Genomic DNA, 55,361 nt, shown 5'->3' with positions numbered 1-55,361 from the left:
CCCCGGCAGCGGCGGCGAACTGCACCGCAAACAGCGAAACGCCGCCGGTGCCGAGGCAAAGCACGGTGTCGCCGGGTTTGACGCTGCCCTCCGTAAACAGCGCGTGCCATGCCGTCACGCCGGCGCATGCCAGCGTCGCTGCTTCGAGGTCGATTCAGGACAGCGCGCTGCAGATCGACTGGGTTCGTCGAGGCCAAGGCCTTGGCCTGCTGCCCAAGCGGCTGCTGCGGGAAAAGCTGCCGCAGGGTATTGCCCTGGTCGACGCTCCCGGCCTCGAGCTGTCGCTGCGAATTGTCGTGCTGCGTTCGCCGCACCTGCATCTTTTGAGAAAGGTTGCCGACGCGGTGACCGGGGCGGTCACCGCAACCGTCGGGACGGACTGAGGCTGCCGCGCCGCGCTGCCGGGCCAGCTTCGTTCCCGCTTCACCTGAAAGGCGCTCCTTGCCTCTGCTGGCGATTTGTGGTCTTGGAGGCGCCAAATTGCCGTTTGCGGCGATCATCTCATTTCCGGATCACCTCACCATGGCCAAGATCAATGGCAACGAAATCCGTCCCGGCAACGTCATCGAGCACGATGGCGGCCTTTGGGTGGCGGTCAGGACCAACACCGTCAAGCCCGGCAAGGGCGGCGCCTACAACCAGGTCGAGCTCAAGAACCTGATCAACGGCACCAAGCTCAACGAGCGCTTCCGTTCGGCCGAAACGGTCGAGCAGATCCGGCTCGATCTGAAGGATTTTTCTTTCCTCTACGAGCAGGGCGACGCGCTGGTGTTCATGGACACCGAAAGCTATGAGCAGCTCGAATTGCAAAAGGAGTTCGTCGGCGATCGCGCCGCCTTCCTGCAGGACGGCATGATGGTGACGGTCCAGCTCTATGACGAAAGGCCGATCGGCATTTCGCTGCCCGACTATGTCACGTTGACGATCACCGAGGCCGATCCGGTGGTGAAGGGCCAGACGGCAGCCTCGTCCTACAAGCCGGCGATACTCGAAAACGGCATCCGCGTGCTGGTGCCGCCGTTCATCGGCTCGGGCGAGCGCATCATCGTCGATACCAACGAAATCACTTACGTGCGCCGCGCCGACTAAAGCGCGGGCAGCAGGAAGAAACACAATGCCGCGTTCCGCGATCCTCAATGTCATGGTCCAGGCCGCAATGAAGGCCGGCCGCTCGCTGTCGCGTGACTTCGGCGAAGTGCAGAACCTGCAGGTCTCGATGAAGGGGCCAGGCGACTATGTCAGCCAGGCCGACCGCAAGGCCGAAGACATCGTCTTTGCCGAACTCTCCAAGGCGCGGCCCGGCTACGCCTTCCTGATGGAGGAACGCGGCGTGATCGAGGGCGACGACGGCCAGCACCGCTGGATCGTCGACCCGCTCGACGGCACCACCAATTTCCTGCACGGCATTCCGCTCTTTGCCGTTTCGATCGCACTGGAGCGCCAGGGCCAGATCGTCGCCGGCGTCGTCTACAATCCGGCTATGGATGAACTCTATACCGCCGAGCGTGGTGGCGGCGCTTTCATGAACGACCGCCGGCTGCGCGTCGCCGGCCGTACCAAGCTGGTTGATGCGGTGATCGGCTGCGGCATGCCGCATCTCGGGCGTGGCCAGCACGGCAATTTCCTCATCGAGCTCCGCAATGTCATGGCCGAGGTTTCTGGCGTCCGCCGTCTCGGCTCCGCCTCGCTCGATCTCGCCTACGTCGCCGCCGGCCGCATGGACGGGTTCTGGGAAACCGGCCTGTCGGCCTGGGATGTCGCCGCCGGCATCTTGCTGATCCGCGAGGCGGGCGGTTTCGTCTCCGATTTCGCCGGGGGACAGGACGTGCTGAACGCCGGTTCGCTGGTTGCCGGCAACGAACTCATCCAGCGCGCGCTGTTGAAGACCATCAAAAGGCCACTCTCAGCCAGCTGATAGAGGCGCGCCGCGCTGAAGCGCCGCAGTCGCAAAACCGCAACCAAAGCTTGAAATATTCGCCCGCGGCCGCCCAGATAAGGCGACGCAGGATCATCGATGACGAACAGCCGGCCCAAATCCCAGAGCGAATTCTCCCAGCTCGACATTCCTTTTATGGGGCGCTGGCATTACTCGCGCGCCGAGATCATCGCCGACGGCATTGTCCACGCCGTGGGCATCGTGCTGGCGATCGCTGCCGGCTCGACGCTGCTGGCACTGGCCGCCCGTCGAACCGGCCCCGGCGAATATGTCGCCGCCGCATTCTATGTGGTCTCGCTGCTCACCGTGCTGTCGATTTCGCTGGCCTACAATGTCTGGCCGGTGTCGTCGCCGGCGAAATGGATATTGCGGCGCTTCGACCATGCCGCGATCTATTTGCTGATCGCTGCCACCTACACGCCTTTCCTGGCCCAGCTCGGCGGCTCGCCGCTGGCCGTTTCGATGATCGTCCTGGTCTGGACCGCCGCGGCGGTCGGCATCGCTATCAAGGTCTTTCTTCCCGGCCGTTTCGACCGGCTGGCGATCGTCTTCTATCTGGCCATCGGCTGGAGCGGTCTCGTTCTGGTGGAGCCGCTCGTGCGGACGCTGCCGGCGACATCGATCGCGCTCATCGTTACCGGCGGCATCGTCTACTCCTGTGGTGTGATCTTCTTCGCCTGGAAGGGCCTGCGCTTCCACAATGCGCTGTGGCATGGCTTTGTCGTCACCGGCGCCGGCCTGCATCTGGCCGCCATGGTCGACTGCCTGGTCATCAACCGGCTTTGACCTCCGGTCGCGGACAGTGGCAATATTGCCAAGCGCCATTCAATTTCGTCACAATTCCGTTTAGAGTCGCAAACACAAATTGATCGGCGGCGACGGCATCGGAAACGGGGCACGGATGACTCTTCTCAGATCCTTCGGCATGGGCAGGCGCTCCGACGTTCTGATCTACGATCCGCACAAATTGTCGAGCCCGCAGGTGTTTCTGCTGACCATGGTGATCTTTCTGTTCATCGTGGCCTTTATCGCCGCCATCCTGACGCGCCAGATCTCGACCGCCTTCGTCACCAATCCCGGTCTCAACGGCCTGATCATCGGCGTGCTTGCGGTCGGCATCCTGCTGGCCTTCGTTCAGGTCGGCCGGCTATTCCGCGAGGTGCGCTGGGTCAACTCGTTCCGCGCCGGTTCCGAAACAACCGAGCCGGTGCTGCTGGCGCCGATGAAGGCGATGATCGGCCGCTCCTCGACGATTGCCTTCTCGACCAGTTCGATGCGCACCATGCTGGATTCGATCGCCACCCGCCTCGACGAAAGCCGCGACACGTCGCGCTACCTTGTCGGACTGCTGGTGTTCCTCGGCCTGCTCGGCACCTTCTGGGGCCTGCTCAACACGATCGGCTCCATCCGCGAAACCATCGAGTCGCTCGATCCCGGCACCGGCGATGCCGCCGCCGTGCTCGAATCCCTGAAGCAGGGGCTTTCCGCTCCGTTGGCCGGCATGGGCACCGCCTTCTCGTCCTCGCTGTTCGGCCTCTCCGGCTCGCTGGTGCTCGGCTTCCTCGACCTGCAGGCCGGCCGCGCCCAGACGCGCTTCTATACCGAACTCGAAAACTGGCTGTCCTCGGTCACCGACCTGTCCTCCGACATCGTCGTTGCCGACGCGGTCAGGACCGAACCCTCCGAGGAAATCCGGCTGTTGTCGGAAAAGCTGCGCACCCTGCAGGAGAATGGCGGCGGCTCCAATCCGCGCGTGGCCACTGCCATGGCCAATCTCGCCGACGGCATTTCCGGCTTGGTCAAGAACATGCGCTCGGAGCAGCAGATCATGCGCGACTGGGTCGAGGCCCAGTCCGACGAGCAGAAGGCGATGCGCAATACGCTGGAGAAGATCGCCGACGCCTTGAAAAAGCCTGGAGTGCATTGACGTGGCGTTGGCACGAGGCCGGCGCTCCGACCGCCGCATCGATTACTGGCCGGGCTTCGTCGATGCGCTGTCGACGCTGCTGTTGGCGATCATGTTCCTGCTCACGGTTTTCGTGCTGGCGCAGTTTCTGCTCGGCCGCGAGATCTCCGGCAAGGACACGGTGCTCAACCGCCTCAACTCGCAGATCAATGAGTTGACCCAGCTTCTGGCGCTGGAGCGCTCGACGACACAGGACAAGGAGGACACCCTTGCCAATTTGCAGGCATCGCTATCCGCATCGGAGGCGGAAAAGAGCCGGCTCGAGCAATTGCTGGCGCAAGGCGCCGGTGCCGGCGATGCCGCCAACCAGCGCGCAACGGCCCTTTCCGGCGAACTCGACAGCCAGCGCCAGATCAGCCAGCAGGCGCTAAGCCAGGTCGAGATCCTCAACCAGCAGATTTCGGCGCTGCGCAAGCAGATCGCAGCGCTCGAACAAGCGCTCGACGTGTCCGAAACGCGCGACCGCGAGTCCAACACCAAGATCGCCGATCTCGGCCGCCGCCTCAACGTCGCACTGGCGCAACGCGTGCAGGAGCTGAACCGCTACCGCTCCGATTTCTTCGGCCGCTTGCGTGAAATTCTCGCCGACCGCGAGAACATCCGCATCGTCGGCGACCGCTTCGTCTTCCAGTCGGAAGTGCTTTTCCCGACCGGCTCCGACGTGATCAACGATGCCGGCAAGGTCGAGATGAAGAAGCTCGCCGATGCCATCATCGAATTGCAAAAGGAAATCCCGCCGGAGATCAACTGGGTGCTGCGCGTCGACGGCCACACCGACAACAAGCCGCTCTCCGGCACCGGCCGCTACCGCGACAATTGGGAATTGTCGACGGCGCGCTCGACATCGGTGGTCAAGTTCCTGATCGAGAACGGTGTGCCGGCCAACCGGCTGGTCGCGGCCGGCTTCGGCGAATTCCAGCCGCTCGACCCCGCCGATACCGAAGAGGCGCGCAATAAGAACCGCCGTATCGAGTTGAAGCTGACCGAGCGGTGATCTGCAAGCCTTTGGCTTATGTCATGCGCCAGCTCGAGCGGCTCAAGTAGGCGGCATTTAGTGCACTGGTGCGGCAGCGGGAAGAGCTGAAAAAATTACCTTTTTTTATTACATTTTGCCGCCGTGGCCTTTTAGCCTTGGTCATGGGCCGAGAACCGCCGGCGGTGGAACCGCTCATCGCGACGCGACGGAACCTGACGGCCCACGGCCGGAAGGCAGGGCCCCTCCCAACCACCGCCTTCCCCAGTAAAGGAGACGCAACCATGCGCTTCTTCGCTCCCAGGAATTTTAGGACTTCTAAGCTCGCCACACTTCTCCTCGTCGTTTCCGTTTGCCGGCGCTTACGCCGGCCCACGTGAGACGGCCTTGATCAATCAGATCCAGAGCGTGGAGACAGGTATCCAGGGCGCCGTCCAGGCGAACAAGCTCGAGCCGGGCGAGGCGCGTGACTTGCGCACGCAGCTCGCTCAACTCGACCGGGCCGCCGAGAGGGCCGCGCGCGAGGGAACGATGCCGAGCACGCAATATCAGCAGTTGCTGGCGCAGCTCGACGATGTCAGCCAAAAGCTGCGCGCTGATACCGGCAGTGCCTTCCTCATCGGCAACGGCGCCGATGGCGGATATTATCCGAACGGCTATGGCCCAACCTATCCAGGCGGCTGAAATCGGCCGCAGCGCCCGGCGCTGTGGCAATTGATTTGTGCATGATCCTTTTCCAGCTCGGTTCAGGGATCATGCGCTAGCCCAACGCCAGCGCAATCAGCGCCAGCACCGCCGGCACCGCGTCGGTCGCGGACGGCTTTCGGGGTTGCCAACAGTTTTGCATTGATATCTTTTCTCGCCGTCAAATCAGCGGAACCCACAATGTCCTTTCAAAAACTCCACGACCTCGGCCACAAGCTCGAAGCACTGGAACACGCCCTCGCCATCCTCGGCGCCGATGAAGCGACCCATATGGCGGTCGGCGGCGGCGAGAAGCGCGCGGAGGCAATGTCGGCGCTTGCCGGCATGCACCATGCCCGGGCGACTGCGCCGGAGATTGCCGATTGGATCGCGGCGGCCGAGCAGGAAGCGCTGAACGAAGAGCAGCAGGCCGCGGTCAGGGAATTCCGCCGGCAATACACCAACCTGACCTGCCTGCCGGTCGAATTCGTCGAGCGCCAGACGACAGCGCGCATGCGCTCCGAGCAGCTCTGGCGCGACCTGCACGCCAAGAACGACTGGGCCGGCTTCCTGCCGGCGCTGGAAGGCGTCGTGGCGCTGGTCCGCGAGGAGGCGGCACTTCGCGCCGAGGTACTCGGGCTCGAGCCTTACGACGCGCTGATGGAGCAATATGACCCGGGCAATCGCACCGCCGACATCACGCCTGTGTTTGCCGAGTTGAAGGCCTTCCTGAAAGGCTTCGTACCGGAGGCACTGGCCGTGCAGGAAGAGCGGCTGGCAAAACATCCGCTGAAGCCGCTTTCCGGCAGCTACCCCTTGGACAAGCAGCGCGAGCTCGGCCTCGCGATGATGGCGGCAGTCGGCTTCGACCTCACGCACGGCTCGCTGTCGGTTTCGCACCATCCGTTCTGCGGCGGGGTGCCGAGCGACGTGCGCATCACCACGCGCTACAAGACCTCGGATTTCCTGTCGGCGCTGATGGGCGTGCTGCACGAGACCGGCCATGCGCTGTACGAGCAGAACCTGCCGAAGGCATGGGCGCACTGGCCGCTCGGCAAAGCGCGCGGCATGGCGGTGCATGAAAGCCAGAGCCTGTTCGTAGAAAAGCAGATCGGCCGCAATCCAGAATTCTGGCGCTGGGCGCTGCCGGTGGTCGAAAGACACCTTGGCGAGAGGTGGACGATCGACGACATCCTGCCGCATGTGCACCGGGTCGAGCGCGGCCTGATCCGTGTCGATGCCGACGAGGTCACCTATCCGCTGCACGTCATCCTGCGCTACGAGCTGGAGCAGGAGCTTGTCTCGGGACGGCTGGAAGCAGCCGACCTGCCCGAGGCCTGGGATGCCAAGATGCGCGATTATCTCGGGCTGTCGACATCAGACAATCCGGCTGATGGTCCGATGCAGGACGTCCACTGGCCGGGTGCCGCCTTCGGCTATTTCCCCTCCTACACGCTCGGCGCCATGATGGCGGCGCAGCAATGGGCGGCGCTGACCAGAGATCATCCTTCAGCCGACGAAGACCTCGCCAAGGGCGATTTCGCCGCGATCAACGACTGGCGCCGCAAAAGGATCTGGTCGCAAGGCTCGCGCTGGTCGACGCCGGAACTGCTCGAACGCGCCACCGGCGAAAAGCTCAATGCCGCGCATTTCACCGATCACCTGAAGAAGCGGTACGGCAACTGAGCCGCTCCGTCTATTCCCGGCTCTTGCCGCGGTGACCGCAGAAATCCGCGAAACTGGCCTTTACTTTGGTGGGAAAGCCTCTGAAGAAGGAGTTCTTCCAAGTTGGGCGAGCGTAGATGTCTGCCTGTTACAGTTTTCATAGGATGAAGTCTTTCTGGCCCCGCTCGGTATTTTTCATCTTATTGATCGGTCTGAGTTCTCCGGCCATGTCCGACGACATGGTTTTCAAGGGTCCGGCAGAAAGCTGGGTAAAGCAGCTTGATATTCCGGCTGCCGATCCCGCCCGATCGGATCAAATCAAGAATGGCGTTTCATGGCTGCTCTCGGACGACCAGATCAAGCATCGCGCCGGCGGCTATGTCGAGTACTCGCGCACCGTCTATAAGATCGTCGACCGCCCCGGCCTGGATCGTGGCGCGAGTATCGATCTGCAGTTCGATCCGTCCCGGCACAAGGTCACGCTTAACCATCTTCACATCATCCGCGATGGCGCCGTTCTGGACCGGCTGGAAGGCGTCGAATTCGACATCTTCCGCAGGGAAAGAGACGCCGAGAAAGGCGTCTTCGACGGCTGGCTGACTGCACATGTCAACATCGATGACGTGCGTGCCGGCGACATCGTCGATTACGGGTCGACCTACGAAGTAACACCGCTGGTCGGCAAGGACCTTTTCTTCAAGAATTTCTCCACCGAATGGGAAGAGCCGGTAGCGCTTCTCCGCACAAGCATCATTTGGCCTTCGGGCCAGCCGCTCCAGATCAAGACAAGGGGAACCCGACTTAAGCCCTCAATCTCCCCGACTGGGCCGGACACCACTTATCTATGGGAGATTCCAAACCCGAAACCGGTCAATGTCGAGGATAACCTGCCCGTGACCTATCCAGGCTGGGGCTCCATCGATGTCGCGTCTACCGCGAATTGGCAAAGCGTGGTCGATGCCGTTGCGCCCTATTACAAGCCAGCGACCACTTTTCCCCCGGCTTTTGCCGCAAAGCTCGACGACATCGCTCTGCGACATCCGGTGCCGGAGGACCGAATGGTCGAGGCAATGCGGTTGGTGCAGGACCAGATCCGCTATGTAAGCCTGTCGATGGGTGCCGGTTCCTACGTTCCGCGTGATCCCGCGACGGTCATCCTGAGCGGGTTCGGTGACTGCAAGGACAAGGCCCTGCTGCTGGTTTCGTCGCTTGTGCGACTTGGCATTGCTGCCGAGGTCGCCTTGGCCGATCTCGAAGAGGGACGGGCCCTGGACCAGCATCTGCCGGCGCTCCGCGATTTCGACCATGCCATAGTCAAGGCAAGGATCGGAACAAAGACATATTGGCTGGACGCCACGAACTATCTTCAGGGCGGCAGGGCGCACAATCTCGCACAGCCGGACTACGGCTTCGCGCTGCCGCTTTCCAGCACCGGCGGGTTGGAGAAGATGCCAAGCCCTGTGCTCACCAGCCCATCGATCCAGATCGTCGAGGAATTCGACTTTCCGCGCAAACCGGGCGATCCCTTGGTGCTGACGGTCTTCTCGACATATGAGGACGCCGATGCCGATTGGATGCGCGGCAATTTCGCCAGCCGGTCGCTGAGCGAGGTGTCGGACGCCTACCTGAAATACTACAACAAGCAATATCCCGGCATCCAAACCATCGCCAAGCCGGAAATCGTGGATCGCCGCGACGGCAACATAGTGAGTGTGAAGGAAAGTTATCGCTTGCCGGCGGAGGCGCTGGCGGCCAACGATCTGGCAAAGGATTTCCCGATCCGCGCGGCCGATCTCGGCAACAACTCTCTTCCAACCCCGACAATCGTCGACCGAACCGGGCCCGTCTCCCTCGGCTCCCAGTTCTACCGCCGCCACAAGGTGACCGTGCGCAACCTCAAGGCGAGGTTTTCCGGCGAATCGATGAAAAACGTCGTGACGCCCTATCTGTCTCTCAAGGCGTCCTGGTCCAACACGCCCACCGAATTTCAAGTTGAATGGAACTTTCAGACGCTGGCAAGGGAAGTGCCGGCCAAGGCGATTGCCGATTATCTGAAAACCGTCGATGACGTGGCAGACCAAATTCGCTGGCAGTACGATTTTACCTATGAAGAGCCGCCTGCCGATGTGCAGCTCAGCGATCCTGCAAAGGAGCAGCGACAGACCGTCGCCGGCATGCTTTTGTTGTCGTTGCTTGTCGGCGTTCCCCTGTTCATCGCCTATCGACGCGGCAAACGCCGAGCTTTCGGTAGCTGAAGAATCCCGGCGGCCGCGGGCAGACCTACTCGGCCGCGCCCCTGAAAGCATTCGCACCGGTATCGAACTGCAGCTTGGCCAGCCGCGCATAGATGCCGCCCTTGGCGACCAGGCTCTGATGCGTGCCTTCCTCGACGATGCGGCCGCCATCCATGACCAGGATGCGATCGGCCTTCAGCACGGTTGCCAGCCGATGGGCGATGACGATCGTGGTGCGGCCCTGCATCAGCCGGTCCAGCGCCGTCTGCACCAGCGTCTCGCTTTCGGCATCGAGTGCCGAGGTCGCCTCGTCGAGCAGAAGGATCGGCGCATCGCGCAGAATGGCGCGGGCGATCGCCACGCGCTGGCGCTGGCCGCCCGACAGCGTCACGCCGCGCTCGCCGACCTGGCTGTCATAGCCTTTTTCGAGCTTCAGGATGAACTCGTCGGCAAGCGCGTCCTTCGCCGCCGCCTCGATCTCGGCCTGGCTGGCACCGGGCCGGCCAAAGCCGATATTGTCACGCGCGCTCGCCGCAAAAATGGTGACGTCCTGCGGCACGATGGCGATGCGCGCGCGGATCGCGGCCGGATCGGCCTCGCGCAGATCGACCCCGTCGATGACGATCCTGCCGGCCTCCGGATCGTAGAAGCGCAGAAGCAGCGAAAACACCGTGCTCTTGCCGGCGCCGGATGGCCCGACGATCGCCACCGTCTCACCGGGTTTGACCTGAAAGCTCAGGCCATGGACGGCGGCGCGGTCGGGCCGGGCCGGATAGGAGAAGGAGACATCGTCGAAGCTGACCGCGCCTCTCGCCTTTGCCGGCAGCGGCTTCGGATCGGCGGGCGCCTGGATCGCGGGTTTCTCGGCCAGGATCTCGGTCAGCCGTTCGGCAGCGCCCGCTGCCTGGGACAGTTCGCCCCAGACCTCCGACAAGGCGCCGAGCGCGCCGGCGGCGAACACCGAATAAAGCAGGAACTGGCCAAGCGTGCCCGGCGACAGCGTGCCGTCGAGCACGTCGCGCGAACCGAACCACAGCACCGCCACGACCGACGAAAAGATCATGAAGATAGCGAAGAAGGTGAGAAAGGAGCGGGCAAAGATCGAGGCCCGCGCCGCTTCGAACGCTGCTTCCACGGCGGATGAAAAATACCCGGTTACAAGCTTCTCGTTGGTGAAGGCCTGCAGGGTGCGCACCGCGCCGATCTGCTCGCTGGCGTAGGCGGTGGCATTGGCCAGAGTATCCTGCGCCAGCCGTGACTTGCGCCGCACCGAGCGGCCGAAGGCGACCAGCGGCAGCACGATTAGCGGAATGGCCGCGATGACCAGGCCGGACAGTTTTGGGCTGGTGAAGACCATCATCGCCACGGCGCCGAGGCCAAGAATGACGTTGCGCAAAGCCACCGAGGCGGTAGCACCGACGGCCGATTTGACCTGCGTCGTGTCGGCGGCGAGCCGCGAGACGATCTCGCCCGACTGGGCGGTATCGAAGAAGGAGGGCGACAGCGTAGTGACATGGGCAAAGACATCGCGGCGGATATCGGCAACGACGCGCTCGCCGAGCGTGATGACGAAATAGTAGCGGCTGGCAGACGCCGCCGCCAGCACGGCGGCCATCACCACCAGCATCGCGAAATATTCGGCAATGAAGCTGGAATCGGAAGCGGAAAAGCCGTGATCTATCATCCGCCGCACGGCCAGCGGCAGCGCCAGCGTCGTCGCCGCCGCCACGGCCAGCGAGACGATCGCGCCGATGACCATTTTGCGGTAATGCATGATATAGGGAAACAGGCGCTGCAGCGGCCTCAGCGAGCGCCTGCGCTCGTCTGCATCGCCGCTGATGTTCGCCATGACCCGTTTCCTTTGGCCCTTTGAGGTTTGCGCCATCAATATGCGCTTGCCGCGGCCTTGTGATTCAATTCCGGCTGATGTATAGGCTCGCCGACCGTTTTAGAAGCGTGGCTCCTCAATAGCTGCGGCTTCGAGTTTTAAAAAGGGGCGCATCGACGCAGGCTTCAGCCCGTCGGCAGCGCCCGGCAGCCAGGAACAGAACCATGAAGACCGACATTCATCCCGACTACCACACCATCAAGGTCGTCATGACCGACGGCACCGAATACATGACCCGTTCGACCTGGGGCAAGGAAGGCGATACGATGAACCTCGATATCGACCCGACCACTCATCCGGCCTGGACCGGCGGCCAGCAGACCCTGCTCGACCGCGGTGGCCGCCTGTCGAAGTTCAAGAAGCGTTTCGAAGGTTTCGGCCTCTAGGCACTGGCGTTTCGCTGATCGAGAAACCCGCCTTCGTGGCGGGTTTTTTGTTGATTGGGCCTCAGCGGCAATCATCTCAGGTTTGGTGTTGCCCCTTACCCTTACCCTCTCCCCGTGAAGAACGGGAAGTGGCGTCGCCGGCGCTGGAGTTTCCCCTCTCCCGTCACTAACGGGGAGAAGGTGCCGGCAAGCAGATGAGGGGCAGCGCCCCGCTTCCGCAGTTGAATCGCCACCACCTAACGGCCTGTCCCTACGAGCACGGCGGCCTACCCGTCCACCAGCTCGCGGAGCGCCATTCGCTTGTAAGCGGCAACCAGCCTGTCGCCTTCTTCTCGCCCGACCGAGATCGCCAGCCGCATGGCCGCTTCGCCCATCTGCCAGATGAGAAACGCCGTCGCGTCCAGCGCCGCCGGATCGGCGTCAGGCCGCAGCCGCTTCAGCGCTGCGGTGAGGAATTCGGCGTTGGCCCGGCTGTCGGCGAGCTCGAGGTCGCGCAGCGCCTTGTCGGCCTGCGTGCCCGACCAGATATCGCGCATCACCGGCTCCGCCAGGAACATTCCGTAGTAGGTATCCACCAGTTCCGAAAACGCCTTGCACAGGCCTTCGGCGTCATTGACCTCCGCCAGTGCCGTGGCAATGCAGGCCTGGCTTTCCGCGGTGTAGCGCTCGGCCAGTGCCCAGATGATCGCCCGCTTGTCCGGGAAGAACTGGTAGAGCGAGCCGATCGACACGCCTGCCCTCTCGGCTACCTCTCCCATGCGCATGGCGTCGCTGCCTTGCTCGGCGATCAGCGCCGAGGCGGCGGCCAGCATCCGCTCGACCCGCTCGCGGCTGCGCTGCTGGCTCGGTGCCCGGCGCGGCGATGCGATCTGGCCGTCCTGTGAATCCGATACGGCAGAGCCTTCCATCACTGTCTCCCGACGAACAATCAACAAATTGGCTTGACTCGCAAAATACGAGGATTTATCACGTTTCGCAAATGTGAGGATTACTCACATTTCAATTGAGGAAAATCGACATGAACTCTATTGTAACGAAGCCAACTTTGATCCTCGGCGGCACCGGCAAGACCGGCCGTCGCCTTGCCGAGCGGTTGACGGCGCGGGGCCTGCCGGTACGGATAGGCTCGCGCTCGGGCACGCCACCCATGAGTTGCCGGCCGAGTTCGCGTGGCTGCTCAAAGAACTGTTCACCGAAGTCCTCGACGGCCGCAACGAGTCGCTGACAGACGGCGTCGAGCGCGTGCTCGGCCGCGCCCCAAAGGACTTTTCCGCCTACGCAACCGAAACCGCCTCAACCGGCATCTGGAGCAACTGACATGATCATGAAACTGCTTCCCACCCTCACTTTCGTCGCTGCCATTGGCTCAGGCGTTGTCGGCGGCGTTTTCTTCGCCTTCTCCAACTTTATCATGCCGGCGCTCGGCCGCTTGCCTGCCGGAGGCGGCATCGCCGCCATGAATTCGATCAACATCACCGTGATTACGCCGGCATTCATGACCGCGCTTTTCGGCACCGGGCTGGTCTGTCTTGTCCTTGCCGCCGGCGCTCTTATCGGCTGGAGCCAACCGGGTGCATTCTGGCTCCTCGCCGGCGCCCTGATCTACCTCGTCGGCAACCCGATCGTGACGATGATGTTCAACGTGCCGCTCAACAACGCCCTGGCCGCCGTCGATCCGACAAGCGCCAACGGCGCTGCAGTATGGGCCACTTATCTCAGGGACTGGGTGATGTGGAACCATGTCCGCACCATCACCGCCATCGTGGCGCTGGGCTGCTTCATCTTCGCCTGGCGGTGAATGCAGGACGGAAGTGTAAAAGGCCTCAGGCAGGGTCTTTTGACTTATCGCCCTTGCGGTCGGCATGGCCCAGATCGCGATCCGGATCGATGACGTCGCGAACCAGTTGCTTGAGCTTTGCGGCGTCGGGGAAACCGCCGTCCCGCTTGCGGTCCCAGACCAGCGTGTCATTGCAGGAAATGGTGAAGATGCCGCCGGTGCCGGGCACCAGCGTCACTTCGCCCAGATCGGTGCCGAAGGTCGACAGCAGCTCCTGCGCCATCCAGCCGGCCCTGAGCAGCCACAGGCACTGGGTGCAATAGGTGATGCGGACGCGGGCTCTGTCTGACACGTTCATGTCTCGGTCTCATCTGCGCGAACTGTGGTTACGGCAAATCGATCGTGTATCGGGTCGTTGCCAAGAGCTATGGATATTGCGATCCAGATCGGCCAGACCATAACCAAGACCAACGCGGCGTATGCACCGACAATCTCCAACCGGGAGAAGTCCTGCGCGACCCCAGGAGCGCTGCCCCAAGCCTGAACAGTGTACCACCCTCCCATGAACATTATGGGCAAAGCGCCGAGAAATTTCATTCCCTGCCGCCGAACAGCCTTTCGTACGGGTAGTCCGATTCTATTTTTGTCATCCTGGTCATGCACTATGAGCGCCGCGAACCGCTTGCCGATTGGCTGGCCAGAGGTCAACTCCATGACAAGGAGATAAGACGCGAGAACGACCAGTTCGAGGAAACCCAGATCCAATGCTGCCGGTCGGATATTGCCCTGCGAATCCAAATCAAATGAGATGGAGGGATTTCCTTCAGACTGTGAGCCCGAAGCCGTTCCCAGGGCCCATTCGGCGACCGTCAAACCGAACAGCGACGTTCTGCATATCTGCCAATCGTAACGGGCAAATGATGGATCACTTGCTCCGTTTAACGTAGCCGCCTGACATAGTCTCCAGTTCAACCAAAAGCTGCCTTTGACTCCGCCGTCAGTTAGCAGAAACAAACCCGCTACAAGTGCGTAAAGAGGTATCAGGACGATAAGATAGTCGATGATCGAAGCGAACAGCCGGCGCCATATGCCACCCCGGCGAGGCCAGGACATCGCGTCAGAAAAACGAGCCTCGTCAGTGTCAGTCATCCGTCCCCCATCAGTAACTGACAGCTCTAGAAGAAAGATACGTGGTCGATGCGCGGCGTTCTCAACTTACGCCGCGCTGAGCTTCGCCAAGGTCTCCTCGTCGACCTCGAAATTGGCGTAGACGCTCTGCACGTCGTCGTCGTCTTCGAGCGTCGCGACCAGCTTCATCAGCGATTGTGCCCGCTCCTCGTCGACCGCGATATTGGTCTGCGGCTTCCAGATCGGCTTCACCGATTCAGCCTCGCCGAGTGCGCCTTCCAGCGCCTTCGACACTTCGCCGAGATTCTCGAAGGCGCAATAGATCGTGTGGCCTTCCTCGTCCGACTGGACATCGTCGGCGCCGGCCTCGATCGCTGCGTCCATCACCTTTTCGGCGCTGCCGGCCGATGCCGGATAGTAGATCTCGCCGACGCGGTCCCACATGAACGAAACCGAGCCGGTCTCGCCCATCGCCCCGCCGGCTTTGGTGAAGGCAGCGCGCACATTCGACGCCGAGCGGTTGCGGTTGTCGGTCAGCACCTCGACGATCAGCGCGACGCCGCCTGGCCCGTAACCCTCGTAGCGAACGGCTTCGTAGGTCTCGGCATCGCCCATCGACGCCTTGTTGATGGCGCGCTGGATGTTGTCCTTCGGCATCGACACCGCCTTGGCGTTCTGCACCGCAAGGCGCAGGCGCGGGTTCATCGATGGATCAGGCGTGCCGCTCTTGGCGGCGACGGTGATTTCGCGCGCCAGCTTGGAAAACATTTTCGATCGCACCGCATCCTGGCGGCCCTTGCGATGCATGATGTTCTTGAACTGTGAATGGCCAGCCATGGCACCCCTGTCGTTTTCTCGGCTAGAGCATCTGGGGCCTGGTGAACCACCCGGCGCCTTGCAAAATGCTCGAATTCAAAATTTCAGAACGTCCTGCTGCGTCCGGACGGACGTACGGCGCTCTCTGTCGGAATGGCCGGCTTATAGATAAATCGGCTCAATTCGTCCAGCCGCGCCATTGCGTCGGACACGCAAGGGGCTCAAGGCCCGAAAGTGGCAGGCTTCGGCAACCTTTCATCCCTCAAGATCGGATTTCAGCCGGTCGAGGATGCTGATCGCGTGCGTGGCATATTGACTGATCCAGCGGTCGTGGATGTGCTTGATCGGCAGCGCGTTGAGATGGTTCCAGCGTTCGCGCCCCTCGCGGCGCACCACGACCAGGTCGGCCTCCTCCAGCACCTTCAGATGCAGCATGACCGTGCAGCGGTCCATGTCTGGGAAGGCATCGCAAAGCATGCCGGTGGTCTGCGGCGCATCCTTCAGCCGGTCCAGCAACGCACGCCGGCGCGGATGCGCCAGCGCCTTGAAAACATTGTCGTCCTGCGCCGTGCTTGACATGTTATGTTTTTATAACATAATGCCGTTGCCTTCAAGGAAGGAGCTGTGGATATGTCTCTTGGATTCAGGGTTTCTGGCCGCATCGGCAAACCCGTCGCCGAAGTCTTCGATGCGGTCGTCAATCCGAAGAAGCTCAGCGGCTACTTCACCACGATCGGCGGCGCCAGCGCACCGCTGCTGGCGGGTGCCACCGTCATCTGGTGGGGCAAGGTTCCCGTGGAGGTCGACAAGGTGGAGAAAGACAGCCGCATCGTGCTGCGCTGGGATGCGACCGACGCCGACGGCGAGCCCGCCTACAAGACCCGCATCGAGATGAATTTCGAGCCGCTCGACGACGGCGGCACCTTCGTCACCATCGCCGAAACCGGCTGGCACGAGGACGCGGTCGGCCTGAAGAAATCTTACCTCAATTGCGAGGGCTGGTCGCAGATGCTGGCCTGCATGAAGGCCTATGTCGAATACGGCATCAATCTGCGCGACGGCTATTACCGCAGCGAGATGAAGGGCGAGCCGGCCAACGAGAACAACATCTGAGAGCAAATGGAGTAAGAATGACCGCGAAGATCACCGGCGGCATCAACATCGCGATGAAAGTCCCGCCGCATCTATACCAGGCAACGATCGCCTTCTATCGCGACGTCATCGGCCTGAAGCCATTCACAGCCAAACCGCCGGCCGTCGGCTTCGAACTCGGTCCCAATCGACTGTGGATCGACGAGGCGCCGATGATGAGCCAGGCCGAGATCTGGCTGGAACTGTTCACCGATGATTTTCCGGCCGCAGCGGAGCATCTCGCCAAGGCCGGTGTCGTGCGCTGCGACGCCATCGAGGCACTGGGTGAAGGCTTTCGCGGCGGCTGGATCACCAACCCGGCCGACATCATTCACCTGGTGCGCGAACCCGATGCCTGGTGAACAGGCGGCACCGTGGAAAGGAGGACGATATGGAAATCCGCGAAACACCGACCGCCGAAGCCGGCATGCTGATAAGGCGGCCGGTCGCCGACGTATTTGAAGCCTTCATCGATCCGGCGATCACGACGAAGTTCTGGTTCACCCATGGCAGCGACAGGTTGGACAGCGGCAAGGAAATCCATTGGGAATGGCGCATGTATGGCGTCTCGACGACGGTCAATATCAGTGAGATCGTCGAAAAACAAGAAGATCGTCATGCAATGGAGCGATCCGCCGACCACGGTGGTGTGGGCCTTTACCGAGATGCCGGGCGCCACGACCTTTGTCGAGGTCCGCAATTTTGGCTTTGTCGGCAGCCGCGATGAGCAGGTCACGCAGGCGATCGACTCGACCGGCGGTTTTGCGCTGGTGCTCGCCGGCGCCAAGGCGTGGCTGGAGCAAGGCGTGATGCTAGGCCTGATCGGCGACCGCCATCCGAAAGGCGTGCCGGGGCATTAGGTCAGCCGCGGTGGGTCATCCTCAGTGCCCGCCGCCCTTTGCCTTCTTCCGCCGCCGCGCCAGCATGTTGAGCCCTTCGACCAGGGCCGAAAAACCCATGGCGGCGTAGATATAGCCTTTCGGCACGTGGTAACCCATGCCGTCGGCGATCAGCGTCATACCAATCATCAGCAGGAAACCCAGCGCCAGCATGACGATGCTGGGGTTCTTGGCGATGAAATCCGCCAGCGGCCCGGCCGCCAGCATCATCACGCTCACCGCCACGATCACCGCGATGTACATGATCGCGATTTCGTCGGTCATGCCGACGGCGGTGATGATCGAGTCGATCGAAAAGACGAGGTCGAGCAGCAATATCTGGAAAATCGCGCCGGCCAGCGAAAGCTGCAGCGTCTCGCCCATCATGGTGTCCTGGTGATCATCGAGATCGACCGTGTGGTGGATCTCCTTGGTCGCCTTCCAGACGAGAAACAGGCCGCCGGCGATCAGGATCAGGTCGCGCCATGAAAACCCGTGGCCGAAGGCGGTGAATATAGGCGTCGTCAGTTGGACGATGATCGAGATGGTGGCCAGCAGGATCAGCCGCATCACCAGCGCGGCGGAGATGCCGAGCCGTCGGGCGCGGGCCCGCTGCGCTACCGGCAATTTGTTGGTCAGGATCGAGATGAAGATCAGATTGTCGATGCCGAGCACGACCTCCAGCACGATCAGCGTCAGCAGCGCGACCCATGCAGTCGGGTCGGAGACAAAGGCGAAATGCGGCGCCAGGAATTCGACTAGCTGCATGGAGGTCGTCCCCTCTACGATCTAGAGCAGTTTCGCCGGCAATTGGGTATTGCAAGCGTCTATATCAATGTCACGACCAGAAGGATGGAGCCGTTTCCTCGAGCCGCGGGCCGCGGCGAAACGGCGCGATCCGTTCGGTCAGGCCGCTACGGTCGGAAATGTCGACGCCGACACCGCACAATGTCGCAGGTCCCGTCGACGCCTCGAAGCGTCCCTTCGGCACTTTGGACAAGAACCGGTTGAGCGGCTCCTCCTTGTCCATGCCGAGCGAGGAATCGTAATCGCCGCACATGCCGGCATCGGAAATATAACCGGTGCCGCCATTGAGAATCTGGTGATCGCCGGTCGGCTGATGGGTGTGGGTGCCGACAACAAGACTGGCACGGCCGTCGACGAAATGAGCGAAGCACATTTTTTCCGAGGTCGCCTCGGCATGGAAATCGATGACGATTGCATCGGCCTGCTCGCCAAGCGGACAAGCGGCAAGTTCGCGCTCGCCGGCCTGGAACGGATCGTCGAGCTCGGGATGCATGAACACCCGACCCATGATGTTGGCGACCAGCACGCGCGCGCCGTTCCTGGCGATATAGACGCCTGAGCCGCGCCCCGGCGTACCCTTGGGGAAATTGGACGGACGCAGGAAGCGCTCTTCGCGCGGCGCGAAAATCAGCGCATCGCGCTGGTCCCAGACATGGTTGCCGGTGGTGACGACATCGGCGCCGGCCGAGATCGTCTCGCGAAAAATCTCCTCGGTGATGCCGAAGCCTCCGGCGGCGTTCTCGCCATTGACGATGACGAAGTCGAGTTTGAAATCCGAGATCAGGCCGGGCAGTTGTTCCCACACCGCCGTACGTCCTGTCTTGCCGACCATGTCGCCGAGGAAGAGAAGTCTCATATAAGCGCGATCCCGAACCGAAGGTCAGCGAAGCAAAAGCTGCATGACTTTCGGAAAAGACCATGCGTCCAGGAACTTCTCTACAATTTCGGCGCGAACCGGCGCAACCCGCTCTCGGTGAGTATTTCGGGAATGATCACGTCATGCGGCTCGTCCGGCACCAGGGCCACCTCCTGGCAGTCGAAGGCAATGCCGATCAGCCGCGGCTGCTGGCCCTTGTCGGCCAGCCGCCCGATCGCCCGATCGTAATAGCCTGCGCCGTACCCGATTCGGTGCCCGCGCGCATCGAAGGCGGCAAGCGGCACCAGCATAAGCTGCGGATCGAGCACCTCGGCTTCCTCATGCGGCCCGACTGTGCCGAAACCCATGTCGATCATCGGCGCGCCGCGCACCAGTTCGCGAAAAACGATGGTGGTCTTGTCGAGGATGGCCGGTAGGCAGAGCCTTGCCCCCTTCTCGCGCAGGGCAAACATCAGCGGCCGGACGTCGACTTCCGACCGCATCGGCCAGAAACCGGAGACGATCTGGCCCGGCTCGACCGTGATCCGGTCGCGCGCCGTCTCGGCCATTTCGAGTGCTGCCTCCACACGCCAGAAAGGATCGAGCGCATCGCGGCGCCCGAGGGCTTGGTTGCGGAGATTTTTTTTCAGGTCTTTTGGGGATGCCATGCGCCGACGGTAGAAAAGGTCAGATTTGGATGGAGTGTTACGAGCGACGTTTTGGAGGAGCGGGGCGAACTTGTCGTTCGTGAGCACCGCACAAAGCGGCGCGACGACAAGATCCGCCAGATGGCCTTTTCGATAGGTGACGATCCACACAACCGGTGGAGAGAGCGATCCCGGGAACCTACAAAGTAGGTGGGCGCCGTATGAGAAAACCCACGGGTCTTCCCAGGGACAGCTCCCTAGGGATCATTAAGGCCCCGGGGAAAATGTTCTCCTGCCGGGAAGCGCAGACCGTCATCCCCAATATAGGCTGACGCCAGACCAAGCGCCAGAGAGGCGACATGTTTCGAGGCGTAATTCGACGCAGAACCCCTCGGCGAGGGCCGCGCCCCGGTAGATCCCCGCTTCGCCAGCGGCACCTTGCACAGCGAAGGCCGCGTCCTTAGGGTCGCGCGATGGACCCGGGAGCAAAAATGCGTTTCGAAGGCACGGCGGCCTATGTTGCCGACAAGGATCTGATGGTGGCGGTCAACGCGGCGATCGCGCTTGAGCGGCCATTGCTGGTCAAGGGCGAGCCCGGCACCGGCAAGAACGAACTTGCCCGTCAGGTGGCGGCAGCGCTCGGCCTGGATCTGATCGAGTGGCACGTCAAATCGACCACGCGGGCGCAGCAGGGCCTCTATGAATATGATGCCGTCTCGCGGCTGCGCGACAGCCAGCTCGGCGACGAGCGCTTCAACGACATCCGCAATTACATCAAGCGCGGCAAGCTGTGGGACGCCTTCGCCGCCGGCAGGAAGGTGGTGCTCCTGATCGACGAGATCGACAAGGCCGATATCGAATTCCCGAACGATCTGTTGCAGGAACTGGATAGGATGGAGTTCTTTGTCTACGAGACCGGCCAGACCATCCGCGCCACCGTCCGGCCGATCGTCATCATCACCTCCAACAACGAAAAAGAGCTGCCGGACGCCTTCCTGCGCCGCTGCTTCTTCCATTACATCCGCTTTCCCGACGTCGAGACGCTGCACAAAATTGTCGACGTGCACTATCCCGGCATCAAGCAGAACCTGGTGCGCGCCGCACTCACGCAATTCTATGAAATCCGCGATGTGCCGGGCCTCAAGAAGAAGCCGTCGACCTCCGAGGCACTCGACTGGATCCGCCTGCTGGTTGCCGACGACATCGCGCCCGAAGACCTGCGCGCCGACCCGAAGAACGCGCTGCCCAAACTGCACGGCGCCTTGCTGAAGAACGAACAGGACGTGCATCTGTTCGAGCGCCTGGCTTTCATGGCGAGACGGCAAGGGTGAGGGGCGGTCGACGAAAGCCGCCGGACAGCGCTTTCCCGTCGTTGGACCGTTGCCGCCAGCGAGGCGTGAAGGCAGCTTCGTGTTGCCGAATTCAGAGGAAATGAAATGACCGAGATCACCGTCCGCCCGCTTGCGCAATCCGACCATGCCGACTGGCGGCGTCTGTGGACCGCCTATCTCACCTTTTACGAAACCAAGCTGCCGGAAGACGTTTACGCCGTCACCTGGAAGCGGCTGTTCACGGCGGGCGAGTTCGAGCCAAAGGGTTTTATCGCCACCCTCGATGGCAAGGCCGTCGGCCTGACGCACTATCTCTACCATCGCTCCTGCTGGTCGCAGATAAATAACTGTTATCTGCAGGACCTGTTCGCCGACCCCGATGTGCGCGGCAAGGGCGTCGGCGCCGCCCTGATCGAAGCGGTCAAGCAGGAAGCCGGCAAGATCGGCGTCAAGAACGTCTACTGGATGACCCACGAGACCAACACCACCGCACGCAAGCTCTACGACCACGTGGCGCGCAGGACCGGCTTTATCGAATATGATCTGCTCTGATGAAGCCAACGATTGAAATAATCACCTGTGCGCAATATATTGCGCATGATCAGGGGCGACAGTGCCGCTGATCGAGACCAACACGCGCAAGATTGTCACGAGGCTTTTACGTGACGGCTGGGTGAACGTAGGCGGCGGCAAACACGAGAAGTACGAGCATCCGGAAAGGCCGGAGATCATGATCATTGTGCCGCGGCATCGCGAACAATCTCTGGGTGTTGCGCGGTCGATGGCCCGGCTTGCTGGATGGATTTAAGGACGAATCATGACGCACTATGTCGGAATTCTTGACGGCGCAGATGAAGTCTGGGGAGTGCGGGTGCCTGATCTTCCCGGATGTCACGGCGGTGGCGCAAGTCCCGAAGAGGCGATAGCCGATGCGACTTCTGCCGTTCGCGAATGGGCAGAGACACGAATGGCGAAGAACTTGCCCTTGCCCGCAGCGCGCACTGTGGCAGATCTGCTCCGACTGGGCGAAGTCGATAGCGCTGCCGGTGAATCCGCCGTGATGATCCCTGTGCTGATCGATTCCGGACGGCCTGTCCGGGCCAATCTGTCGCTCGACGCAGGTCTTTTGGCGGCAATCGACGAAGAAGCGGGTCGGCGTGGTCTGACGCGTTCCGCCTTTATCGCCAGCGCCGCACGGGAGAAGATCGAGGGACACAGATAAAGTTGGACCATGTTCCTCCCCTTCTTCCTTGAACTGAAAGCCGCGCGCGTTCCGGTCTCGCTCCGCGAATATCTGTCGCTGCTGGAGGGGTTGGAGGCCGGGTTGGTCGACTATGACGTCGAGGGCTTTTACTACCTCGCCCGCGCCGCTCTGGTGAAGGACGAGCGCCACATCGACCGTTTCGACCAGGTCTTTTCGCACGTCTTCAGAGGTGTCGAGGCGCTGGCTGGCGAAAACGCGGTCGATGTCGCAAACATCCCGGAGGAATGGCTGCGGAGGCTCGCTGAAAAGCACCTCTCCGACGAGGAGAAAAAACTGGTCGAGGCGCTGGGTGGCTTCGAAAAGCTGATGGAGACGCTGAAGAAACGACTGAAGGAACAAAAGGGCCGGCATCAGGGCGGTTCGAAATGGATCGGCACCGCCGGCACCTCGCCCTTCGGCGCCTATGGCTACAATCCCGAAGGCGTGCGCATCGGCCAGCACGGAAGCCGCAACCGCCGCGCGGTAAAAGTCTGGGACAGGCGCGAGTTCAGGAATTTGGACGATGCCGTCGAGCTCGGCACCCGCAACATCAAGGTCGCGCTGAAGCGGTTGCGCCGCTGGGTGCGCGAAGGCGCCGAAGAGGAGTTCGACCTGCCCGGCACCATCCACGCCACCGCCGAGCGCGGCTATCTTGACATCAAGACACAACCCGAACGTCGCAATGCCGTGAAGCTGCTGATGTTCTTCGATGTCGGCGGCTCGATGGACGACCATGTCAGCAGTGTCGAGGAGCTATTCTCGGCCGCCCGCGCCGAATTCCGCCAGCTCGAATATTTCTACTTCCACAACTGCCTCTACGAAGGCGTATGGAAGGATAATCGCCGCCGCCATGCCGAGGTGATTCCGACCTTCGACCTCATCCATAAATATGGCCCCGACTACAAGGTGATCGTCGTCGGCGACGCCTCGATGAGCCCCTATGAGATCGCCCATCCCGGCGGCTCGGTCGAGCACTGGAACAAGGAGGCCGGCGCCGTCTGGCTCGGCCGATTGCTGCAGCAATGGCCGAACGCGGTATGGCTCAATCCGGAAGACGCGAAGAACTGGGGCTATACCCATTCCATTGCCATGATCCGCGATATCTTTGGCGGCCGCATGTTTCCGCTGACGCTCGCCGGCCTCGAAGCCGCGACGAAGCAACTGTCAAGGAAGCACTGAATGGATCCGCGCAAAACAGGACGGTCGACCTGTTTCCTTTGCCTGCAATGCGGTGTCCAGTTCGCGGCGACAGCGACGCCGCCGCAACATTGCCCGATCTGCGAAGACGAGCGGCAATATGTGCGCTGGGAGGGCCAGGCCTGGACCACGCCGGAAGAGCTCGCAGGCGGGCATCGGGTCGTGATCAAGGATGATGCCGGCGTGCTCGCCTTCGGCATAGAGCCGCGCTTCGCCATCGGCCAGCGGGCGTTGCTGGCGCAAACGCCGCACGGCAATGTGCTGTGGGACTGCATCTCGATGGTCAGCGACGAGGCGGTGGCCGAGATCAACCGCCGGGGCGGCCTGGCCGCCATCGCCATTTCGCATTGCCATTATTATTCGGCAATGGTCGAGTGGAGCGAGGCGTTTGGCGGCGTGCCGATTTATCTGCACGCCGATGATCGTCAGTGGATCATGCGGCCGCATCCGGCAATCATCAGCTGGGAAGGCGAAACGCGCGCCATTAACCCGTCGCTGACGCTCATCCGCTGCGGCGGCCACTTTGCCGGTGGCCAGGTGCTGCACTGGAAGCGCGACGGCGGCAATGCCATGCTGGCCGGCGACATCCTGCAGGTGACGCCTACGCGCCGTCATGTCAGCTTCATGTACAGCTACCCGAACTATATCCCGCTCAACGCGACGAAAGTGCTCGGCATCAAGGCCGCGCTGGAGCCTTTCACGTTCGACCATATCTACGGCGCATGGTGGAACCAGAATGTCATCGGAGACGCAAAGGCGGCATTTTCAGCATCGGTTGGGCGCTATCTCGCGGCCATCGCCTGAGGAATTCGTCGCAGCAGGATAGGAAATACGAGCAAACGCCGTAACAAATGCCTATTTCAGGCGAAGTTGGGAAGGCAACCCAAATAGCGACATGAGCTAAGAGGAAAAAATGGACAGCCACACCTACCCCGTTACCCGCACCGATGCCGAATGGCGCGCCCGGCTGACGCCCGAGCAATATGCGGTGATGCGCAACCATGGCACCGAGCGGCCGGGAAGCTGCGCCCTGCTGCACGAGAAGCGCGCCGGCACCTTCTCCTGCGTCGGCTGCGACCAGCCTTTGTTTGAATCCAAGCTGAAATTCGAGAGCGGCACCGGCTGGCCGAGCTTCAACGATCCCGTGCCGGGCTCGGTCGAGACCACCGTCGACCGCAGCTACGGCATGGTCCGTACCGAGTGCCATTGCGCCCGCTGCGGCAGCCATCTCGGCCACGTCTTCGAGGACGGCCCGCCGCCGACCGGCCTGCGCTATTGCATCAACGGCGTGGCGCTCAAATTCGAGCCGGCCGCCTGATCGTCAGGCCACAACCACCAGGATCAGCCACAACGTGGCGCCAAGCGTCATCAGCGAGGCCTTGGCGCCACTCGATTTTCCGGCAGTTCGCCAAACGGCAAAAGTCAGGAAGATATTATAGGGCACCGGCGCGAAATGCACCGCCAGGACTAGCGCAAGCGGCAGCTTCAGCCCTAGCAGAATGAGCGCCGCCACCGACAACGCGACGTTGATCGCTGTGCCGACAACGACCATGTCGCGCCAGAACAGCCGATCGAGCGGCACGCCGCCCAGCCAGCGTGAGCGGAAGAAGGCGGCAACGCGCGACATGATCGTCATCGATCGACCGGCTCCCTCGCTCTGCTCACCAGAGCGGTTCTAAGGATTGCGTCTGGAAATCCTGCTTTATTCCTGACCCAGAACTTCGGCAATCGCGCGCTCGAAACGTGAGGCTTCCGTAACCAGCCAGTCGGTCATCGCCGGCCAATTGTCTTCGGCAAAACAATTCACCCTCCACATCGAATTGATGCCGAGGCCGTCGCAACTTTGTTCTGGCCTGAGCTTCAGCCTGTCTTCGATGGCCGGCTGGAACGGCTTCAACCGTGACCAGGCTTGCGTGGCACCGAGCTTCTCGTTGCGGCCGAAGAAGACGCCGACATGATTGTGCGCAGGCGCGACATACATGGAAATGACCAATGCGAAGTCGGGCAGCCCACGCTGCCAGAACCACGGTCCGCGCCTCGCCAGCAGAGCCCTTTCATCCGGATGCCGTTCCGCGAACAGCGTCCAGAAGCTGCGTTGGCGGAATTCAGAGGCGCGGCGGGCGCCAAAATCGAATTCGCTCATGGTTCGATGCTCGCTGCAGCATCAGGCCGAGACTGTTGCCGAGACGGTTTCGAAATTCGCTCTGGCGGGTCGTATGGTGGTGGTTTCGAGAACCGGAGCGCAGCGGACTTTTAGGTCCGTGAGCATCGGAAGCGCCGAAAACACCATCGGATTGCCGCCGGAGTAGAATTTCCAGACAGTCTCTACACCATTCCAAGCGCGGCCTTGTAGAGGTCGAGAATGGATTCCTCTTCTTGCCGCTCGGCCTGGTCTTTCTTGCGCAGCCGGATGATTGACCGCATCGCCTTGGTGTCGAAGCCGGTGCCCTTGGCCTCTGCAAACACTTCCTTGATGTCGTCGGCAATCGTCTTCTTCTCTTCCTCGAGCCGCTCGATGCGTTCGATGAAGGCGCGCAACTGGCCGGCGGCAACAGTCTGGCTGGTCTCGGTGATGTCGTCGGCCATATTCTTCTCTCCGCGTCGTTTCTCGCCGCGACTCGGGGTAACCCGAGCGGCGAATTGCAGCGGTTCGATGCCCGACCGGGCGCGGCGGGTCAAGGTGCTATCGATGCGGCATGAAGGGGTTGGGCACGCCTTAAGGTGTGTTGAGATTCAGGTCAGGCCGAGCCGAAAACGATGGCTGCCGAGAACCGGAGCGGAGCGTACCTGAGTACGTGAGCACCGGTAGCGCAGGAAGCCGGCGTTTGCAGGCCGGCATCACCTGAATATCAGCACACCTTACCCGAATGCGATCAGCAGATCCTTTGCATCGATCTGGTCGCCGGCCTTGACCAGCACCTCGGCTATGGTGCCGTCGCGTTCGGCATGCAACGCCGTTTCCATTTTCATCGCTTCGATCGACAGCAGCACGTCACCGGCCTTTACCGCCTGGCCGGCAGCGACCGCAAGCGCCGAGACGACGCCAGGCATCGGCGCGCCGACATGCGCCTCATTGCCCGGCTCCGCCTTGCGTCGTACCTTGGCAGCGGAGGCGCCATGCGCCCGGTCCGGCACCTTCACCCGGCGCGGCTGCCCGTTGAGCTCGAAGAACACGGTGACCATGCCCTTTTCGTCGACATCGCCCATGGCAAGGCAGCGCACCACCAGCGTCTTGCCTTTTTCGATATCGACGAAAATCTCGTCTTCCGGCTTCATGCCGTAGAAATAGGTCGGCGTTGGCAGCACGCTGACCGGACCGTAGGTCTCCTGCGCGGCGGCAAAATCGGAAAACACCTTCGGATACATCAGCCACGACGCGAACTCGAACTCACTGAGCTTGCGCTCGAGTTTTTCCTCGACCTCCGTGCGACTGGCCTTGAGGTCCGCCGGTTTGAGCAGCGAACCCGGCCGCACCGTGATCGGCTTTTCGCCCTTCAGCACCTTCTTCTGCAATGGCTTTGGCCAGCCGCCCGGTGACTGGCCGAGATCGCCGCGCAACATCGACACCACCGAATCCGGGAAGGCGATGTCCCGCGCCGGATTCTCGACATCGGCGACGGTCAGGTCCTGGCTGACCATCATCAGCGCCATGTCGCCGACGACCTTGGACGACGGCGTCACCTTGACGATGTCGCCGAACATCAGATTGACGTCGTGATAGGTCTGCGCCACTTCATGCCAGCGTGTCTCCAGCCCGAGCGAGCGCGCCTGTTCCTTGAGGTTGGTGAACTGACCGCCCGGCATTTCGTGCAGATAGACCTCCGATGCCGGCCCCTTCAGGTCGCTTTCGAAGGCTGCATATTGGTTGCGCACCGCCTCCCAGTAGAACGAGATGTGCCTGATCCATTGCGGGTCGAGACCCGGGTCGCGCTCGGTGCCTTTCAGCGCCTCGACGATCGAACCCAGGCACGGCTGCGAGGTGTTGCCCGATAGCGAATCCATCGCCGCGTCGATGGCGTCGACGCCGCTCTCCACCGCCGCCAGCACGGTTGCCGCCGACAGGCCGGATGTGTCGTGGGTGTGGAAGTGGATCGGCAGGTCCGTCGTCTCGCGCAGCGCCTTGAACAGCACGCGGGCCGCCGCCGGTTTCAAAAGCCCGGCCATATCCTTGACGGCGATGATATGGGCGCCTGCCGACTGCAATTCCCTGGCCAGGCCGACATAATATTTCAGATCGTATTTGGCCCGCGCCGGATCGAGTATGTCGCCGGTATAACAGATCGCCGCTTCGATCAGCTTGCCCTCGGCGCCGACCGCATCCATGGCGACGCGCATGTTCTCGACCCAGTTCAGGCAGTCGAAGACGCGAAACAGGTCGATGCCGCCGGCAGCGGCCTGGCGGACGAAATGCTGGACGACGTTGTCGGGATAGTTGGTATAGCCAACGCCATTGGCGCCGCGCAGAAGCATCTGCAGAAGAAGGTTGGGTGCCGCCTCGCGCACTTTGCTCAGCCGCTCCCATGGGTCCTCGGTGAGAAAGCGCATGGCGACGTCGAATGTGGCGCCGCCCCAGCATTCGAGCGACAAAAGCTGCGGCAGAGCACGCGCATAGGTGCCGGCAATTCCGGCGATGTCATAGGTGCGCACACGCGTCGCGAGCAAGGATTGGTGCCCGTCGCGCATTGTCGTGTCGGTGACCAGCACCTCTTTTTGCTCACGCATCCACGCGGCGAATTTCTCCGGCCCGAGCACGTCGAACTTCTGCTTGCTGCCTTGAGGCACATTGCCGTCGAGATATGGCACCACTGGTGGCGCCGCATCGGCCTTTGGCTGCGGCCGGCCGCGCGTCTCGGGATGGCCATTGACCGAAACATCGGCAAGATAGTTGAGCAGCTTGGTCGCGCGGTCCTGACGCTTCACACTGGCGAACAGTTCCGGCGTCGTGTCGATGAACTTGGTGGTGTAGGAATTGTCGGCGAAGCTTGGGTGATTGATGATCGCCTCGAGGAAGGTGAGATTGGTCGCCACGCCGCGGATACGGAATTCGCGCAGCGCCCGGTTCATGCGGGCAATGGTCTCGGCCGGCGTCGGCGCCCACGCCGTCACCTTTTCCAGCAGCGGATCGTAGAAGCGGGTGATCACCGCGCCCGAATAGGCGGTGCCCCCATCAAGGCGGATGCCGAAGCCGGTGGCACCGCGATAGGCGGTGATGCGGCCATAATCGGGGATAAAATTATGTTCGGGATCTTCCGTGGTGATGCGGCACTGCAGGGCGTGACCGTTGAGCCTGATGTCCTTTTGCGCCGGCACGCCCGATTCCGCCGTGCCGATGGCAAAGCCGTCGAGGATATGGATCTGCGCCTTGACGATGTCGATGCCGGTCACCTGTTCGGTGACGGTGTGCTCGACCTGGATGCGCGGATTGACCTCGATGAAATAGAATTTTCCGGTGTCGGCATCCTGCAGGAACTCGACCGTGCCGGCGCCGATATAGCTGGTTTGGCGCGCAATTCTCAGCGCGTAGCCGCAAAGCTCTTCGCGTTGTGACATTTCGAGATACGGCGCCGGCGCCCGCTCGACGACCTTCTGGTTGCGGCGCTGGATCGAACAGTCGCGCTCGAACAAGTGTACGGCGTTGCCTTGGCGGTCGCCCAGCACCTGCACCTCGACATGGCGGGCGCGCTCGATCAGCTTCTCAAGATAGACCTCGTCCTTGCCGAAAGCCGCCTTCGCCTCACGCTTGCCTTCCATGACCTCGCGGGCGAGATCGGCCTCGGAGCGGATGGCGCGCATGCCGCGGCCGCCACCGCCCCAGGATGCCTTGAGCATCACCGGGTAGCCGATCGTCTTGGCGAGTTCCCTTACCGCCGCCATGTCGTCCGGCAAGGGATCGGTAGCGGGAATTACCGGCACGCCGACTTCGATCGCGAGATTGCGCGCGGCGACCTTGTTGCCCAGCCTGCGCATCGTATCGGGTTTTGGCCCGATGAAGATGATGCCGGCCTTGGCGCAGGCCTCGGCGAATTCCGGGCTCTCCGACAGCAGCCCGTAACCCGGATGGATGGCGTCGGCGCCCGACAGCCTGGCGACGCGGATAACCTCCTCGATCGACAGATAGCTTTCGATCGGCCCCATATCCCTGGCCAGATGCGGCCCGCGCCCGACCTGGTAACTTTCGTCGGCCTTGAAGCGATGCAGAGAGTATTTGTCCTCCTCTGCCCAGATCGCCACGGTTTTAAGGCCGAGCTCATTGGCCGCGCGGAAGACGCGGATGGCTATTTCGGAGCGGTTGGCGACAAGGATCTTCGAGATTGCCAAGGACAGGGCTCCGGACGCCGGGAAGGGAACTGCCGGACATGATTAGCGCGAAAATGCTGCAGTGCAAACAAAATCGAAAAGAGCATTAAACCGATTTAGTTTGATCTATCGCGTTGACGCATTGCGTGTCGATCCGGACAACGCCTGGGCAGTTCCGATCCAGGCTTTCGGGAACTCTCATAAAAAATGCCCGGCGCGAGGCGCCGGGCATTCTCATGTAGCAACGTCCGGTTATTTGCCGGGTTCGTTCTCGACATAGGTGTACTTGCCGTCGTCACCCTTCTTCCAGGTGTACATGACGTAGTCCGGACGGGTGATATCGCCCTTTGCGTCGTAGCCGATCTCGCCGATCGCAGTCTTCCAGGGGCCGGCCGACTTGATGGTCTCGGCTACCTTCTGAGCGTCATCGGCTGAGCCGGTCTTGGTGATGGCGGCCGCGATGATTTCCATCGCTGCGTAGGAGTAGAGCGTATAAGCCTCAGGCTCGAAGCCGGCCGCACGGAACTTCTCGACGAGTTCCTTGGCGTTCGGATTCTTGCGCGGATCCGGAGCGAACGTCATCAGCGTGCCCTCGACGGCGTCGCCGGCGATCGAGGCCAATTCGTTCGAGACGATGCCGTCGCCGGACATGAAGGTTGCCTTGAGGCCCTGGTCGGCGAGCTGGCGTATGATCAGGCCGGCTTCGGTGTGCAGGCCACCATAGTAGACGACCGAGACGCCCGCATCCTTCATCTTGGCGATGAGGGCCGAGAAATCCTTGTCGCCGACATTGATGCCTTCATACATGGCCTCAGTCACGCCGTTGGCTGCGAGCGCCTTCTTGGTTTCGTCGGCGAGGCCCTGGCCATAAGGCGTCTTGTCATGGATGACAGCGATCTTGGCATCCTTGAAGTTCGCGGCGAGATAGTCGCCAGCGACCTTGCCCTGCTGATCGTCGCGTCCGCAGGTGCGGAAGGTGTTCCACATGCCACGTTCGGTGAACTTCGGATTGGTCGCGGCCGGCGTGATCTCGAGGATGCCGTTCTCGGCGTAGACTTCCGATGCCGGGATGGAGACGCCGGAGTTGAAGTGGCCATCGACGTACTTGACGCCGTCGGCGACGAACTTGTTGGCGACCGAGATGCCTTGCTTGGGATCGGAGACGTCGTCGCCGACTTCAAGCTTGAGCTGCTGGCCAAGAACGCCGCCCGCCGCATTGATATCGGCGACCGCCTGTTCGGCACCCTTCTGAAGCTGGGCACCGAACGCTGCGTTCGGACCGGTGATCGGACCGGCAACGCCGATCAGGATGTCAGCCCACGCGTTGCCGCTGAACGCGACAAGCGCGGTCAGTGCGACGGCGGACAAAAGTGACTTTTTCATTGAAACGCTCCCATTTACCGAGTGGGCGTGGATGTTGCTTTCATGCGATGCCCACTCTTGCTCGCAGAAAGAGTACTTTGCCGATTTTCAGGCACTTGTCACGCCGATTCATCCCTGAAACGCCGTTAATGATAAATGTCAACCTTTCGGTTTCCAGCTCAAAAGAGAGGCTCTTTCGTAAAGCCAATTATACTGCGTTACCATCTGGTTCGTGCGCGTGTATTGGTAGCCAATGAAGCCCAATATCATCAGCACGATGGTATCGACCACGTAGTAATGCAGCGAAAACATCGTTCCGCCGAACAGCGCATGATGGATGAATCTTACGCCGATGCCGAGCCCCAGCATATAGGCGAATAGCTGGGCGAAGCTGCGCCATGTCTGGGCACACGCCTTGCCCGTCATCCAGGCCGCCCAGCCGCCGAGCAGGCAGGTGACGAAAAAGAACTGCCAAATCGAGGGTTCCTCATAAAGAATGCCCTGCATGATGAAGACTCCTGAAACTCAGTGATGGCCGCCCTCGAGATAGGCGGCGCGCACTTCCGGATTGGCGAGCAGTTCCTTGCCGGTGCCGCTCATCGTCACATTGCCGTTGACCATGACATAGCCGCGCGTGGCGAGCTTCAGTGCGCCGAAGGCGTTCTGCTCGACCAGGAACACGGTCAGTCCCTGCGTGCGGTTCAGCTCGCGAATGGCGTCGAATATCTGCTTGACGATCAGCGGCGCCAGGCCTAGCGACGGCTCATCCAGCAAGAGCAGCTTCGGCCTTGCCATCAGCGCGCGGCCGATCGACAGCATCTGCTGCTCGCCGCCCGAAAGCGTGCCGCCACGTTGGCCGACGCGTTCCTTGAGCCGCGGGAACAGCGTGAAGACCCTTTCGACGTCCTCGTCGTAATGCTTGAGACCGTCGAGGCTGGCGCCCATCTGCAGGTTTTCCATCACCGTCATGCGCGGAAAGATGCGCCGGCCCTCCGGCGACTGCGCGATACGCATGCGCGCGATCTCGTGGGTTGGCATCTGGGTGATATCGGTGCCGGCGAAGGTGATGGTGCCGGCACGAGCGCGCGGAGCACCGAAGATGGTCATCATCAGTGTCGATTTGCCGGCGCCGTTGGCGCCGATCAGCGCCACGATCTCGCCCTGTTTGACGGTGACGTCGACGCCGTTCAGCGCCCTGATGTTGCCGTAGTAGGTCTGGACGCCCTTGATATCGAGCAGCGTTGTGCCGGCCATTATTTCCGCCCCCCACGCCGATTAGAGGTGCCGGGAGTTTTCGACTTCGCCGGAGCCTTGCCCGGCTTTGCCGTGGAAGATTTCGCGGCCGATTTGGTTTTGGCCGGCGATCCGGACTTTGCAGCAGCAGCGCTCGACCTTGCATCGATCTGCCCGGCCTTCGAAGCGCCCTTTGACACTGTGACGCGTTCGCCCTCGCTATGGCCGACGGTATCGGCCACCGGTCCGGCGAGATAGGAAGACGATGTGCCCGGTCCATGCGCGGCATCCGGACCCGTATCCAGTTGCTCGATGACGTCCTCGTCGCCGACTTCGGTCAGTACCGTCTCGACGTCCTCGTCTTCGACGCCGAGATAGGCGGCAATGACGCGCGGGTCGGTTCGTACCGATTGCGGGTTGCCGTCGGAGATCTTGCGCCCGTATTCGAGGACGACGACATGGTCCGAAATCTGCATGACCACCGCCATGTCGTGCTCGATCAAAAGGATCGAGGTGCCGGTGTTGTCCTTGATGTCCATCAGCAGCGCATTGAGCGCCGCCGATTCCTTCGGATTAAGGCCGGCGGCCGGCTCGTCTAGGCACAGAAGCTCAGGGCCGGTGCACATGGCGCGAGCAATTTCGAGCCGTCGCTGCGCGCCATATGGCAGATCGCCGGCAGGATCGTCGGCGCGGTCGACGAGATCGGCCTTCTCCAGCCAGTGCTCGGCGAGTTCAACCGATTCCGCCGAAGCCTGTCTGTATCCGCTATAACCGAACAGGCCGAGAACGGTATAGCCGGACGCCTTCATCAGTTTGTTGTGCTGGGCCACCAGCAGGTTCTCCAGCAGCGTCATGCCCGAGAACAGGCGGATGTTCTGGAAGGTGCGCGCCACTTTGGCCCGCGCCGGGATCTCATGGTTCGGCAGGCGTTCGAGCAGGAAGGTCGAGCCGTCGCGCCGGTTGAGCGTGATCATGCCTTCCGACGGCTTGTAGAAACCGGTGATGCAATTGAACACGGTGGTCTTGCCGGCGCCGTTGGGGCCGATCAGCGCGGTGATCTCGCCACGTTTGGCCTGGAATGACAAATCGCCGATGGCGATGAGACCGCCGAACTTCATCGACAGATGCTCGACCTGCAGGATGGCATCGTTCACGGAGGGGCTCGCGTTCATCAGCCGTGTCCCTCCTTGGTGAAGGACCCGGACACCGCCCTGCGCACCTTGAGGAAGGCTGTCGGCTCGCGGCTGCCGACGAAGCCACGCGGCTTCCACAGCATGACGATGACCATGGCCATGCCGAACAACAGCATGCGATAAAGCTCCGGCGTGAAGTCGGGGCCGAACCCGGGTATGACCTTGATGTTGCCCCAACTCAGGCCGGTCTTGAGGAAATCCAGTTCGCGCAGGATTTCGGTGCCGCCGATCATCACCATGGCGGCGACGGCAATGCCGACCAGCGAGCCCATGCCACCAAGCACGACGATGGCAAGGATGATCGCCGATTCCAGGAAGACGAAGGATTCCGGGCTGACGAAGCCTTGCCGCGCCGCGAAGAACGAGCCGGCGAAGCCGCCGAACATCGCACCCGTGGCAAAGGCCGTGAGCTTGGTGGTGGTGGTGTTGATGCCGAGCGAGCGGCAGGCGATCTCGTCCTCGCGCAGCGCTTCCCAGGCGCGGCCGACCGGCAGGCGCCTGAGCCTCACCGTGACGAAGGCGGTCAGCAGGCAGAGTCCAAGGATCAGGTAGTAGAGGAAGATCTTGTAGTAGGCACCGGACTGCGCGATGCCGAGCACCTTGGAGATGTAGTTCGGGTCGGAGACGTTGAACGACATCAGGCCGAAGAACGAGACCTTCGGGATGCCGGAAATCCCGGCCGAGCCGTTGGTCACTTCGCGCCAGTTGATGATCACCAGCCTTATGATCTCGCCGAAAGCGAGCGTCACGATCGCCAGATAGTCACCGCGCAGGCGCAACACAGGGAAGCCCAGCATCACGCCCCAGAATGCAGCCATCAGGCCGGCGGCGGGCAGCAGGATCCAGAAGGAAAGGCCGTAATGCGTGCCGAGCAGCGCATAGGCATAGGCACCGACGGCGTAGAAGGCGACATAGCCTAGGTCCAGCAGGCCGGCCAAGCCAATAACAATATTCAACCCCCAGGCCAGCATCACGTAGATCAGGATCTGGATGCCGAAATTGTCGACATACTTCAGCGAACCCTGGAAACCGGCCGCCATGGACCCGGCATATAGCGCCAGCACCAACACCACGATAATCGGGTAGAGCGCCAGTGCGGTTATGCCCAATGCCGAGAAATGAGAATGAATGAAGGCCCGGAAACGATATATCAGCCAGGCTAGTGCATAGATGATTGCAAGTGCCCGCAGGAACCGCACAAAATCGGAAAGTTCCGGCCCTAAAGCCTCGGTCAGGAAGCCGCTGAGCGCGAGCAGAATAACGGCGACGGCGAGCGCTACGATGAACGCGGGAAGGCGGAAGAATCGCGAAGCCAGGCTGACCGGCAGCAGGCCGGTAGCGACGTCGACGATCTTCTGGTTCGCCAGGAAGGGCTGGCCATAGGCGACATAAAGGAAGCGTCCGGCCATGGTGGCGATCACGACGCCGGCGAGCAAGCCCCAGCGCTGCACCAGGATCAGTTCGTTGGAGATGTTCTGGTCGGTCTTCAGGCCGATGAACAGCACGAACAGGCCAAGCGAGATGGCGCCGGCATAGAGCGCTTCGCGAAAAGCGCGCTGGACCGGGGTGGCGACGACGGTGCTTTCCGGAGACACGGTAACCGCCATGATCTCAGACCTTTTCGACTTCTGGCCGGCCGAGAATGCCGGAAGGCAGGAAGATCAGCACGATCGCCAGGATGGAGAAGGCGGCGACGTCCTTGTAGTCGATCGAGAAGTAAGCCGACCACATGCTTTCGATGAAACCAATCATCAGCCCGCCGAGCACGGCGCCGGGCAGTGAGCCGATGCCGCCGAGCACCGCGGCAGTAAACGCCTTCACACCGGGCGTAAAGCCGTCGGAAAACACCACCACGCCGTAATACATCAGGAACAACGTGCCGGCGACGGCGGCGAGGGCGGCGCCCATGATGAAGGTGATCGAGATGGTGCGATCGACGTCGACGCCGAGCAGTGCGGCCATCTTGCGATCCTGCTCGCAGGCGCGCTGCGCCCGGCCGAGCGAGGTCTTGTTGACTAGGTACCAGAACACCGCGAGCAGGACTATGGTGACCAGGACGATGATGATCTGCTTCAGCGAGACGCTGATGCCTTCGATGTTGTAGACCGTGGACACCATTGGCGGGACCGGCTTGTTGCGCGGCCCTTGCGTCACCTGGACGAAATTGGACAGCGCAATCGACATGCCGATCGCAGTGATCAGCGGCGCCAGCCGGAATGAACCACGCAAAGGCCGGTAGGCCACCTTCTCGATCGTCCAATTATACAGGCTGGTCAGCAGCATCGCGACGATCATCATGATCAGCAGCGCAACGACGATCGGCAGCGAATAGAACAACGCACCGAGGATAAGGAAAACGATGAGCGCGGTGAAGGCGCCGATCATGAAAATGTCGCCATGGGCGAAATTGATCATGCCGATGATGCCGTAGACCATCGTATAGCCGATCGCTATCAGCCCATAGATCGATCCCAGCGTCAGCCCGTTGATAAGCTGCTGGACAAAATACTGCATGCTGTCGTGGCTCCCCTGGAATGTCGCCCATGCAGACGCATTCCTTTTCGTATTTTCCCTAGTCGTAAAGTTTCGAGCCCGGATTGCAACGTGATTTTTCGATCATTACGCGTGTTTTCGCCGCACGCCGTCCGATTGCCCGTTTTGTTCCCGTCCGCCCCCTGGACCATCGCGGACCCTACCATTGGCCTAACGCAATGTCTTTGACGATTCAATCGCTCCATGCGCCTCATGTCGAAGAAATCGCCGTCAAAATAAGTTGATGGGCGGGATCGTTGCGCCGTCAAAGGCAATCCGTTGCGCTCTCTGTCTTTCCCTAACGTAAGCGTTTTCTCTATTTGACGACGAAGCCGTGCGCGAACGGGTCGCGGTCGTCGATGAAGATCGTGTTCAATCCGGTCATCCGCGCCCACCCGCCGATCGACGGAATAATTGCCGGCTTGCCGGCGACGGTGACCTCTTTCTCCACCCTGCCCTTGAACAGCGACCCGATGATCGATTCATGGACGAAGTCGTCGCCGACCCCAAGCTTGCCCTTGGCGTGAAGCTGCGCCATCCGCGCCGAGGTGCCGGTGCCGCAGGGCGAGCGGTCGATTGCCTTGTCGCCGTAGAAGACGGCGTTGCGGGCATCGGCTTGCGGGTTGGTCGGCGCCCCGGTCCACAATATGTGCGACAGCTTGTCAATGCCGGGATTCTCCGGGTGGACGAAGGAATATTTCTCGTTGAGCCGCTGCCGCACCACCGGGCTCCAGGCGATCAGCTCGCCGGCCGAATGGTCGGCCATGTCGCAATAGTTCTTTTGCGGTTCGACGATGGCGTAGAAATTGCCGCCGTAGGCGACATCGACGCTGACCTCGCCGAGCCCGGGGCATTCGACCGTCAGTCCCTCGGCATAGAGGAAGGACGGCACATTGGTGATGCGCACCTCCTCGACATAATCGCCGACTTGGCTGTACTCGGCGACGACCACGCCCGCCGGCGTATCCAGCCTGAGCACGCCCGGCCTCTTCGGCTTGATCAATCCATTTTCGACGGCAAAGGTCACCGTGCCGATGGTGCCGTGGCCGCACATCGGCAGGCAGCCCGAGGTTTCGATGAACAGGATGGCGATGTCGCAATCCTCGCGCGTCGGCGGATAGAGGATCGAGCCGGACATCACGTCATGGCCGCGCGGCTCGAACATCAGGCCGGTGCGGATCCAGTCGTATTCGGCCAGGAAATGCGCTCGCCGCTCCATCATCGTCGAGCCGTTGAGCAGCGGTCCGCCGCCGGCGACCAGCCGCACCGGATTGCCGCAGGTGTGGCCGTCTATGCAGAAGAAGGAATGCTTGGCCATGCCGGCTCCCAACTGAATGTCTTCGATCTCAAAATCGTTGCGGGCTGAACGGACCGAGATCGAGCGATGGACTCTGCCCGAGAACGAGCTCGCGGATCAAGCGTCCGGTCGCCGCGGCCTGGGTCAGGCCGAGGTGACCATGGCCGAAACCGTACACCACCGACGGCGTTTTTTGCGACTGCCCGATCACCGGCAGCGAATCCGGCAGCGACGGCCGGAACCCCATCCATTCGCGCCCATTGGCCGGATCCAGTCCCGGCAGGAATTTCTGCGCCTTTTCGAGCAGCGCTTTCGAGCGCGCATAATTGGGCGGCCTTTCAAGCCCGCCAAGTTCGACCGCACCACCGACGCGCAGGCCCGTCTCGAGCGGCGTGATGACGAAGCCATGCCCGGAAAAGATCAATTGCCGCCTTACGTCGAAGGCAGTCTTCGGCAGCGTCGTGTTGTAGCCACGCTCGGTCTCCAGCGGGATTCCGTCGCCGAGATGTCTCGCCAACAGATGCGACCAGGCTCCGGCAGCGATGACGAGATGCTTCGCCCGTCGCCTCGTGCCGTCGGCCATGGTCAGGATCGCGCCGTCCTGTCCCGCCTCGACACGCTCGATCCGGGCCCTTTCGAACGCGGCGCCCAACCTCTCGGCATAGGCCCATAACGCCTTTCCAAGCCGCTTGGGGTCGGCGACGGTTTTCCACCCCGGCACGAACGTTCCCTTGACGAAGCGCGGCGACAGACCGGGCTGCAAGGCGGCGAGAGCGCTCCCCTCGACATGGCTGAAGCCGATGCCGAAGCGGTGCCTTGCCGCCCAGCCGGGCAGTGAGGCCTTGAACTCGGCTTCGCTTTCGTAGAGTTCGAGCGAGCCGTCCTCGTGCAGCATCGGCCGTGTGCCGGAACGGTCGAGCAAACCCATCCATTCCGCCTCGGCGAGCTTCATCATCCCGGCCTGTGCGGCAAGGCCGGCTTCATAGCGGTCGCTTCGGCCGGCGCGCCAGAAGCGGACCAGCCAGGGCAGCAGCTTCAGCAGATAGGCGGGTGGGATGCTGAGCGGGCCGAGCGGGTCGGCGAGCCATTTCGGCAGTTGCCTGATCATGCCCTTGTGGGCGAGCGGCAGCACGTCGGAGAAGGCAAAGGCGGCGGCATTGCCGGAACTGGTCTCCTCGCAGATCCCCGTCCGATCGAAGATCGTGACGTTTCGCCCCGCCTCGGCCAGAAATGCGGCAGCGCAGATGCCGATAATGCCGCCACCAATGATGGCGACATCGAGCGTAGCATTGTCATTCATTGCCATGCGCCGCGCTGCACATCTGCAAACACCCTCGAAGGCACTGGATCAGAATGCCGGCAGTTGCGGCCGCACGGCCAGCGCATCCCTGACGACCTTTTCGACTGCCTTGCGCCGCTCGCCGGACAATGGCTGGCGCGGCATGCGCACGCGGTCGTTGGTGTTGATCGCCCAAACTTCGGCGAGCTTGATGTTCTGCACCAGATAGGTCGAGACGTCGAGGTCGAGCAGCGGCCGGAACCAGCGGTAGATCTTCAACGCCTCCTCGCGGCGGCCCTGTCTCATCAGCTGGTAGATGGCGACGGTCTCGCGCGGGAACGCGGTGACCAGGCCCGCCACCCAGCCGATGGCGCCGACCGACAGCGCCTCAAAGGCGAGATTGTCGACGCCGGTGAACAGGTCGTAGCGGTCGCCGAGGCGATTGATGATCTCGGTCGAGCGGCGGATGTCGTCCGAGGACTCTTTTATGGCGACGAAGCGCTGGTCCTTGGCCAACTCCTCCATCTGGTCGACGGTGACGTCGACGCGATAGGCAAGCCGGTTGGAGTAGATCATTACCGGCAGGTCGCCGGCCGCGGCGACGGCGCTGAGTGCCGCGACCGTCTCCTCGGCATTGGTATGGTAGATCGGGCTCGGCACCACCATCAAACCGTTGGCGCCTTCCTTGGCGGCGCGGCGTGCGATCGCCGCCGCCTCGCGTGTACCGGCCTCGTTGACCGTCAACAGCACCGGTTTTTTGCCGGCGATCTTCTGGGCGGTCTTCAGCACCGCGATCTTCTCGTCATGCGACAGCATCGGGCCTTCGCCGAGCGACCCGCATACGATGATGCCGTCACAGCCGGCCTCCATCTGCAGCGCAAAGCAGCGCTCCATCTCGGCATGGTCGAGGCCGTCGTCCTCGGTGAATTTGGTCGTAACGGCGGGGAAGACTCCGGCCCACATGTCGATCGCTCCATCTGATATATCAGTCGTATATTTCTTAAGAAGCCGGCTGTCAACGTTGAATCTGATATGATATATCAACAATATATCAGGAGAAGCCGTATTGGTATATGACAGCCCGGGCTCCGAGCCGGCAACTGCGAAGGCCTACCGCAGGCTCGAGCACTCTCGAGCTGGCGCCGGCGAGCTTCATCACCGAGGGGGCGCTGATCGACAGGCTCGGCCTCGGCCGCACCCCGGTTCGCGAAGCGATCCAGCGACTGGCTTGGGAGGGGCTGCTCGAGGTCCGGCCGCGCGCCGGCATTGCCATTGCCCCGCTGCACCCCGGCGACTGGCTGCGTGTCCTCGACGCCCGCCGTGGCGTCGAGGTGGTGCTTGCCCGCTCGGCCGCTCGCTTCGTCACCCGCGAGGCCGCCGACCTGTTCCATGACGCTGCCCTTGCCATGCAAAAGGCGGTGATTTCGGAAAATGTGTTTTACTTCATCCAGGCCGACAAGGCGCTCGACGAGGCGCTGGCGCTGGCTGCCGACAACCCGTTCGCCGCGCGCCTGGCGGCGCCCTTGCAAACCCACAGCCGCCGTTTCTGGTTCCGCTACAAGGCCGATACCGGCTTGGCCGAATCCGCCGAGCATCATGTCGCGCTGATCCGCTCGATCCTAGCAGGCGACGAGGAGGCCGCAGCCAAGGACGCCAAGCGCCTGATGGCACTTTTGCGCGGCCATGCCGAGGCAGCTGCCACACGCTGAGCCTGTCATTTCGTCATGCGCCCTGGCCGGGCAGGGCCATCACGTTTTCCCAATTGTCGCCGGCCGCGACGATGCAGCTTCTGCCGGCGATATCGGTGACGACGATACTCCAGGTTCCGGTCTCGGCGACAAAGACTTCCATGACCGCCTCATGACCGATCAGCCCCAAAGCAAACTGCCTTTCCTGGAACTTCTCGCTCAAATGGGCGACGAGCTCGCCATGTTCAACGCAGTATTATTGATATTGCGCGCTTGCGGTGTTCGTACCCATCGCCAATGCGCCAGCAAGAACCAGGGTTTTCACCCATCCCAACAGCGATTTGTGTGCCATAGGCACCTCCTTTGCCATCGCGTTCCGGCAAAGGAGGGGTTTGACAGCCTCATTTTGCCGGAGCGATCCAGGCCGGTTCCGACGTCATCATCATCGCGTCGTTCCTTTCTGTGTTCCGGTCTGCCATCGGTGGGAACGGTTCTAGATGTTCCCATTATGTTCTCGATATATGGTATCGGCAATGGAAAAGCGCAAGCAGGCGCCCAAGCGGGCGCCTGCAGATCCGTTTTACGGTTGTTGCCGAAAGAATGGGCCACTAGGCTGCGCGGCCATGCCGAGGCCGCTGCTACGCGCGAGCGTGGAACCTCATCAGGTGCCTGGCAGCGCCGCTGTCGTCATCGCGCTCTCCCAGCCTTCGCCGACTGAAATCACGCAGCTTTGGCCTTTTGTGTCGCTGGCGAGGATGGTCCATGTGCCCTTGTCGGAAACGAAGACTTCAAGCACCACATTCGGATTGACGACGCCGACCGCACTCGGGTTTTCATGAAACTTCTCGCCGAGCGCCTTCACCATATCGGCGCGTGCCGCACATTGCTCGGCAGCCATTGCCGGGACGGCGGAAAGGGCCATCGCAACGCAAGCTACAGTCGCCATGAGACGTGTCATCTGACACCTCCTTTGCGCCGGACGATATCCCCGGAGCCGTCACCAGCGCCGTTGGTTGATCTGCCAGCGTCTGCTTCGCGGCAGGACTGCAACCTAAGAAGATTGCTGCCTTCTTGGTTCCATCACATTAGTGTTCATGCCGATGAAGACCGCGACGAAAAAAAGGCCCGGGTCGAGCCCAGGCCTTCTTTTTCCGCGATCTGGATCAGTTCATCGTCGGGATGACGAATTCGGCGCCATCCTTCACGCCGGCCCGCGCGCCCGAAGCCAAAGGGCGAGGACGCGCAGACAGAAAACCGTCCGGCTAATTCATCGTCGGAATGACGAACTCGGCGCCATCCTTCACGCCGGCCCGCGCGCCCGAAGCGGAAGGCGAGGACGCGCAGACAGAAAACCGTCCGGCTAATTCATCGTCGGAATGACGAATTCGGCGCCATCCTTCACGCCGGACGGCCAGCGCGACGTCACCGTCTTGGTCTTGGTGTAGAAGCGGAACGCGTCCGGCCCGTGCTGGTTGAGGTCGCCAAAGGAGGACGCCTTCCAGCCGCCAAACGTATAGTAGGCGATCGGCACCGGGATCGGCACGTTGATGCCGACCATGCCGACCTGGACTCGCGAGGCGAAGTCGCGCGCCGCGTCGCCGTCGCGGGTGAAGATGGCGACGCCATTGCCCATTTCGTGCTCGTTGGCGAGCTTGATGGCGTTCTCGTAGGTCGGCGCGCGCACCACCGAGAGCACCGGCCCAAAGATCTCTTCCTTGTAGATGCGCATGTCGGCGGTCACGTTGTCGAACAGGCAGCCGCCCATATAGTAGCCGTTCTCGTAGCCTTGCATGGAAAAGCCGCGTCCGTCGACGACCAGCTTGGCGCCTTCCTTGACGCCGGTGTCGACATAGGACTTGACCCGCTCCAGCGCCTGTGCCGTGACCAGCGGGCCGAAATCGGCGGAAGAATCGGTCGACGGACCGACCTTCAGGCTCTCGACCCGCGGCACCAGTCTTTCCATCAGCCGGTTGGCGGTGTCGTTGCCGACCGGAACGGCCACCGAGATCGCCATGCAGCGCTCGCCGGCCGAGCCGTAGCCGGCGCCGATCAGCGCGTCGACGGTCTGGTCCATGTCGGCATCCGGCATGATGATCATGTGATTCTTGGCACCGCCGAAGCACTGCACGCGCTTGCCGGCCGCGCAGCCGCGCGAGTAGATGTACTGGGCGATCGGTGTCGAGCCGACGAAACCGATGGCCTTGATGTCGGGATCGTCGAGGATGGCGTCGACCACTTCCTTGTCGCCGTTGACGACATTGAGGATGCCCGCCGGCAGGCCGGCCTCGATGAACAGTTCGGCAATGCGCATCGGCACGCCCGGGTCGCGCTCGGACGGCTTGAGGATGAAGGCATTGCCGCAGGCGATGGCCGGCGCGATCTTCCACAGCGGGATCATCGCCGGAAAATTGAACGGCGTGATGCCGGCGACGACGCCGAGCGGCTGGCGCATCGAATAGACGTCGATGCCGGGGCCTGCGCCATCGGTGAACTCGCCCTTCATCATGTGCGGCGCACCGATGCAGACCTCGACCACTTCGAGGCCCCGCTGGATGTCGCCCTTGGCGTCGGCGATGGTCTTGCCGTGTTCGCGCGCCAATATCTCGGCCAGCGCGTCATACTCCTTGGCGATCAGCTCGAGGAACCGCATCAGGACGCGCACGCGCCGCTGCGGGTTGGTCGCCGCCCAGCCGGGCTGTGCCGCCTTGGCGTTTTCGACCGCCGCGCGCAATTCCGCCTGCGAAGCCAGCGCCACCGTGCCGCGCACCGTGCCGTCCATCGGCTGCATGACGTCCTGCTTGCGGCCGCTGGTTCCGGCGACGCGCTTGCCGCCGATGAAATGACCGTATTCGATCATGGTCTCTCTCCCTGGTTCGTGATGAGGCATTGTCCGCCTTTGCGAGAGCGATGGCAACGCGAGCGAAAACGCAACCGTTGTGCAGAAAATAGATAGCAGCGGGTGTCTGTGCATCAAATCGCGCAAATGATAGAGATGTGTGGTGTACGCCATGGGATAGAGAAATTGAGTTTCTTCGCCGTCGAGCGCTGCCGTAATCGTCATCATCCGGACCATCCCGATGAACTGGGATGATGCCCGCATCTTCCTTGCCGTGGCGCGGGCCGGTCAGATCCTCGGCGCCGCCAGGCGGCTGGAGCTTAATCACGCGACCGTCTCGCGCCGCATCGCCGCCCTCGAGGATGCGCTCAGGACAAAACTGTTTCGCCGGCTTACCACCGGCAGTGAGCTGACGCCGGCGGGCGAGCGTTTCCTCGAGATCGCCGAACGCATGGAGGGCGACATGATCGCCGCGCGCTCGACTGTTTCAGGCGAAGGCGACGACGTGTCGGGCACCGTGCGGATCGGCGCGCCGGACGGTTTTGGCGTCGCCTTCCTGGCCAGGCGCCTCGGCGCGCTGACCGCTCTGCACCGTGAACTCACCATCCAGTTGGTGCCGGTACCACGCTCCTTCTCCTTGTCACGGCGCGAGGCCGACATTGCCATCACCGTCGAGCGGCCGACGGAAGGCCGCCTGGTGGCGGGAAAGCTGGTCGACTACACGCTCGGCCTGTTCGCGTCGCGCGCCTACGCCGACACCCATGGCCTGCCCGGAACCGCCGCCGAGCTAGGGCAGCATACGCTGATCGGCTACGTGCCGGATCTGATCGTCAGTCCCTCGCTCGACTACGCGGCCGAATTCAGCGCCGACTGGCGCACCAGCTTCGCCATTTCCTCCGCGCTCGGCCAGGCCGAAGCGGTGCGTTCCGGCGCCGGGATCGGCATACTGCACACCTTCGTTGCCCGCTCGATGCCGGAGTTGGTGCCCCTCGATATCGTCGCACCCATTCGCCGCGCCTACTGGCTGGTCTATCATGAATCGGTCAGGCCGCTGCGCCGCGTCCAGGTCGTCTCGAGCTTCATCACCAAGGCCGTCGAACGGGACAGGGGTTTGTTTGCATGAAGCCTATCGGCCGGCGGCTGTCTTGAGCTGCTGGGGTCTTACTTGGTGTATCGTTCCGGCCCGAGATCGCCGACGTCGATGTCCGGCACCCGGCTGGAGATGATGTCGGCTAGAACCTTAGCCGAGCCGCAGGCCATGGTCCAACCGAGTGTGCCATGGCCGGTATTGAGATAGAGATTGGAGAAATCGGTGCGGCCGATCAGCGGCGGCCCGTCCGGTGTCATCGGCCGCAGCCCGCACCAGAAGGTCGCCGATCGCATGTCGCCGCTGCCCGGAAACAGGTCGCTGACCGAATGTTCGAGCGTGCGGCGCCGCGGTTCGTGCAGCCGCAGATCGAAGCCGGAAATCTCCGCCGTGCCGCCGACCCGGATACGATCGCCGAGCCGGGTGATCGCTACTTTGTAGCTCTCGTCCATCACGGTCGAGGCCGGTGCGGCGGTGGCGTCCTTGATCGGCAGGGTGATCGAATAGCCCTTGACCGGGTAGACCGGGATGGGGCGCTTCAGCATGCGCATGAACCGCGCCGAATAGCTGCCCATCGCCATCACATAGGCATCAGCGACCATCCAGCCCTTGCTGGTGCTGATGTTGGTGATGCGATCGCGCTTCTTGACGACGCGCCGTATCTCCGTGTCGTATTCGAAGGTGACGCCGCGTGCCGCGCAAAGCTCGGCAAGCCTGTCGGTAAACATCTTGCAGTCGCCGGTTTCGTCGCCGGGCAACCGCAGGCCACCGACGAATTTTTCGCGCACGCCAGCCAGCGCGGGTTCGGCCGCAATGCAGCCGTCGGGGTCGAGAACCTGGTAGGGGACGCCATAGGTCTTCAGCACCTCGACATCGCCACCGACGCCGTCGAGCTGCTTTTGCGTTCGGAAAAGCTGCAGCGTGCCCTTTGCGCGCTCGTCATAGGCGATACCGGTCGCCTCGCGCAGCGCCTTCAGCGTGTCGCGGCTGTACTCGGCCAGCGGCACCATGCGCGCCTTGTTCAGCGCGTAGCGTTCAGCCGTGCAATTGCGCAGCATCTTGACCAGCCATATCCACATATGCGGATCGAGGGCCGGTCGCACCACCAGTGGGCCGTGCTTCATCAAAAGCCATTTGATGGCCTTCAGCGGAACGCCGGGCCCGGCCCAGGGCGAGGCATAGCCGGGCGAGATCTCGCCGGCATTGGCAAAGCTGGTTTCCAGCGCCGGGCCTTTCTGGCGATCGATCACGGTCACCTGATGGCCGGCCTCGGCAAGAAAATAGGCGGTGGTGACCCCGATCACGCCGCCGCCCAGCACGAAGATCTTCATCGTTTGGTTCTCCGCGGCGGCATCTCGTCGGGATTCGAGACCGGGATCATCGCCGCCTTCTGTCTGCCGGATTCTGTGGCGTCAGCCAAGTGCCGATGCTTAGGGAAAAGACATGCGTGAGGACAACAAGCTTGCGTCCTAGCGATTCACATAGCGCCGGTGGAAACGGTGGCCGAGGCTGGTCAAGACCTCATAACCGATAGTGCCGGCCTGGCCGGCTACCTGGTCCACCGTCTGCGACGACGGCCCGATCAGTTCAACGAGGTCGCCGGCCTTCAGCTTGCCAGGCGGCAGTGCGGAAATGTCGAGGATGATCGTATCCATCGAAATCCGACCGACGAAGGGCAGCCGCACATTTTCGAACCAGGCAGCGGAAGCGGCGCGACGATGCCAGCCATCGCCGTAGCCGAGCGAAATCGTCGCCGCGGCAAGCGGGGCCTTGGCATGGAAAGTGTGGCCGTAGCCGACACCGGCGCCGGCCTCCAGCATCCGCATCTGGATGACCTTGGCCTGCAATCGCACCACCGGCAGCATCGGATTGTCCTGGGCCGGCGTCGGATTGACGCCATAGAGAGCGGCACCCGGACGAACGAGGTCGTAGTGATAGCGCTGCCCGAGAAAAATGCCTGATGAATTGGCAAGGGAAGCCGGCGCTTCCGGCAGCATTCGGCGCAGCCGTTCGAATTCCAGCCGTTGCTGTTCGTTGGCCGGTTGCTCGGGTTCGTCGGCGCAGGCGAGATGGCTCATCACGAAGGTCAGTTCGACACCGTCGAAGGCCTGTGGATCCCGCGCGACTGCCTTCACCTCGGACGGCGTCATGCCGAGCCGCGACATGCCGCTGTCGACCTGGAGGGCGGCCGGCAGCTTACGGCCCACCCGTCCGGCCATTTCGCGCCATGCCGCGAGTTGGCTGGCGCTGTTGAGTACGCTGCAAAGCCCTGCTGCAACCGCTTCCCTTTCCGCACCCGGCGGAATGCCGTTCAGCACATAAATGGCCGGGTCTGAGCCGAGCGCCTTGCGCAGCAAGATGCCGCCGGCCAAATGCGCAACAAAGAAGGTATTACAGCCCTCAGCCATCAGTTCCGCCGCCACCGGCGCCGCGCCAATCCCGTAACCGTCGGCCTTGACCACTCCAGCACAGCTGACGCCGCCCAGCCGCGCCTTCAGCCGCCGGTAATTCTCACGGATGGCGCCGAGATCGATGGTCAGGATTGCCCCCGCCGCCGCTTCGCTGATCGGCTCGCTCGGGGCGCCAGCCTGCGGCAGAGAGACGCTCTGCGGAAGAGATCTGCTGGAGATGTCGTTCATGCCGACCTGTTTTAGCGGAAGGCTGGCGGCTACGCCACCAGGTGCCGGAACGCCGCCACCACATCTTCGTAGACCTTGCGCTTGAACGGCACGATCAGGCCCGGCAATTCCAGCATCGGTCGCCACGCCCACCGGTCGAATTCGGCCTTGTGGCCACCCGGCGGCGGATTGATCGCGATCTCGCTTTCGTCGCCGTGGAAGCGGAAGGCAAACCATTTCTGCGTCTGGCCGCGATATCGTCCCTTGAAGGCGACGCCGACCAGATCGGCCGGCAGATCGTATTTGATCCAGTGCGGCGTCTCGGCCAGCAACGACACCGAGCGCATGCCGGTCTCTTCGTAGAGTTCGCGCCTGGCCGCGAGCAGCGGCTCCTCGCCATCGTCGATGCCGCCCTGCGGCATCTGCCAGAGCTGTGTCGTTCCGGCGAACTCGCTGTCCGGCTCGGCAATGCGATGGCCGAGCCAGACCAGGCCGTCGCCATTGAGGACCATCACCCCTACGCAGGGCCGGTAGGGCAGAATTGCAGGGTCAACGAGCTTGTTCTTTGCCATCTCAGCCTTTTTCCGGATCTACGGCCACCGCCGAAATCGGCACGATCTCGATGCCGCGCTTCTTGGCCTCGGTCACCCAGGACGATACGGTATCGACCGTGAGGTCGAAGGCCGAGCCGATGCCGACGGCAAACCCTTTCGCCCGCGCCGTCGCTTCCAGCCCATCCAGTTTCTTCAATATGGCGCCGCGGTCCTGCACCGCGTCGATCGCCGCATCGCCGCCGACGAACGGCACGCCGTCCTTCAGCGCCAATTCGGGTGCCAGGCTGCGCGCTGAGGAACCGTCATCGACATAGGCAAGGCCACGCTTGCCAAGCTCGGCCATCAACGGCCCCATTGCCGTCGCGTCGGCCGAAAAGCGGGCGCCCATATAGTTCATGACGCCGGTGTAGTTGGTCGTTCGCGACAGCGCCCAGCGTAAATTCTTCAAATTCTCGTCCGGCGTCGCAGCCACGGTCAGCGTGTTGCGGCCAGGATTGACGTTCGGATAGTCGAACGGCTCGAGCGGCACCTGCATGATGACCTCATGGCCGCCCTGCCGCGCCACCTGCATCCAGCGGCCGATGCTGTTGCCTTGCGGCGCGAAGGCCAGCGTCACCTCCGCCGGCAGCTTGGCGATGGCTGCCTGCGTGCCGGTCTGCGACACGGCAAGACCGCCGATGACGAGCGCCACGCGTGCACCGCGTGCGCCGGACCACGGCCGCGCATAGACATCGAACGGGCGCCGGCCGTCGGCGGCGCGGATCGGCAGCGGACCGGTCTCGCTGGCCTCGATCAGTGCCTTGTCGGGAATGTGCGCGATCCTGAGGTTCTGGCCGATCGTCGAAGGGTCGCGGATGACGATGGCCGCCTCGGGTGGACCGTCGCCCTCCTCGGTCTGGACATGGATGATCTGCGGACCGCCCGTCTTCAGCCCGCTTATGTTGGCGCCGCTTGCGTTGCTTGGCGCTGCCGTTTCGGGCGTCGCCTTGGCAGGCGCCGCGGCGGTATCGGCCGCCGGCGTCTTCGGCGTCGAGACCGCTACTTCCTGCAGCTTCCGGAACGGCTTGTCGCGCAAGGCGATCGCGCTGGAGACGCCGACCACCGACAGCACGACAAGCGCGGCCGCGACCGCACCGGCGCTGATCCCGCTGCCCGAGCGCGACGGCCGGATCGCCTGTCCGAGAGGTCGTTCTATGTCCTTGCCGATATCAGCCAAGCCCGCACCCCCGGCGTGCATCCCCGAAGTAAAACCTTCTCCGGAGGCGCAAGATCCAAAATGTCGGCGCGTCCCCTTGCTTCACTTGACGCGCAGCATGCCGGCCGCAGCCCCGAATCAAACTGCCGGAGCCTCGCGGCCCCGGCAGCATCGCATCGCTTCGCTCAGGCAGCCAGACCTGTTTGGCCCGGCTTGCCCGCCCTTACTGGTTCAATACGGCCTTTTGCGGATTCGGCGGGAACGCCGGATCGGTCTTCTGGCCGCGCAGCAGCTGCTCGGCATAGATGAGCTGCAAATCGTCCTTCGGCTCCGGCGGCACATAGGCTGCCGAACCCGAACCGGTCGTGCCTTCGTCGGCGCCCTTGATATGGCCCTTGAGGTCGGATTCGCCGCGCGTCAGGTCCCTGCCCTGCAGTTCCGCCGGCAGCGGCTGGTCGACCTTGATGTCGGGCGTGATGCCCTTGCCCTGGATCGACTTGCCGGACGGCGTGTAATAGAGCGCCGTCGTCAGCCGCAGCGCCCCGTTTTCGCCAAGCGGGATGATGGTCTGCACCGAACCCTTGCCGAAGGACTGCGTGCCGACCACCGTGGCGCGGCGCAGATCCTGCAGCGCGCCGGCAACGATTTCCGATGCGCTGGCCGAGCCGCCATTGACGAGCACGATCAGCGGCTTGCCGCCGATGTCGTCGCCGGCCCGTGCGTCGAAGCGGGTGACGTCCTTCGGATCGCGGCCGCGCGTCGAGACGATCTCGCCACGGTCGAGGAAGGCATCCGACACGCTCACCGCCTGGTCGAGCAAACCGCCCGGATTGAGGCGCAGGTCGAGCACGTAACCCTTGAGCTTGTCGTTCGGCACCTGCTTCTTGATGGTGTCGATGGCATTCTCGAGGTCGTCATAGGTCTTTTCGGTAAAGGAGGTGATCTTCATGTAGCCGATGTCGTTTTCGACCCGGAACTTGACCGCCTTGACCTTGATGATGTCGCGCACGACGGTCAGTTCGATCGGCTTGTCGGCGCCCTGGCGCAGGATGGTGAGCTTGATCGGCGTGTTGACCAGCCCGCGCATCTTCTCGACGGCGTCGTTGAGCGTCAGGCCGCGAACCTCCTCGCCGTCGATCTTGGCGATATAGTCGCCGGCGAGCACACCAGCCTTGGCGGCCGGAGTATCGTCGATCGGCGTGATCACCTTGACCAGGTCGTTCTCCATGGTGACCTCGATGCCGAGGCCGCCGAACTCGCCCTTGGTTTGAACGCGCATGTCCTGCGCTTCTTCGGCGTTCATGTAGGAGGAGTGCGGGTCGAGCGAGGACAGCATGCCGTTGATGGCATTTTCAACCAGCGACTTGTCGTCGGGCGGCGTCACATAATTCGCCCGCACCCGTTCGAAGATATCGCCGAAGATCGCCAGTTGCTTATAGGTCTCGGAGCCCGCAGCCTTCGCCGTCGAGCCGGGCGCGCCATAGACCAGGCTCATCGCCGATGCACCCATCAGCGCACCGGCAAACAGAAGCGACAGTTTCCGCATCATTCACGTCCTTCCAGAAAAACGGTCCGCCCACCATGGGGCCGGATCGACGGGTTTTCCATCCTTGCGGAACTCGACATAGAGCTCCGGCGTGGCATTTCCATTCTTCGATGCCGAGGTGCTCGCCACCCGGGCCTCTCCCATCGCGCCGACCGGCTCACCTGCGAGCACCGACTGGCCAGACGCGACGCTGATTCTGCTCATCCCCGCCAGGACGACATGATAGCCGTCACCCGCATTCAGGATCAAGAGTTGACCGTAAGAGCGGAAAGGCCCCGCATAAAGCACATTTCCATCCGCCGGTGCTGTGACGATGGCTCCCGATTGTGTCGCAACCATGTCACCGAGCATCACCGCGCCGTTACCGTCCTCGGCGCCGAAGCGCCGCTTGATCCTGCCGGTGACCGGCAGCGCGATCTGCCCTTGCAGCGCGGAAAACGGCGCGGCAGCGGTGAGCCTGTTGCTCTCCGGCACCGGCAGCGAGGCCAATTCCGTCGACGCCGCAGCCGATGCCGGGCCCTTGTCGGCGTCGGCCGTCTTTTGCTCGGCTGCCTTGGCCGCATCCGCCGCCTTGCGGGCCCTGTCGGCCTCGAGCGAGGCGATCAGTTCTTTCAGGCTGCCGGCCTTGGCCGCCAACGTCGCGGACCGCTGCTTTTCGGCGGCCAGCGCGGTTTGCGTATCGGCGGCGAGCTTCTGCTTGGCTTCGAGCAGCATGCCGAGCCGCTTTTTTTCCGCCGCCTGCTCGCCGATCGCTGCCGTCAGCCGCGCCCGCTCGGCCTCGATCGAGGCCGTCACCCGCGACTGCTCTTTGAGGTCGGCCAGCAACATGTCGGTCTGCTGGCGCAGTTCCGGCACCACGGCACCGAGCAGGATGGCGCTGCGCACCGACGACAATGCGTCCTCCGGCTTGACCAGGATCGCCGGCGGCGGGTTGAGCCCCATGCGCTGCAGCGCGCCGAGCACTTCGGCCAGAACGTCGCGTCTGGCGGCCAGTGAGGCGCGGATCTTCTGCTCCTGCGCCTTAAGCCCTTCCAGCTTGCCGCCAATGTCCTCGATGTCCTGGCCGAGCTTCTGCTCGGTCATCGCCGACTGGATCAGCGCCGCGGTGATCGAGGCGTGGTCCTTCTTGACCGCCGCGATGTCGGCGGCGAGCTTGGCCAGCCGCTCGGACGACAGCGTGATCTCTTTCGATACTTTTTCGTATTCGGCGCGGCTCTGGTCCGGGTCGGGCGCCAGGTCGAGCGTGTTCTCGGCCCGCGCGACGCCGAGCGAAAGCGCGATCGCCGCCACGGCGATGGCGTAGCGCACGCGCCAGGAGCCCGTTCGTGATTTCCAGTCTTCAGACATTGAAGCCTAACTCTATGCGCGGCTTCGTTAACGAACCATCAACCATGTTCGAGCCCGGCCGCGATCCGCAAACCCCATGAGCCCAAACTGTCGATGAGCATTGGGGCAAAAATCCGGGCGGCTGGCATCAATTCGCCGACGGAGCCAACTTCATGGACGATGGTAGGGGTGACCGGAAAGGATCGTGGCCGCCCGGTAAAGCTGCTCGCCCAGCATTATCCGGACCAGCTGATGCGGCCAGGTCAGCGCGCCGAGCGACACCGTCAGATCAGCCAGGTCGCGCAGCGACTGGTCATGGCCGTCGGCGCCGCCAATGGCGATCACCAGCGCCTTGCGCCCGCCATCGCGCAGCGAGCCTATGCGGCCGGCGAAATCCTCGGAGGAAAGGTTCTTGCCGCGCTCATCCAGCAGCACCAGCGCCGTGCCCGGTTGCAAGTGCGTCTGCAGCTTCTGGCCTTCCTCGCGCCGGCGCTCATTGACCGTCTGCGCGCGGCCTTCGGCAATCTCGACGATCCCGGCGAATTCGAGGCCTACGGCAGGACCGCTCTTGGCAAAACGCTCGAAATAGCGATCGGCCAACTGCTTCTCGGGGCCGGCTTTCATTCGGCCCACGGCATGAACGGTAATCTTCATCCTTGCCTCGACGAGCCGCTGATGCATGTCGGACAACGACATACATCACGACGGGTACGGCTCAGTGGAGGGTCTCCTCCTCGAGATCGGGCGCCTGCCACATCTTTTCGAGATTGTAGAAGTCGCGGACCTCGGGACGGAAGACATGGACGATGATGTCGCCCGAATCGATCAGGACCCAGTCGGCGCCAGCCAGCCCCTCGACGCGCGCCGTGCCGAGCCCGGCATCCTTGAGCGCCTTGAGGAGGTGATCGGCGACAGCCGAGACATGACGGTGCGATCGGCCCGATGCGACGACCATGTAGTCGCCGAGGCTCGATTTCCCCTGAATGTCGATTGAGACGATGTTTTCGGCCTTGGAGTCTTCCAGACTGGCAAGGACTGTCTTGATGGCGCGGGACACGGCGTCGTTTACGCTGATCCCGGCCGGCGAAGGCACGATGTCGGCCTTCTTCCGAAGTGCTGTTCTCAGTGTATTTCCTTTCGCAGCAAGAACAACCAAATCACCTTCAAAATCAGGTGACACTGCTTAGATAGGCAGAGTTAGGTTGCAGTTTCAAGACACCGCTCGCAAGCAGGCGCCCGGCAGCGGCCGAATATGAGGCTTTCCGAGCGAGAAAATCGGAACCGCCTCGCCCCGCAGCGGTTATCGGCTCATCCACAAACCGGAATCCCGAAATGCCGATCGATCCCCAGAACGCCCTCCTCACCGTGCAATCCGGCCTGGCGCAACTCAGCACGCTGATCGTCTCCTACTCGCTTTCTGCGGTCGGCGCCGTCATCCTGCTGGTCATCGGCTACATCGTCGCCGGCCTCGCCGAGCGTTCGATCTATGCCGGCCTCGGCCATATCCATGGCTTCGACGAAACGCTCCGCCATTTCTTCTCGCAGGTCGTCCGCTACGCCATCCTCGGCCTGGTCGTGATCATGGTTCTCGGCCAGTTCGGCGTGCAGACCGCTTCGATCATTGCCGCCATCGGTGCCGCCGGCCTGGCCATCGGCCTGGCGCTGCAAGGCACGCTGCAGAACATTGCCGCCGGCATCATGCTGCTGGCGCTGCGGCCGTTCCGCATCGGCGAATATGTCGAGGTCGGCGCCATATCCGGCACCGTCGAGGAGATCGGGCTGTTCGCTACAACGCTGAGGACGGTCGAAGGCGTCTACGTGCTTGCACCCAACTCGACCCTATGGAACCAGCCGGTCCGCAACTTCACCCGCAACGGTGTGCGTCGCGGCGACATCACGCTCGGCATCGGCTCGTGGAACGACATCGACTTCGCGCAAAAGACCATGCTTGGCGTTGCCGCCGCCGACCGGCGTGTCAGGCGGCAGCCTGCGCCGATCGCCTTTGTCGCGACCGTCGGCGACAGCACCGTCGCCATCACCTTGCGCTACTGGACGGCGGCTGCCGACTTCTTCGCCACCCAGATCGACCTCACCAAGAGTGTCAAGCAGGCGTTCGATGCCGAGGGCCTTTCGGTCCCGGCGCCGGCACCGAAAGCGCCGCAGGCGGATGCCTCAGCCACACGGCAATAGAGCATTTGAAGCCAGCTGGAGGGTGTTCAAATTTCTTCGCGCCCGCGTTGACCTTCGGGCGCGAAGGCGAGATCGACGGGCAACGGCGCCTGCGCCGTCATCGGCGCGAAACTGCCGGTCTCGGTGGCGGGCACGGGCCGCACCATGACGACTCGCCAAAGAACGAACAGGCAGTAAGCGGCGGCAATGACGATTGCCACATAGATGAAGGCCTGCGTGCCGTATACGGCGGAAAGCCCGGTCACGATGCCGGGCACGACGAAGCCGGAGAGCGACCAGGCGAACAAAAGCGAGCTCGACAGCGCCACCATGTCGTCCTTGCCGGCGCGATCGCCGGCATGGGCGCTGGCCAGAGAGTAGATCGATTCCGAGGCGCCGTCCCAGACCACGTAGATGACGAGCAGCGCCACCAGCGCGCCGCCGTCGAAACCGAGGGCAAACAGGCCCGCCGCGGCGGCAAGCGCCGACGCCGCGATCAGCACGAAGCGCCGGTCGGTGCGGTCGGAAATCCAGCCGAGCGGGATCTGCAGGATCAGCGTGCCGACCGGCATTGCCGAAAGCAGCAAGGCGACGTCGGCCTGGCTGTAGCCCTTCGCCGTGGCATGGATCGGCGCAAAGCCCGAGATCGTCATCGACAGGCCGCCGACGGCAAGCATGCCAGCAACGCCCACCGGCGAGATCCGCCAGGCGCGGCCGAGCGCCACGGACGCCGCTTGCGGCGCCGGTGGCTGCGCAAGCCGCGTCAGCCCGACGGGAAGGATCGACAGCGCGGTGAAGGCAATGCCGATCAGCGGCGCATCGGCCGCGCGGATATCGATCAACGCCAGCGTCGAATAGCCGACGCCGAGTCCGGCGACATAGGCAACGTAGAAAATAGCCATGACCCGGCCACGGATGGCGTTGGCAACGACATCGTTCAGCCAGCTCTGCGCGACGATGAACAGGCCGCAAATGGCAAAGCCGTAGAGCGCCCGTGCAGCGATCCACGGCAAGGGATGCGGCCCGGCGCCGACCGCGGCGTTGGACAGCACGATGAGTGCTGACAGCACCATGAACACGCGCGCATGGCCGACACGCCGCACCAGCGGCCCGGTCAGGATGCAGCCGGCGAGGCCGCCAGCCGAAAGGCCGGTGACGATCAGCCCCGCCCAAGTCGGATCGAAGCCTGCGGCGCCGAGCCGGACTGGGATATAGGCGAACATGAGCCCATTGCCGACGGCGATCAGCGCCATCGACAAGAGGATACTGGCAATGGCGATCGACGGGGCCGGCTGCCCTAGAGCGGCGGACTTTCATGTGAGTCCATAGCCTGCGGCAGTGAAGTAGTTTCTGCATTCTGTTGGAGAGAAGAGATTGCAGATATCGCCAATGGCCTGCCACAGGGCGTCGATGGTTCTGATGGCCTTTGCGCGCAGATGCGCCTTGAGCTTGGCGAAGGCCATTTCGATCGGGTTGAGGTCGGGGCTGTAGGGCGGCAGGAAGAGCAGCCATGCGCCTCTGGCCCGGATGGCTGCCTCGGCGGCCGGACTCTTGTGGGCAGCGAGATTGTCGAGGATGACCACATCGCCCTTTGCCAGCGTCGGAG

At 62.6% G+C, this 55,361-nt stretch carries 57 protein-coding genes, 1 other RNA gene and 4 pseudogenes (1 of these 62 running past the window's edge); 25 read left to right on the top strand and 37 right to left on the bottom strand.

The genetic code is table 11. The annotated features are described in order from the left end of the window. Positions 1-64, bottom strand: the beginning of a protein-coding gene (locus tag NMG46_RS04015; protein WP_254816451.1) for an NAD(P)-dependent alcohol dehydrogenase. The gene continues 464 nt to the left of window position 1, outside the view; the window shows 64 of its 528 coding nt (coding positions 1-64); its start codon is at positions 62-64; the stop codon falls past the left edge of the window. 1 nt (position 65) lies between these two features. Between NMG46_RS04015 and NMG46_RS04010 the strand changes: the two genes are divergently transcribed. The 9 genes from NMG46_RS04010 to NMG46_RS03970 all read left to right on the top strand — a co-directional run bounded on the left by NMG46_RS04010 (position 66) and on the right by NMG46_RS03970 (position 9,479). Then, positions 66-383: a hypothetical protein gene (locus NMG46_RS04010; protein WP_254816450.1), complete on the top strand. Its 318-nt coding sequence runs from the start codon at positions 66-68 to the stop codon at positions 381-383. A 139-nt stretch (positions 384-522) separates the two neighbouring features. Further along, positions 523-1,089: an elongation factor P gene (gene efp / locus NMG46_RS04005; protein ID WP_254816449.1), complete on the top strand. Its 567-nt coding sequence runs from the start codon at positions 523-525 to the stop codon at positions 1,087-1,089. Positions 1,090-1,114: 25 nt separating this feature from the next. Then, a complete protein-coding gene (locus tag NMG46_RS04000; RefSeq protein ID WP_254816448.1) occupies positions 1,115-1,915 on the top strand; it encodes an inositol monophosphatase family protein in 801 nt (266 codons plus the stop codon). 99 nt (positions 1,916-2,014) lie between these two features. Further along, a complete protein-coding gene (locus NMG46_RS03995; RefSeq protein WP_254816447.1) occupies positions 2,015-2,722 on the top strand; it encodes a hemolysin III family protein in 708 nt (235 codons plus the stop codon). A gap of 115 nt (positions 2,723-2,837) precedes the next feature. Continuing rightward, positions 2,838-3,863, top strand: coding sequence for a MotA/TolQ/ExbB proton channel family protein (locus tag NMG46_RS03990; protein WP_254816446.1), 1,026 nt, complete (start codon positions 2,838-2,840; stop codon positions 3,861-3,863). 1 nt (position 3,864) lies between these two features. Then, positions 3,865-4,896 carry a peptidoglycan -binding protein gene (locus NMG46_RS03985; protein WP_254816445.1) on the top strand — a complete coding sequence of 344 codons (1,032 nt, stop codon included), beginning with the start codon at positions 3,865-3,867 and terminating at the stop codon, positions 4,894-4,896. Positions 4,897-5,262: 366 nt separating this feature from the next. After that, on the top strand, positions 5,263-5,559 hold the full coding sequence (locus NMG46_RS03980) for a hypothetical protein (RefSeq protein WP_368389275.1): 297 nt from the start codon (positions 5,263-5,265) through the stop codon (positions 5,557-5,559). A 201-nt stretch (positions 5,560-5,760) separates the two neighbouring features. Then, positions 5,761-7,245, top strand: coding sequence for a carboxypeptidase M32 (locus NMG46_RS03975; protein WP_254816444.1), 1,485 nt, complete (start codon positions 5,761-5,763; stop codon positions 7,243-7,245). Between the two features lie 206 nt (positions 7,246-7,451). Then, positions 7,452-9,479 carry a DUF3857 domain-containing protein gene (locus NMG46_RS03970; protein WP_254816443.1) on the top strand — a complete coding sequence of 676 codons (2,028 nt, stop codon included), beginning with the start codon at positions 7,452-7,454 and terminating at the stop codon, positions 9,477-9,479. Between the two features lie 25 nt (positions 9,480-9,504). Here the strand turns inward: NMG46_RS03970 and NMG46_RS03965 are convergent, their stop codons facing one another. Continuing rightward, entirely contained in the window at positions 9,505-11,307 is a 1,803-nt protein-coding gene (locus tag NMG46_RS03965; RefSeq protein ID WP_254816442.1) for an ABC transporter transmembrane domain-containing protein, read from the bottom strand. A 203-nt stretch (positions 11,308-11,510) separates the two neighbouring features. On the opposite strand from NMG46_RS03965, the gene rpmE reads away from it, so the two are divergent. Beyond that, positions 11,511-11,732 (top strand): 50S ribosomal protein L31, encoded by a 222-nt coding sequence (rpmE, locus tag NMG46_RS03960; RefSeq protein ID WP_006327661.1) that lies wholly within the window; start codon positions 11,511-11,513, stop codon positions 11,730-11,732. A gap of 266 nt (positions 11,733-11,998) precedes the next feature. Here the strand turns inward: rpmE and NMG46_RS03955 are convergent, their stop codons facing one another. Further along, positions 11,999-12,640 (bottom strand): TetR/AcrR family transcriptional regulator, encoded by a 642-nt coding sequence (locus NMG46_RS03955; protein WP_254816441.1) that lies wholly within the window; start codon positions 12,638-12,640, stop codon positions 11,999-12,001. Between the two features lie 241 nt (positions 12,641-12,881). Between NMG46_RS03955 and NMG46_RS03950 the strand changes: the two are divergent. Together NMG46_RS03950 and NMG46_RS03945 are read left to right on the top strand one after the other, a co-directional pair. Next, positions 12,882-13,049: pseudogene (locus NMG46_RS03950) on the top strand (NmrA family transcriptional regulator); the annotation flags it as partial. Position 13,050: 1 nt separating this feature from the next. Next, positions 13,051-13,530 (top strand): DUF1772 domain-containing protein, encoded by a 480-nt coding sequence (locus tag NMG46_RS03945; RefSeq protein ID WP_254816440.1) that lies wholly within the window; start codon positions 13,051-13,053, stop codon positions 13,528-13,530. A gap of 25 nt (positions 13,531-13,555) precedes the next feature. Here NMG46_RS03945 and NMG46_RS03940 read toward each other — a convergent pair whose 3' ends face one another. The 4 genes from NMG46_RS03940 to NMG46_RS03925 form a co-directional block, all read right to left on the bottom strand. Beyond that, positions 13,556-13,867, bottom strand: coding sequence for a SelT/SelW/SelH family protein (locus NMG46_RS03940; protein WP_254816439.1), 312 nt, complete (start codon positions 13,865-13,867; stop codon positions 13,556-13,558). Beyond that, on the bottom strand, positions 13,864-14,658 hold the full coding sequence (locus NMG46_RS03935) for an RDD family protein (protein WP_254816438.1): 795 nt from the start codon (positions 14,656-14,658) through the stop codon (positions 13,864-13,866). Before NMG46_RS03935 ends, NMG46_RS03940 begins: the two co-directional genes overlap by 4 nt. Positions 14,659-14,724: 66 nt before the next feature. After that, positions 14,725-15,474, bottom strand: coding sequence for a YebC/PmpR family DNA-binding transcriptional regulator (locus tag NMG46_RS03930; protein WP_254816437.1), 750 nt, complete (start codon positions 15,472-15,474; stop codon positions 14,725-14,727). Positions 15,475-15,708: 234 nt separating this feature from the next. Then, the gene (locus NMG46_RS03925) at positions 15,709-16,032 is read right to left on the bottom strand and encodes a helix-turn-helix transcriptional regulator (protein WP_254816436.1); all 324 of its coding nucleotides are present in this window, start codon (positions 16,030-16,032) and stop codon (positions 15,709-15,711) included. A gap of 51 nt (positions 16,033-16,083) precedes the next feature. On the opposite strand from NMG46_RS03925, the gene NMG46_RS03920 reads away from it, so the two are divergent. The 3 genes and pseudogenes from NMG46_RS03920 to NMG46_RS03910 all read left to right on the top strand — a co-directional run bounded on the left by NMG46_RS03920 (position 16,084) and on the right by NMG46_RS03910 (position 17,444). After that, a complete protein-coding gene (locus tag NMG46_RS03920) occupies positions 16,084-16,566 on the top strand; it encodes an SRPBCC domain-containing protein (protein WP_254816435.1) in 483 nt (160 codons plus the stop codon). A 17-nt stretch (positions 16,567-16,583) separates the two neighbouring features. After that, positions 16,584-16,946, top strand: coding sequence for a hypothetical protein (locus NMG46_RS03915; protein ID WP_254816434.1), 363 nt, complete (start codon positions 16,584-16,586; stop codon positions 16,944-16,946). A 29-nt stretch (positions 16,947-16,975) separates the two neighbouring features. After that, positions 16,976-17,444, top strand: a pseudogene (locus NMG46_RS03910) (SRPBCC family protein). A gap of 21 nt (positions 17,445-17,465) precedes the next feature. On the opposite strand, the gene NMG46_RS03905 reads toward NMG46_RS03910, so the two are convergent. The 4 genes from NMG46_RS03905 to ssrS form a co-directional block, all read right to left on the bottom strand. Next, positions 17,466-18,230 carry a TerC family protein gene (locus NMG46_RS03905; RefSeq protein ID WP_254816433.1) on the bottom strand — a complete coding sequence of 255 codons (765 nt, stop codon included), beginning with the start codon at positions 18,228-18,230 and terminating at the stop codon, positions 17,466-17,468. A gap of 70 nt (positions 18,231-18,300) precedes the next feature. Then, on the bottom strand, positions 18,301-19,125 hold the full coding sequence (locus NMG46_RS03900) for a YmdB family metallophosphoesterase (RefSeq protein ID WP_023678036.1): 825 nt from the start codon (positions 19,123-19,125) through the stop codon (positions 18,301-18,303). Between the two features lie 80 nt (positions 19,126-19,205). Next, positions 19,206-19,793: a 5-formyltetrahydrofolate cyclo-ligase gene (locus NMG46_RS03895; RefSeq protein ID WP_254816432.1), complete on the bottom strand. Its 588-nt coding sequence runs from the start codon at positions 19,791-19,793 to the stop codon at positions 19,206-19,208. Between the two features lie 137 nt (positions 19,794-19,930). After that, positions 19,931-20,086: non-coding RNA, 6S RNA (gene ssrS, locus NMG46_RS03890), on the bottom strand. A gap of 177 nt (positions 20,087-20,263) precedes the next feature. On the opposite strand from ssrS, the gene NMG46_RS03885 reads away from it, so the two are divergent. The 7 genes from NMG46_RS03885 (at position 20,264) to msrB (ending at position 24,861) form a co-directional block, all read left to right on the top strand. Continuing rightward, positions 20,264-21,103 carry a MoxR family ATPase gene (locus tag NMG46_RS03885; protein ID WP_254816431.1) on the top strand — a complete coding sequence of 280 codons (840 nt, stop codon included), beginning with the start codon at positions 20,264-20,266 and terminating at the stop codon, positions 21,101-21,103. Between the two features lie 105 nt (positions 21,104-21,208). Continuing rightward, the gene (locus NMG46_RS03880) at positions 21,209-21,655 is read left to right on the top strand and encodes a GNAT family N-acetyltransferase (RefSeq protein ID WP_254816430.1); all 447 of its coding nucleotides are present in this window, start codon (positions 21,209-21,211) and stop codon (positions 21,653-21,655) included. Positions 21,656-21,716: 61 nt separating this feature from the next. Beyond that, a complete protein-coding gene (locus NMG46_RS03875; protein ID WP_254816429.1) occupies positions 21,717-21,911 on the top strand; it encodes a type II toxin-antitoxin system HicA family toxin in 195 nt (64 codons plus the stop codon). A gap of 9 nt (positions 21,912-21,920) precedes the next feature. Next, complete coding sequence (locus tag NMG46_RS03870; protein ID WP_254816428.1) at positions 21,921-22,325, top strand: type II toxin-antitoxin system HicB family antitoxin; 405 nt, start codon at positions 21,921-21,923, stop codon at positions 22,323-22,325. A gap of 9 nt (positions 22,326-22,334) precedes the next feature. Further along, the gene (locus tag NMG46_RS03865) at positions 22,335-23,525 is read left to right on the top strand and encodes a VWA domain-containing protein (protein ID WP_254816427.1); all 1,191 of its coding nucleotides are present in this window, start codon (positions 22,335-22,337) and stop codon (positions 23,523-23,525) included. Beyond that, positions 23,526-24,347 carry an MBL fold metallo-hydrolase gene (locus NMG46_RS03860; RefSeq protein ID WP_254816426.1) on the top strand — a complete coding sequence of 274 codons (822 nt, stop codon included), beginning with the start codon at positions 23,526-23,528 and terminating at the stop codon, positions 24,345-24,347. It abuts the gene before it with no gap. A 109-nt stretch (positions 24,348-24,456) separates the two neighbouring features. Then, a complete protein-coding gene (gene msrB / locus NMG46_RS03855) occupies positions 24,457-24,861 on the top strand; it encodes a peptide-methionine (R)-S-oxide reductase MsrB (RefSeq protein ID WP_027152870.1) in 405 nt (134 codons plus the stop codon). Between the two features lie 3 nt (positions 24,862-24,864). Here msrB and NMG46_RS03850 read toward each other — a convergent pair whose 3' ends face one another. The 13 genes and pseudogenes from NMG46_RS03850 to NMG46_RS03790 all read right to left on the bottom strand — a co-directional run bounded on the left by NMG46_RS03850 (position 24,865) and on the right by NMG46_RS03790 (position 39,699). Then, complete coding sequence (locus tag NMG46_RS03850; RefSeq protein ID WP_254816425.1) at positions 24,865-25,179, bottom strand: hypothetical protein; 315 nt, start codon at positions 25,177-25,179, stop codon at positions 24,865-24,867. Positions 25,180-25,245: 66 nt separating this feature from the next. Continuing rightward, complete coding sequence (locus tag NMG46_RS03845; RefSeq protein ID WP_254816424.1) at positions 25,246-25,686, bottom strand: DUF4268 domain-containing protein; 441 nt, start codon at positions 25,684-25,686, stop codon at positions 25,246-25,248. A gap of 182 nt (positions 25,687-25,868) precedes the next feature. Further along, positions 25,869-26,129 carry a DUF2312 domain-containing protein gene (locus tag NMG46_RS03840; RefSeq protein ID WP_023719653.1) on the bottom strand — a complete coding sequence of 87 codons (261 nt, stop codon included), beginning with the start codon at positions 26,127-26,129 and terminating at the stop codon, positions 25,869-25,871. Between the two features lie 273 nt (positions 26,130-26,402). After that, positions 26,403-29,861 (bottom strand): pyruvate carboxylase, encoded by a 3,459-nt coding sequence (pyc, locus tag NMG46_RS03835; protein ID WP_254816423.1) that lies wholly within the window; start codon positions 29,859-29,861, stop codon positions 26,403-26,405. A gap of 231 nt (positions 29,862-30,092) precedes the next feature. Continuing rightward, entirely contained in the window at positions 30,093-31,223 is a 1,131-nt protein-coding gene (locus NMG46_RS03830; RefSeq protein WP_254816422.1) for a branched-chain amino acid ABC transporter substrate-binding protein, read from the bottom strand. A gap of 138 nt (positions 31,224-31,361) precedes the next feature. After that, entirely contained in the window at positions 31,362-31,709 is a 348-nt protein-coding gene (locus tag NMG46_RS03825; protein ID WP_254816421.1) for a DUF6867 family protein, read from the bottom strand. Between the two features lie 18 nt (positions 31,710-31,727). Next, the gene (locus NMG46_RS03820) at positions 31,728-32,456 is read right to left on the bottom strand and encodes an ABC transporter ATP-binding protein (RefSeq protein ID WP_254816420.1); all 729 of its coding nucleotides are present in this window, start codon (positions 32,454-32,456) and stop codon (positions 31,728-31,730) included. 17 nt (positions 32,457-32,473) lie between these two features. Further along, a pseudogene (locus tag NMG46_RS03815) lies at positions 32,474-33,607 on the bottom strand (ABC transporter ATP-binding protein); the annotation flags it as partial. Continuing rightward, entirely contained in the window at positions 33,607-35,235 is a 1,629-nt protein-coding gene (livM, locus tag NMG46_RS03810) for a high-affinity branched-chain amino acid ABC transporter permease LivM (protein WP_254816419.1), read from the bottom strand. The pseudogene NMG46_RS03815 and the gene livM, both read right to left, overlap by 1 nt. Before the next feature lie 4 nt (positions 35,236-35,239). Then, positions 35,240-36,142: a branched-chain amino acid ABC transporter permease gene (locus NMG46_RS03805; RefSeq protein ID WP_254816418.1), complete on the bottom strand. Its 903-nt coding sequence runs from the start codon at positions 36,140-36,142 to the stop codon at positions 35,240-35,242. Between the two features lie 334 nt (positions 36,143-36,476). After that, positions 36,477-37,478 carry a 4-hydroxyproline epimerase gene (locus NMG46_RS03800; protein ID WP_254816417.1) on the bottom strand — a complete coding sequence of 334 codons (1,002 nt, stop codon included), beginning with the start codon at positions 37,476-37,478 and terminating at the stop codon, positions 36,477-36,479. A 28-nt stretch (positions 37,479-37,506) separates the two neighbouring features. Continuing rightward, a complete protein-coding gene (locus NMG46_RS03795) occupies positions 37,507-38,757 on the bottom strand; it encodes an FAD-binding oxidoreductase (RefSeq protein WP_254816416.1) in 1,251 nt (416 codons plus the stop codon). 48 nt (positions 38,758-38,805) lie between these two features. Then, on the bottom strand, positions 38,806-39,699 hold the full coding sequence (locus NMG46_RS03790) for a dihydrodipicolinate synthase family protein (protein ID WP_254816415.1): 894 nt from the start codon (positions 39,697-39,699) through the stop codon (positions 38,806-38,808). Between the two features lie 69 nt (positions 39,700-39,768). Between NMG46_RS03790 and NMG46_RS03785 the strand changes: the two are divergent. Beyond that, a pseudogene (locus tag NMG46_RS03785) lies at positions 39,769-40,445 on the top strand (GntR family transcriptional regulator). Positions 40,446-40,458: 13 nt separating this feature from the next. Here the strand turns inward: NMG46_RS03785 and NMG46_RS29660 are convergent. From NMG46_RS29660 to NMG46_RS03775, 3 genes are all read right to left on the bottom strand, one after another. Further along, positions 40,459-40,587 carry a hypothetical protein gene (locus NMG46_RS29660; RefSeq protein ID WP_302893629.1) on the bottom strand — a complete coding sequence of 43 codons (129 nt, stop codon included), beginning with the start codon at positions 40,585-40,587 and terminating at the stop codon, positions 40,459-40,461. A 498-nt stretch (positions 40,588-41,085) separates the two neighbouring features. Then, positions 41,086-41,382 (bottom strand): hypothetical protein, encoded by a 297-nt coding sequence (locus NMG46_RS03780; protein ID WP_254816413.1) that lies wholly within the window; start codon positions 41,380-41,382, stop codon positions 41,086-41,088. Between the two features lie 402 nt (positions 41,383-41,784). Next, positions 41,785-43,281: a CoA-acylating methylmalonate-semialdehyde dehydrogenase gene (locus NMG46_RS03775; RefSeq protein WP_254816412.1), complete on the bottom strand. Its 1,497-nt coding sequence runs from the start codon at positions 43,279-43,281 to the stop codon at positions 41,785-41,787. Positions 43,282-43,501: 220 nt separating this feature from the next. On the opposite strand from NMG46_RS03775, the gene NMG46_RS03770 reads away from it, so the two are divergent. Further along, positions 43,502-44,383: a LysR family transcriptional regulator gene (locus tag NMG46_RS03770; RefSeq protein ID WP_254816411.1), complete on the top strand. Its 882-nt coding sequence runs from the start codon at positions 43,502-43,504 to the stop codon at positions 44,381-44,383. Between the two features lie 38 nt (positions 44,384-44,421). On the opposite strand, the gene NMG46_RS03765 is transcribed toward NMG46_RS03770, so the two are convergent. The 8 genes from NMG46_RS03765 to rsfS all read right to left on the bottom strand — a co-directional run bounded on the left by NMG46_RS03765 (position 44,422) and on the right by rsfS (position 52,679). Beyond that, on the bottom strand, positions 44,422-45,750 hold the full coding sequence (locus NMG46_RS03765) for a D-amino acid dehydrogenase (RefSeq protein ID WP_368389281.1): 1,329 nt from the start codon (positions 45,748-45,750) through the stop codon (positions 44,422-44,424). A 66-nt stretch (positions 45,751-45,816) separates the two neighbouring features. Beyond that, positions 45,817-46,986: an alanine racemase gene (gene alr / locus NMG46_RS03760; RefSeq protein WP_254816409.1), complete on the bottom strand. Its 1,170-nt coding sequence runs from the start codon at positions 46,984-46,986 to the stop codon at positions 45,817-45,819. Between the two features lie 29 nt (positions 46,987-47,015). After that, positions 47,016-47,537 (bottom strand): RNA pyrophosphohydrolase, encoded by a 522-nt coding sequence (locus NMG46_RS03755; protein ID WP_254816408.1) that lies wholly within the window; start codon positions 47,535-47,537, stop codon positions 47,016-47,018. 1 nt (position 47,538) lies between these two features. Then, positions 47,539-48,735 carry a divergent polysaccharide deacetylase family protein gene (locus NMG46_RS03750; protein ID WP_254816407.1) on the bottom strand — a complete coding sequence of 399 codons (1,197 nt, stop codon included), beginning with the start codon at positions 48,733-48,735 and terminating at the stop codon, positions 47,539-47,541. Positions 48,736-48,937: 202 nt separating this feature from the next. After that, the gene (locus tag NMG46_RS03745; protein ID WP_023719673.1) at positions 48,938-50,263 is read right to left on the bottom strand and encodes a S41 family peptidase; all 1,326 of its coding nucleotides are present in this window, start codon (positions 50,261-50,263) and stop codon (positions 48,938-48,940) included. After that, positions 50,264-51,607, bottom strand: a complete 1,344-nt coding sequence (locus NMG46_RS03740; RefSeq protein ID WP_254816406.1) for a murein hydrolase activator EnvC — start codon at positions 51,605-51,607, stop codon at positions 50,264-50,266. Between the two features lie 150 nt (positions 51,608-51,757). Beyond that, positions 51,758-52,240, bottom strand: coding sequence for a 23S rRNA (pseudouridine(1915)-N(3))-methyltransferase RlmH (rlmH, locus tag NMG46_RS03735; protein WP_254816405.1), 483 nt, complete (start codon positions 52,238-52,240; stop codon positions 51,758-51,760). A 61-nt stretch (positions 52,241-52,301) separates the two neighbouring features. Further along, positions 52,302-52,679, bottom strand: coding sequence for a ribosome silencing factor (rsfS, locus tag NMG46_RS03730; RefSeq protein ID WP_023678068.1), 378 nt, complete (start codon positions 52,677-52,679; stop codon positions 52,302-52,304). A gap of 239 nt (positions 52,680-52,918) precedes the next feature. Between rsfS and NMG46_RS03725 the strand changes: the two genes are divergently transcribed. Continuing rightward, positions 52,919-53,776: a mechanosensitive ion channel family protein gene (locus NMG46_RS03725; protein WP_254816404.1), complete on the top strand. Its 858-nt coding sequence runs from the start codon at positions 52,919-52,921 to the stop codon at positions 53,774-53,776. A gap of 26 nt (positions 53,777-53,802) precedes the next feature. Here NMG46_RS03725 and NMG46_RS03720 read toward each other — a convergent pair whose 3' ends face one another. Beyond that, entirely contained in the window at positions 53,803-55,035 is a 1,233-nt protein-coding gene (locus NMG46_RS03720) for an MFS transporter (protein ID WP_254817055.1), read from the bottom strand. Positions 55,036-55,068: 33 nt separating this feature from the next. Then, positions 55,069-55,361, bottom strand: a 293-nt coding sequence (locus NMG46_RS03715) for a transposase (protein WP_254816403.1), incomplete at its 5' end; no start/stop codon positions are given.

The organism is Mesorhizobium sp. LMG 17147 (assembly GCF_024297145.1).
In the GTDB taxonomy this organism is placed as follows: domain Bacteria; phylum Pseudomonadota; class Alphaproteobacteria; order Rhizobiales; family Rhizobiaceae; genus Mesorhizobium.
Note: the sequence above shows the minus strand (reverse complement) of the source record. Positions and strands in the feature narration are given on the sequence as shown.

What these genes read in the sequence shown, in the direction of transcription:
- NMG46_RS03845 (WP_254816424.1), bottom strand. Translation starts at nt 25,686, where the DNA reads ATGAGCGAATTCGATTTTGGCGCCCGCCGCGCCTCTGAATTCCGCCAA.
- NMG46_RS04000 (WP_254816448.1), top strand. Translation starts at nt 1,115, where the DNA reads ATGCCGCGTTCCGCGATCCTCAATGTCATGGTCCAGGCCGCAATGAAG.
- NMG46_RS03860 (WP_254816426.1), top strand. Translation starts at nt 23,526, where the DNA reads ATGGATCCGCGCAAAACAGGACGGTCGACCTGTTTCCTTTGCCTGCAA.
- NMG46_RS03830 (WP_254816422.1), bottom strand. Translation starts at nt 31,223, where the DNA reads ATGAAAAAGTCACTTTTGTCCGCCGTCGCACTGACCGCGCTTGTCGCG.
- NMG46_RS03995 (WP_254816447.1), top strand. Translation starts at nt 2,015, where the DNA reads ATGACGAACAGCCGGCCCAAATCCCAGAGCGAATTCTCCCAGCTCGAC.
- rlmH (WP_254816405.1), bottom strand. Translation starts at nt 52,240, where the DNA reads ATGAAGATTACCGTTCATGCCGTGGGCCGAATGAAAGCCGGCCCCGAG.
- NMG46_RS03805 (WP_254816418.1), bottom strand. Translation starts at nt 36,142, where the DNA reads ATGCAGTATTTTGTCCAGCAGCTTATCAACGGGCTGACGCTGGGATCG.
- NMG46_RS03880 (WP_254816430.1), top strand. Translation starts at nt 21,209, where the DNA reads ATGACCGAGATCACCGTCCGCCCGCTTGCGCAATCCGACCATGCCGAC.
- NMG46_RS03965 (WP_254816442.1), bottom strand. Translation starts at nt 11,307, where the DNA reads ATGGCGAACATCAGCGGCGATGCAGACGAGCGCAGGCGCTCGCTGAGG.
- NMG46_RS03955 (WP_254816441.1), bottom strand. Translation starts at nt 12,640, where the DNA reads ATGGAAGGCTCTGCCGTATCGGATTCACAGGACGGCCAGATCGCATCG.
- NMG46_RS03840 (WP_023719653.1), bottom strand. Translation starts at nt 26,129, where the DNA reads ATGGCCGACGACATCACCGAGACCAGCCAGACTGTTGCCGCCGGCCAG.
- NMG46_RS03725 (WP_254816404.1), top strand. Translation starts at nt 52,919, where the DNA reads ATGCCGATCGATCCCCAGAACGCCCTCCTCACCGTGCAATCCGGCCTG.
- NMG46_RS03780 (WP_254816413.1), bottom strand. Translation starts at nt 41,382, where the DNA reads ATGACACGTCTCATGGCGACTGTAGCTTGCGTTGCGATGGCCCTTTCC.
- msrB (WP_027152870.1), top strand. Translation starts at nt 24,457, where the DNA reads ATGGACAGCCACACCTACCCCGTTACCCGCACCGATGCCGAATGGCGC.
- rpmE (WP_006327661.1), top strand. Translation starts at nt 11,511, where the DNA reads ATGAAGACCGACATTCATCCCGACTACCACACCATCAAGGTCGTCATG.
- NMG46_RS03975 (WP_254816444.1), top strand. Translation starts at nt 5,761, where the DNA reads ATGTCCTTTCAAAAACTCCACGACCTCGGCCACAAGCTCGAAGCACTG.
- NMG46_RS29660 (WP_302893629.1), bottom strand. Translation starts at nt 40,587, where the DNA reads ATGGAAGTCTTTGTCGCCGAGACCGGAACCTGGAGTATCGTCGTCACC.
- NMG46_RS03865 (WP_254816427.1), top strand. Translation starts at nt 22,335, where the DNA reads ATGTTCCTCCCCTTCTTCCTTGAACTGAAAGCCGCGCGCGTTCCGGTC.
- NMG46_RS03920 (WP_254816435.1), top strand. Translation starts at nt 16,084, where the DNA reads ATGTCTCTTGGATTCAGGGTTTCTGGCCGCATCGGCAAACCCGTCGCC.
- NMG46_RS03940 (WP_254816439.1), bottom strand. Translation starts at nt 13,867, where the DNA reads ATGAACGTGTCAGACAGAGCCCGCGTCCGCATCACCTATTGCACCCAG.
- NMG46_RS03935 (WP_254816438.1), bottom strand. Translation starts at nt 14,658, where the DNA reads ATGACTGACACTGACGAGGCTCGTTTTTCTGACGCGATGTCCTGGCCT.
- NMG46_RS03970 (WP_254816443.1), top strand. Translation starts at nt 7,452, where the DNA reads ATGTCCGACGACATGGTTTTCAAGGGTCCGGCAGAAAGCTGGGTAAAG.
- NMG46_RS03885 (WP_254816431.1), top strand. Translation starts at nt 20,264, where the DNA reads ATGCGTTTCGAAGGCACGGCGGCCTATGTTGCCGACAAGGATCTGATG.
- NMG46_RS03925 (WP_254816436.1), bottom strand. Translation starts at nt 16,032, where the DNA reads ATGTCAAGCACGGCGCAGGACGACAATGTTTTCAAGGCGCTGGCGCAT.
- alr (WP_254816409.1), bottom strand. Translation starts at nt 46,986, where the DNA reads ATGAACGACATCTCCAGCAGATCTCTTCCGCAGAGCGTCTCTCTGCCG.
- NMG46_RS03915 (WP_254816434.1), top strand. Translation starts at nt 16,584, where the DNA reads ATGACCGCGAAGATCACCGGCGGCATCAACATCGCGATGAAAGTCCCG.
- NMG46_RS03895 (WP_254816432.1), bottom strand. Translation starts at nt 19,793, where the DNA reads ATGGCATCCCCAAAAGACCTGAAAAAAAATCTCCGCAACCAAGCCCTC.
- NMG46_RS03825 (WP_254816421.1), bottom strand. Translation starts at nt 31,709, where the DNA reads ATGCAGGGCATTCTTTATGAGGAACCCTCGATTTGGCAGTTCTTTTTC.
- NMG46_RS03745 (WP_023719673.1), bottom strand. Translation starts at nt 50,263, where the DNA reads ATGATGCGGAAACTGTCGCTTCTGTTTGCCGGTGCGCTGATGGGTGCA.
- NMG46_RS03755 (WP_254816408.1), bottom strand. Translation starts at nt 47,537, where the DNA reads ATGGCAAAGAACAAGCTCGTTGACCCTGCAATTCTGCCCTACCGGCCC.
- NMG46_RS03775 (WP_254816412.1), bottom strand. Translation starts at nt 43,281, where the DNA reads ATGATCGAATACGGTCATTTCATCGGCGGCAAGCGCGTCGCCGGAACC.
- efp (WP_254816449.1), top strand. Translation starts at nt 523, where the DNA reads ATGGCCAAGATCAATGGCAACGAAATCCGTCCCGGCAACGTCATCGAG.
- NMG46_RS03905 (WP_254816433.1), bottom strand. Translation starts at nt 18,230, where the DNA reads ATGCAGCTAGTCGAATTCCTGGCGCCGCATTTCGCCTTTGTCTCCGAC.
- NMG46_RS03900 (WP_023678036.1), bottom strand. Translation starts at nt 19,125, where the DNA reads ATGAGACTTCTCTTCCTCGGCGACATGGTCGGCAAGACAGGACGTACG.
- NMG46_RS03870 (WP_254816428.1), top strand. Translation starts at nt 21,921, where the DNA reads ATGACGCACTATGTCGGAATTCTTGACGGCGCAGATGAAGTCTGGGGA.
- NMG46_RS03800 (WP_254816417.1), bottom strand. Translation starts at nt 37,478, where the DNA reads ATGGCCAAGCATTCCTTCTTCTGCATAGACGGCCACACCTGCGGCAAT.
- NMG46_RS03790 (WP_254816415.1), bottom strand. Translation starts at nt 39,699, where the DNA reads ATGTGGGCCGGAGTCTTCCCCGCCGTTACGACCAAATTCACCGAGGAC.
- livM (WP_254816419.1), bottom strand. Translation starts at nt 35,235, where the DNA reads ATGGCGGTTACCGTGTCTCCGGAAAGCACCGTCGTCGCCACCCCGGTC.
- NMG46_RS03930 (WP_254816437.1), bottom strand. Translation starts at nt 15,474, where the DNA reads ATGGCTGGCCATTCACAGTTCAAGAACATCATGCATCGCAAGGGCCGC.
- NMG46_RS03740 (WP_254816406.1), bottom strand. Translation starts at nt 51,607, where the DNA reads ATGTCTGAAGACTGGAAATCACGAACGGGCTCCTGGCGCGTGCGCTAC.
- NMG46_RS03795 (WP_254816416.1), bottom strand. Translation starts at nt 38,757, where the DNA reads ATGAATGACAATGCTACGCTCGATGTCGCCATCATTGGTGGCGGCATT.
- NMG46_RS03990 (WP_254816446.1), top strand. Translation starts at nt 2,838, where the DNA reads ATGACTCTTCTCAGATCCTTCGGCATGGGCAGGCGCTCCGACGTTCTG.
- NMG46_RS03850 (WP_254816425.1), bottom strand. Translation starts at nt 25,179, where the DNA reads ATGACGATCATGTCGCGCGTTGCCGCCTTCTTCCGCTCACGCTGGCTG.
- NMG46_RS03770 (WP_254816411.1), top strand. Translation starts at nt 43,502, where the DNA reads ATGAACTGGGATGATGCCCGCATCTTCCTTGCCGTGGCGCGGGCCGGT.
- NMG46_RS03945 (WP_254816440.1), top strand. Translation starts at nt 13,051, where the DNA reads ATGATCATGAAACTGCTTCCCACCCTCACTTTCGTCGCTGCCATTGGC.
- NMG46_RS03820 (WP_254816420.1), bottom strand. Translation starts at nt 32,456, where the DNA reads ATGGCCGGCACAACGCTGCTCGATATCAAGGGCGTCCAGACCTACTAC.